The sequence below is a fragment of the Clostridium ganghwense genome, assembly GCF_026735165.1.
In the GTDB taxonomy this organism is placed as follows: domain Bacteria; phylum Bacillota; class Clostridia; order Clostridiales; family Clostridiaceae; genus Clostridium_H; species Clostridium_H ganghwense.
This window is the reverse complement of record NZ_JAPQES010000008.1, coordinates 1-57671: the sequence shown is the minus strand read 5'-3', so window position 1 is coordinate 57671 and position 57671 is coordinate 1. Positions and strand designations below refer to the sequence as shown.

The window sequence follows — 57671 nt, the reverse complement described above, 5'->3', positions numbered from 1 at the left end:
CTAAATAATCATATTCATAAGAATTATTTTTTGATTTAACAACCTGTTTTTTGAAATCCATATCAGTAATTTCATCAAGCACAACATCTACTTTTCTTTTTGCAAATATCTTCTTTAAATCAATTCTTATAGAATCTTCTGGAGCTCTATTAGCTGCTACTTCATGAAGTTCCGTTAACAAAGTATGGTACGGTTTTTTATCAATAAGAGTAATTTCTACATCACTATCTTTTTTAAATTTCTTAGCGAGTTTTTTAGCCGCCAATACTCCCCCGTATCCTCCTCCAATAATCACTATTTTTTTCTTGCTACTCATCATTTACCTCCTAATTATTTTTTTGGATAAAATAAATAATTTCTTGCATATTTGAGTTTTTCTCTTTATGCATTTAGCTCCACCTTATACCGCCACTTAATTTCAAATTAAAATTTAATTCAATTTAATATGCCTAATAATTTAAACTTTTCTAGTTAAAATTTTATCATATTAACGCTAAAAATCTATGTTTACAGCAGTTTTGGTCATAAAAAAACTTTTTTAATAACTTTTGTTCATGATTTTAACAATATTTTTTTTATTATAATTAGTTTTCTTTACTTTGGAATTATTTGATGTTATAATTTCAAAAGTCATATAAAAAAATGTAATAAAAACTCACCTAACCACTTAAACCATTTAATTCAAATATATAAACTTTCATTTTAAAAATAAAAACTAAGATAAATGCTATATTGTTATAAACCATATTAATTATCAAAGTAATTCTTAATTAATATAGTTTGTCATTAAAATATCATTCATCTTAGCTTAACATCCATTCTATTCTTTAAAAATTCAAATATATACTAATAATAAATCTTTTCTGTATAATATTTTTCCAATATAATATTTCCAATTTTTAAAAATAAATATTTAAGTTTATTATCATAAATTTAAAATAAAATTACTGTGGTTAGTTAAAAATAATATTGATTATAAATCCAAAATATACATTAGGAGTTAGTAATGCGTTTAAAGAATAAGAAATATTCAATTATGGTACTATCAATTTTAGTTTCTTTAATTTTTGCATATAAATTTTTATTTGCTGATTCATCTAAAAATATAAAAACAAATTTACCAAAATCTAAATCTGGATTTTTTTTAGGAACACATGTTGAAATAAGTTTATATGATAATAGCTCTGATGAAATTTTTGATGAATGCTTTAATATACTAAAAGATGTTGAAGACAAAATGAGTATTAATATTGATACAAGTGAGGTTTCAAATATTAATAAAAACGCTGGAAAATCCCCAGTAAAAGTTTCATCTCAAACTTTCTCTGTAATAAAAAGAGGATTATATTATTCTTCTCTCTCCAAAGGACATTTTGATATAAGTATAGGTTCTTTGGTAAAACTTTGGGAAATAGGTTCAGAAAACGCCAAAGTACCTTCTAAAGAAGAAATAGAAAAAAGTAAGAGCACAATAAATTACAAAAATATTTTATTAGATGAAAAAGCACAAACTGTAAAACTTGCAAATAAAGATATGTTCATTGATTTAGGTGGAATTGCCAAAGGCTATGCTGCTGATGTACTGGCAAACGTCCTAAAATCAAAAAAAATTGAAAGTGCAATTATAAATTTAGGAGGAAATGTATATGCCCTTGGCTCTAAACCCAATGGTAAAACATGGAATATAGGAATTCAAAACCCATTTGAGCCTCGTGGAAAACATCTTGGAATACTTAATATAAATAATAAATCCATTGTTACATCAGGAGTTTATGAACGATTTTTAGAAAAAAACGGTAAGAGATATCACCATATTTTAAGCCCCTTTACTGGATATCCAGTAGAAAATTCATTAGTAAGCATTACAATAATTGCCGACAACTCTATAGATGCTGATGGACTCTCCACAACTGTTTTTTCACTTGGATTAGATGCTGGAAGAGAACTTGTTGAATCTCTAGATGGTATAGATGCCATTTTTGTAACAAATAAAAAAGAAGTTTATACAACTTCTAGTTTGAAAAATAATTTTTCACTTTTAAACAATGATTTTAAAATCATTCATAAATAATTTAGGAGGTTTATACTATGAAAAAAAAGGTTTCACTATTAATACTACTTATGTTTATTTTAAATATAGCTTTAGTAGGTTGTACAAATAAAACGACCCAAGAACAAAAAGCAAAAGAAACACCAAAAGAAAAACAGACTGTAAATATAGGCTTACTACCTTCTGCAGATGCTATACCGTTTATCATAGCAAAACATAATGGATATTTTAAAGAAGAAGGTGTTACTGTCAACCTTGAACACTTTAAAAGTGCAATGGATAGAGATTCTGCTTTTCAGACAGGTAATATAGATGGTGCTATGGCTGATATGCTTTCTGTAATTTTTTCAAACGATAATGGTTTTAATGTTAAAATGACTTCAAAAACTAATGGAAGTTTCAAACTAATAGCTAACAAAGATGCAAATATCAAAAATGTTAGTGATGCAAAAGGAAAAACTATTGGAATTTCTAAAAATACAGTAATCGAGTATATAACTGATAAAATAATGGAAAAAGCAAACATCTCTGAAAATGAATATGAAAAAGTAGCTGTACCTAAAATGCCAACTAGACTAGAAATGCTTCACAATAACAAATTAGCTACTGCTACTCTTCCAGAACCTTTAGCAAGCGATGCCATTAATAAAGGTGGTATTCTTTTAAGCAGTTCCGAGGACTTAGGAATTTATCCTGGAATAATGGTATTTTCTCAAAAAGCAATAGATGCAAAGAAAGATGAAATTAAAGCAGTATATAGAGCTTATAATAGAGCAATTGAATATTTACAAAAAGAAAGTAAAGATAAATATATTGATATGGTAATTAAAGAAGGTGGATTACCAGCATCTCTTAAAACAGCTTCACAGCTACCAGAATACACTAAAGCTGTTATGCCATCAGAAAAAGATTTTACAGCTGTTTTAGATTGGTTAAAATCTAAAAAACTTACTTCTAAAGATTTTAAATTTGAAGATTTATCTGATAGCAGTTTAATTGAATAAATAAAATAAAATAAACTAAACTAAACAAATCAGATATTTTAATAAATAAAATATCTGATTTGTATTATTAATATAATTATTTTAATCATATTTAAATATAATGCTCTATTTTAAATTGTTGAATTATTATAACTAAAAATTATAATTTTTAATTTTATATTTCTTCTTTAACCTTTGCTCTCTATCACGAAGAGCATAATAATAAAAATTTTATAGAAAAAGGTGTATTTATATGAGTAGATTTTTCAATAACAAAAAAATAGAATTACTTGTACCAACAGGTACTTTTGAAATATTTAAAAAAGTAATACATAGTAAAGCTGATGCCGTTTATTTAGGTGGTAAAATATTAAATATGCGTATGCACAGAAAAAATTATAACTTTAAAAATGAAGAAATTAAAGAAGCTATTTCAATAGCTCATTCTATGAATAAAAAAGTATATATTACCCTAAATAATATGTTAAATCCCGATGAAGTAACACAGGCAAAAGATTTTCTTTTGTTTCTTAACCAAGTAAAACCTGATGCAATAATTGTTCAAGACTTTAGTATAGTTGAATTAATTAGAGAAATGAACTTGAATATTCCTATACACTCTAGTGTTATGATGAATGTACATAATAAAGCTACTGTACAAAGACTAAGAGAATTGGGAATATCAAGAGTTGTTGTCTCTAGAGAACTAAGCTTAGAAACTGTAAAAGCATTGTCTGAATCAACAGATATGGAATTTGAATATTTTACTCACGGAGATATGTGTATTGCTCATGGTGCACAGTGTTTATATAGTGGTATGACTTTTGGCAAAAGTAGTAATAGAGGACTTTGTATGAAACCCTGCCGCTGGAACTTTGGAGTAAAAAAAGATGGTTTAGTTTATCCAACAGAATACCCTATGGCAGTTAAAGATATGTATATGTATGAACATATTCCTGAAATGATTGATGCAGGTATAGTTTCTTTTAAAATTGAGGGTAGAATGAGAGATGCTGATTATTTAATTAATCTAATTAATTACTACGGTGATGCTATTGACAGATATATTGATGATCCTATCTGCTATGATAGAAAAAAAGAGGCTCAAAATATTTATAATCATCGTAAAAGAGACTTATCTACAGGATATGCCTTTGGAAAACCTGGACTTTCTAATATAAACAGGCGTTACGAAGGTACAGGTAAATTTTATAGCCACGGTAAGGTTTTTAGTAATCCCATTGAAGAAATCGAACTTGATAACGAAAGAATAGGCAAAATCAAAGAAACATTACATCAAAGTCATTCTTCATGTGAAAAAGCTATTCTCAGTGTAAAGGTTAATTCCTATGAACAAGCAAAAACAGCTCTAGAAGAAGAAGTTGACACTCTTTATCTTTCTGGAGAAGTTTTTGAACCTAATAAGCCTTTTAGTAAGAAGGAAATTCTTAATTTAACTAAAAATAAGAAAAATACAAAAATATATCTTGGACTTCCGAGAATGATGTATGAAGAAGATTTTTCTAAATACAATCATTTACTTAATGAAAACAACTTAGGTTTAGATGGTTTATTGGTAACTAATTTAGGAGCCATCCATAAATTTAAAGACTTAGGACTTGATCTGATTAGTGATTATTGTTTAAATATTTATAATCAAAAGGCAGCTAGTTTCTACAAAAAGGAAGGCTTATCTATTGGTACTCTTTCAATAGAATCTCCATTAATAGATGCAGTAGAAACCATTAAAAAATCTCCTCTTTCTATAGAATTAATTGTTCATGGTTCTCCTGTAGTAATGTATTTAGAACATGATTTATATGAAAACACTAAAGTTTTAAAACCTATTAAAAATGAAAATAACCGTTACGTTGATAATAATATATTAGTGTTAGTAGATGATAAAGACTTTGAACATCCAATTTATCGTGATAATGCTGGAAGAAATCATATGATGCTTTATAAAGATTTATGTTACCTTCCATTTTTAAAGGAACTCAATAATATTGGAGTAAGTCGCTTTAGAATTGAAGGCTGTCATTATGACTTGGAAACTTTAACAAAAATTATACGTATTTACAAAAAAGCTATAAATGATTTAACTAAATGTGATGAATTATTTAAATCTTTAAAGCCTACACATGCTGGCTTCACTCTAGGAGCTTTTCACTTTAACTAAGGAGGTATTAAAATGAATAATTATATAGGACCTCAAGAAATAATTAAAAAGAAAAACGATTTTTTATATCCCTGCACACATCATTTTTATAAAAATCCTCCTCAAATAGTAAGAGGAGAAATGCAATACCTTTTCGATTCTGAAGGTAAAAAATACTTAGATTGTTTTGCAGGAGTTTCAGTAATGAACTGCGGACACTGCAATCCTGAAATACTAAATGCAGCAATTAAGCAAATGAAAACTCTCCAACACACTACAACTATTTATTTAACTGAACCTATAGTTAACTTAGCAGAAAAATTAGCTAATATATTACCAGGCGACTTAAAACATTCATTCTTCTGCTGTACAGGTTCAGAAGCAAATGAAGGTGCTCTTTTACTTGCAAGACTATATACAGGTAAAAAGAATTTTATAGCACTAGAAAATGGACTTCATGGTCGTACTTATCTAACAATGAGTACAACTGCAATTCCAATGTGGAGGGCCGATCCAAATTTAGATACTTCAGTTACTTTTGTTCCTAATACACATGCTAAAAATAAAGCACTTCATGAAGCAGCTGAAGAATCTCTAAATGCAGTAGAACAACTTATTAAAACAAAAGGTGCTGAAAATTTTGCAGCATTTATAGCTGAACCTATCCAAGGAAACGGAGGTATCATAACTCCACCAAAATGGTATTTTAAAAAACTAAAAGAATTATTACAAAAACATAATATACTTTTAATTATCGATGAAATTCAGACTGGTTTTGCAAGAACAGGTAAAATGTTTGCAATAGAAAATTATGATGTTGTCCCTGACATTATAACAGTTGCAAAAGCCTTAGGAAATGGAATGCCTATTGCAGCATTTTGTACAAATGACAAAATAGCAGCATCATTTACAAAACCATCTGCATCTACTTTAGGAGGAAATCCAGTTTCATCTGCTACAGCAATAGCTGTGCTTGATTATATAGAAAAAAATAATTTAAAGGAAAGAGCTGAAAAATTAGGTGCAAAATTAAAAGAAGGATTATTAAACCTAAAAAACAAATACCCTATCGTAAAAAATGTTAGAGGTATAGGCCTTATGTTAGGAGCTGAGCTATTAAAAGAAAATGGTGACCCTGCTAGTGAAGAAGTAGACTTCATATTAGAACAATTAAAAGATAAAGGTGTACTTTTAGGTAAAAATGGCTTAGAAAGAAATGTATTAGCTTTTCAACCTCCTCTTGTTATCACTGAATACGATGTAGACTTTTTATTAGAAAAATTAGATAAAGTATTAAGTCTTCTTTAATTAATGTAGTATGTAATATTACATGTTTTATACCTTATTTTTCATTCCAATATATGTTATAGTAATATTATTGTCATTAGTTTTAAATTTAATGTAATATCTAAAAAGTTGGAGATTTAATTGTATAAATTAAAAATAAGAAATGTTTCACTAGAGGATTTAGATTGTGCTACTCGAATAGAGGCTACTTGTTTTCCAGCTGCTGAAGCAGCTTCAAGGAACGTATTTAAGGAGAGATTTTCAGTTTTCCCTGAAGGCTTTTTTGTAGCTGAATTAAATAATGAAATTATAGGATTTATTAATGGAGGAGTAACAAATGAAGACCATATAGAAGATGAATTTTTTGAAACTATGAATCTTCATATACCTAATGGAGATAATATAGTAATCTTTGGCCTTGATGTACATCCTAAATATCAAAGAAGAGGGTACGCTAAAGAATTAATGAATCATTTCATTGAAGCAGCAAAAAAGGCTGGTAGAAAAAATGTATTGCTTACATGCAAAGAGCATTTAATAGACTATTATAAACAATTCGGTTATGTCAATGAAGGTGTATCTGAATCTCAACACGGCGGAGCTAAATGGTATGATATGTATCTTAAATTAAAATAGCATAACTCTTCATTCTTTTATTTATTCAAAAGGTAACCCCCACAACATTAATGTCGTGGGGGTTACTGATTATCTAACCTGTACCTATAAATTTATAATATTCCCTAAAACAATACATTACATTATATTGTCATCTCTAAATTATGCTTATTTAGTTCAATATTTTGTTTATATAATACAAAATTTCTTCATACTTAACTGAAATTTTTCTCTTTGAATATAACTTAATTTCTTTTAACCAATTCCCTTATTAGTAATTCCTCTATATGCTCAATTTCAGAGTTATCTCTTGTGTTTTGCGCTGACAAATCTTTAGACAAAGGAAAACCACATCTAAATTTATGAACTAAATCATCGTCTTTACTAATAAATAATGTAAGAGAACTATCCCAAGCAACAATTTCAATACTAGCAAGTGGATGCTGAATACTTACATTATCTACCCAAAATCCCTCGTATCCATCCACAAATGGCAAATCATATTTTAGAACTTCTTCAAGAGTATTCTTTTTAGAAAACCCTGAAAATACCCCCCAAATGAATTGAATATCCTCTTTATGAATAACCTCTGTAAGCTGTTTACCCGAAATCCAAACATATTCTTGTGAAAATAATTTATCCAACTTGCTGTTTTGAGGATAACAAACACAATCTGTAATTAGCCAATTATATTTTATCTGTTCATCTCCTATTGCTTTGAAAACCTTAGGAAGATAAGTATAGTATTTTTCACCTTTATCTAATATTGCACTTTTCAAACTCTCACCTCACCTTCATGTGGCATGTATTCATAATTTTCTCCAACAAAGTCCATATTTGACTCTCCTATTATATATATCATAAATGTGAAATATAATATACCATATTGTACCTTACTTTACTTATAATAATCAACTTGAATAATTTATGGTATTGATATATATAATTTTAATGAGGTGAGATTATGAAAGGAATAGTGCCATGTAATGAAGAGGAAAAAAATATAATGATTTTAGCTTTATATAGTTACTTAAACTATTATAGGAATAGATTAAATAAAGTAGATGATCAATTATATATTGAAACTATACAAAATAAGATTAAAATCACCAAAAATATGATAAAAAAATTAGGAGCCTAGTGGCTCCTTAATTTAGTGTGATTTATTGTTTAAACTAAAATCAGTATAAGAGATAACTAAGACATAAATGTATAAAAATATTACAAATGTATAAAATTGAAACACTTATAATGTTAAGATCATATGAGAATAAATAGTTTTCACTTGTTAATTGTAAGTATTTTATATATTCACAATGTATTATCCTCTCAGTATGTATCATATAGCGTAGGTAGTATTTAAATAAATAATGGAATATAAATTGCTACCATGTAATATATAGCATTAAGCTAAATATTTAAATAATACTATAATATTAAGGAGAGGATTTTTTTGAAGATTAAGAAACTAGTTATGTTGTTTGTTCCTATTATGATTGTGATGTTATTTCCAAACATCGTTAAAGCTATACCTACTATTACTGTAGAACAAACATTTACTGACATTAATACAACAAAGTTCTGGGCTAAAGTTGAAAGAATAAGACTTAATGAACCTAATATAGTTCAAGAAAAATTTATTTCAGATAATGAACATAAAAAGTCTAATATAATAACTGAATTTGGAAATACGGAATGTCCTAATTCTCAATTGTTCTTACTTCATTATGCAGAAGGTTGGGATACAGGTAGTAATCCAATTCCAATTTTATTTGTCCATGGAGCAGGTAAGAATGGAGATTATGCAGCAGATCCAATTGGTGATGGGTCTATAGAAGGTATAATGCAATATTTAAAAAGTAATGGATTTAAAGTCTTTTCTATAACTTTTGCACATCCACATGGAGATAATTTTTTCCAGAGAGAAATTCTTGCAGCTGCTATTTCTAGAATAAAAGAAGTTACAGGATCAGAAAAAGTAGATTTAATTGCTCATAGTAAAGGAAATATCAGTTCTCGTATGTATGTATCAAATGTAAAACGAGATTGGGGAATAGATTTTAGAGATGATGTAAGAAGGTACATTCAACTTGGAGCACCAAATGGTGGTATAGATTACAGCTTCCGAAACACATGGGCCGCATGGGGAATTATGGCTACTGGAGAACATGGACCTGTGCCTTACACAAGTATGTTAATTTACGGTCTGTGGTGTAATACAAAATACCATAGTCTTTATAATGAAGATGAAGGCGGCGGTGCATATACAGGTCAAGTTCAAATGCTTGCAAAATGGGTTGATAAATATCCTTTAGATGCTTTGGAACAAGATTGGTATACAACATACTATGGTGGGCAAGGATTCTGTAGCTATTCATATGGAATTGATCATGCAATACAAGAAGGAGAAAACTTAATCGACACTCTAAAAAATTCTCCAGTTGCATCATCAGTTGAAATTGCTACACTCGCTGGTAATGTAAATGTAATTAATGGAGTTACAATGGAAAATGATGGTCCTAGTGATGGAATCGTTTTTGTTGAAAGTGCTACAATGACAGAACCTATGACTGCTACAGGGGCTACTTTACTTGAAAAGAAAGTAATAAGTTTAAATCATGTTCAGCTTGCATATGATACTGCTGCAAAATCATGGATAAAAACTCAACTTACTAGATAAATAATAGGATAAAAAAGAGCCTGAGGGCTCTTTTTTAGGTTGCTAAATAGCTATTATTATAAGTTTTTAATTTGTTCAAGCAACATTTTTGCAGCTTTTTCTGGACCTTTCTTTTCCATACCAGGTACTCCCAATCTAGTTTTTAATTGTCCAACTCTTACTTTTGAGTTAAAAAACTTATTAAAATATTCTTTTAAAAGTACATCTGTGTCTTCTTTCTTTTGCATAGGACCAAAGGGATTTGCAAAATATGTTTTTACTAAACCTTTTTCAGTAGTTGTTCCTTTCGCCATTCTAGCTCCACTTTTAAATACATTAAGTGAATCTTCTACATTCTCAAAGAATTCTAATTCTGGGCCTTCTTCTTCATAATTATTTGCATATAAAAATAAGTCTATTGGATAACCTGCAATTATTTCTTTATAACTTGCTACTGGAATTACAAGTCTTGCATTAACTTTATCTGGATTCATAAATATACTTCTATCTATCTGCTTAAATGCATATCCTGTGTCTAAATCATCTAGTCTAACAAAAGCACCTATTTCTGTACCGTATCCTTTAGGCTTATTGTCACCATCTAATTTTACTACACCCATATCATCAAAAATTATAGTCATATCACTTATATAATCATCAGCAAGTTTTCTAAAAGCTTCTAAACTTTCTGATTTTCCTGCTCCACTGTCTCCCATTATTATTACATTTGCAGTTTTATCATTTTTGGTTATTACATGAACCATAGCACCATGTATTGGAAGATAACCTTTTTTAATCATTATTAAATTGTGTAAAGTTAAAGTCATTTTTTTCATATATCCAAAATAATCTATAGCTTCATTATAATTTATATATCCAAGCATAATATCATTTTCTTTATCATCATAAAATACTGTTTTCATTTCACTACTATTATCTCTAGCTCCAAATACATAAATCATATCTGGTTTTTTACCTTTATATTCTTCTTCACTTGCTAGTTCAAATAAGTTACATAGTGTAACTCCATGTGCCATAAAATCTCTATGGAAATATATATATGCTAAAAGTGAACCAACTTTTGCTGGATAACAAAACCAGTGATCTACATCTATAGAACACCCTCCATTTAAAGGATTTTCAAAACATTCAGTAAACATACCATCTCTTGTATTCTTTTTAGGATAAGTAATAAAAGGTGGATCTAATAATATGGATTCTATAAATGGAACTTTCTTTAATAATTCGTATTCTTTAGGCATTTTCCATGTTGAGTCAGTTAAAATAAGTCCGGCATTTCCTCCTACTGGAAGTTGTCTATAAACTTTTGGTGCTACTCCTAATACATTTTCTTCTATTTTTCTATAAGTTTTTAATATAAGATTAGAAAATCTGTTATTTGCATCTATAAAACTTACATTTTGATATCCTTCTCTTATTTTTTTATTTTGAACTATAGTATATCTTTCTAACTTTCTCCAAAAATTATATAAATCTTCTATAAATAATATAAATTTATCTTTGTCTTCTAAAAGCTTTTTATATTTAGATTCTAATTTTATTATTTCTTCTGATTTTAAAACTAGAAGTAACTTCAAAACATTAACTGTATCACCAAAAATACTTTCTTTATTTCCCTCTAAAGAATTTTTTATATATTTATATATATTGCCTTCTCTTTTTTCTATCGTTCTTAAATAACTTTCCAAAATTCTTTTAAACCCGTAACTATTAAACACCGCCTCTGAACTATCACAATATTTAGCTGTAAAATTTATCATAGCTTTTCCGGTACTAAGCGAAAATTCTTTTTTCATAAATAATCCCTCCAAACTTATAGTAGTAATTAATCTTCCGGCACTAAGTATTTTGTTTATATAATCACTATATCATATTTTGCATCAAAATAAACGAATATTTTTTAAAGCTTCTTGTTTTTAGCTTCGTTTTTACTAGAATACACGAATTTTTTCGATAATTTATTATTTATAGTACGTTTTGAAGATTTTTCTCAAAAATAGACTAATAAAACTATACATTCAAAAGTTTACATTCATTTGTTGCAGAATATTTTTCTATTATGTCTTAATAGCTTGAATAATTTTCAGTTTTTTATATCATCATTTAAGAATATTGTGCCTTGAATATATTATTACTTATATACCACTTCAAATTCCTCACATACTACTAACATTTCTTGCGAAAATTCCATTTCTTGCTCTTTTAATTCTGTTGTAAAAAAATCTATATGTGCTTTTTGCCAATATTTTAAAGACTTATCCCCCTCACCTTCTATTTCTGCAAATTCTTCATTTACATCTTTAAAAGGAAGTACATCCACTTTTTTAATTCTTATGATACATTGGGCTATTCCATTCCAATCAGTAATAATACTATAATTATCTTCCGTAGGTAGTTCTTCATTTTCTAATTCATACCAATAATAAAGAGATGTTGTTCCTCTTTTGATTCCTTCTCTAACTAATTTTGCTAAATCATTGGCACTTTTTTCATTATCGCAAAAATACCATGAAGTATAATTTTTATTAGTATTACCATCATTCTCACCTATAGACGTTAAATAATTTTTCCACATTTTTTGTACTGATTTATGTTCTTGTTCCATCTTTTAAACTCTCCTTTGTATAGGTAAATTGTAATTATTTTTTCATATATTGACCTATATTGGCTTTATCATCAATTACCCCTTCAATAATAGGATCTTTACTAACAATAATTGTTGTAATTCCTGGTCCATGTCCAGCCTTTACACAATCACTATGAACAACAACGCCTATACTTACAGCTCCTTTTAAGTATCCTCTTCCATAAGTATTATCACAATCCTCTAATAATACTAAATCTCCAAAATTTAATTTATCTAGACCTAGTCTTTTTATTTCTTTAGTATCAGCAGTCATTATATCATAGTCGCCTGTATATGCACTTGATGAGCCAATCCCTGACCCCATAAGATATGGTGGAACCTTAGCAACAACTGGAACCTGTAGCCTACCATCCTTTTCTGTAATACCTAGCTTTTCAAATAAATCTGGATCTATATTCATAAGATGTACATCGTCATAGCCTTCTAATTTTAGACCTTGTCCATATGCTTTAATCATTATCTTATCATCTATAGCTAAATTTTCTAAATCTTTTTCTTCAAAACAAATCAAAACATGTTCTATTCCGCCATGCATACCAGTTACATATCCCTTTGCACCTTTTGCATCTCCGGAAACAACCTTTGCCTCATTACCTATACATGCAAATGTCATTAATGCTGCATTTTCTGTTGTAATTTCTAATAGATACACCTGGTTCAACATGATCTCCTGCCCATCCAAAAGCTGAATCTCCAATTTTTACATTATAAGAAATACCTCCTGTAGCTGGAAGAATCATTGGTGTACCTTCATGAGTTATTCTATATCCTCCACCTAATGGATGATGTACCTTACCTTGAACAGACCATTTAACAACCTTTTCTTTATTTGTTTTTAACATATATATTACCTCCTTTTCTTATGTATTACTATAAATCTAACATATGTTCATTTCCTATACTTTTACCAGTTTATTTCTAATCCTACTCCAACTTCTTTCAATGGCAAAACTTTATGTATTTCTGCTCTAACAGCAAATGAAGTACAATGGCAAGGATATAATTCCTTTAAGTTATTCTGTTTTAGATAATCGATAGTTTTGTTAACTTGTTCAGTTACTTCAAATAAATGAAATCCTCCTATAATTCCTAATACTCTATTATCCTTACATACTTTTTTTGCATATTCTATTATATTGCATATCCCACTATGAGAACATCCTGTAATAATATAAATTCCATTTTCATTTTTATATACAAGTGCTGTATCATCCATTACATAATCATCAACTAAAGTTTCACCAACAATTTGTTTACCAATAGGTCTTCTATTTTCGAAGTCATTTATTTGAGGTATTTCCCCTAAAAAAGTTATATTTTTGCTAACTTTAATAGGCTCTTTCGAAAGAATTAGATTGCACTTTTCTTTTAGTTCTTCTTGCAAAATAGGAGAACAAATTTTTAAATTGTCTATTACTTTTTCTTTAAATGCATCTGGATGAGCAATAATAGAAATATTATTTTTATGATTTTGTTCAAAATAGTATTTTAATCCTCTTGTGTGGTCATCATGACCATGTGAAATAACAATAGTACTTATATTTTCTAAATCTATACCTAATGCTGTTGAGTTTCTCAAAAATAAATCGGAATACCCTACGTCCAATAATAAGCTAATATCCTCATCTTCAATATAATATGAAACAGCAGGTTCACCACAATAATATTGGTCAATGTATGTATTATTATCTACTAAAACTCTTAGTTTCACCTTTTTACCTCCTTTCCTTAATATAAATAATTTTAACTTTATCTTACAATTTTGTTACAACTCATTTTATCATATTTCCTATGCACTTTCTTATGTTGTAACTTAATTACAATACATCAGAAACATCACATAGAAATAAAAAATTAAGAGATGCTTAGGCATCTCTTTTTATTGTTTATTGACAATAACATTATTTTTCTTATTTCCTATTTGATTTATCATTCTTTCAGCAGATGAAGCGTAGTTGGATTTTGGATAATTATCTTTTATTTTCTGGAAATATACAAGAGCATTAGTATTATCATTAGTTTCTTTATAGCATACTCCTATCTGATAAGTAATCCATGGCATAATATCTAAGTTTGAATCAATTTCAGAAGCTATTTTTAGTTTTGGCAGTGCTTCCTTATACTTTGCTTGCTTATATAGTCTATTTCCCTGATTATATATAGTCCATAAGGCATTTGTTTTTATATTTGCCCATAGTTTATCAAATTTTATTTTTGTTTCATCATCAAAATTCATGTTCTTCATATTTATTAGAGTACCAGCAGCTTTTTCGTAATTACCATCCTTAAAAGATTTTTCAACCTCATTTAGCATTGTTAAAATATCATATTTATTCTTATAATTGTCTAGTTCTAATTTTGTATCTTCTAATTTTTTTTGCATATTTTCATAATCCTCATGGGATATAGTATTTTTTTCAGATAAAATCTTATTTTCCTCAGAATTTTTATCTGTTTTTTTCTCAGAATCAACTACTTTATTGGTAGCCTGAGTTTTTTTCCAAACAGTTTGAAGATTTGATGGCCCCCCATAGCTTACAATAAAACCTACCATAACAATGATTAAAATTGATAATCCTATAATAATCTTACCTCTTAAATATTGAGTTAGAATAAACTGATTCTTTTTATTATTTGAACCAGCTTTAACTCTTTTAATAGCATCCATAGTTTTATACATAGTTCTTTCAATTATTAAATTTTTTAAATATTCCTTTGCTAAGTCACTGTATATTTCATATTTCGCCAGTTTTTTAAAAGTTTTTTCTGCTCTTCTATATGCTTTCTTATTAACATAACATAATCCCAAAAGCCTTACTGCTTCAGAAAAGCTTCGGTTATATGATAAAGCCTTTTTTAAATCCTTTATAGCTAAATCTAAATTGTTTGCTTTTACCTCTGCAATAGATTTATTATATAGAATAATAGATTTTATAATATTATCATTAATTCTATATTGATTTAATTCCATATCCTTTAAATTGATTGGTCGTATCTTTTTTATTTCCAAATCAAAATCAAACAAGTAATTTCCTCCTTAAAATTCTGCATATACCACGTAGTTAGTAATACTATAAGTTAATACTCGTAAAATTAAAACATTATATCTATACTTAAATTTTAATTAAAGTGTATATATGATTTATAGTAACAAATTGTGACATATAATTCAATAAAAAGTGATAATGGTAAAACTAAAAGCAAATAACTCTAAATACATCATAAAGGATTTCGCTATAATATCTTTTGGGTACATCTATTGGTTTGATTCTTCTTTTTTCATCTATTTCATCATAAACATAAGATCCTCTTTCTATGGTTCCAGCTTTATAGAATTCAACCTTTGCAACAGCTACTTCTTCATATCCTAAACCATACACACCTAGGTATTCATCTAGACTTATTTCTGCTCCTATTTTTAAGTCTGTGTTTTCTTTATAAAACTCATAATAGCCTCCACCATCTGTTACAGAGCCTTTATACCATCCTCTTTTACTGATTCTATTTACAAAGGTAATATCATTAATCTTTTTATTTTTAAAGTCTTCTATGAATTTTATTGTTTCATCTTCACAAACAAATACCTTTCTATCTATTTGAGGGAAAAGTTGTTCTATTTTGTTATCTTCAAAGATTTCTTTCCATGCAGTTTTTTCTTCTTTACTTAGTTCTAATGGATGAACGATGGATATTTTTTTATCTTTGTCTAGTTCTACGGGTTCATCATTCACATCATATATTTCATCATCATATATAAAGGTTTTTACTAATACATTTCCTTCGTATTGTCCCCAAAGAAGTTTTTTCCCAAGTCTATACATTATAGGATTCTTCATGAAAAGTTCTTTCCACTCATCCATACTCCACATTCTAAAGTCACTTAAAGCTTCTTCCATTCTATCTATCTGAGTTTTTACTGCGGTTTTTAACTCTTTCTTTAAAATCTTAAAGTCATCTTTCGCCTTTTGTACCATAACCTCATCATCATTTTTATTGGCTTTTGGTAAACTCTTCATTATTTTTCCATCTTCTTTTTCTATTTCAAACTGCAGCTGATTATTTATATATACTTTGAATATTCTACTTCCATAAGCATATTCTTTATAATGATTATCTGTAAATCCTAAAGTTGGTACAATCTTATCTTGAAGCTGTCCTATAGAACATCCTAATTCTTTTGCTACTAGATCAAATGCTTCCTGTGCACTTGTCTTTACACTCTTATATTTAAATTTTCTTCCTATAACATCAACTGATATTAAAGCTTCACTACTTCCATTGAGGGCTAATGCTTTAACTACATAAGACGCCATTTTTTGCTTAGAATTAGATGATAATTCTGCTATTAATTTATTCAATCTATGAATCATATTATAATCCCCATGAATTGAAGATAATAGACACATCCATTTTTCTTTTGGTTTACATCCATCTTCAATCCAATCATTAAGAATTTCATTTGCAAAATCGTTTAAATCCTTTTCATTCATATACTCTCCAATTAAAAGAGCATCTTTATTTATTTTTAATTCATCACTTTCCATATAACTTTTCACAAAATATTTAATCACATGCTCGTCTATATATTCTTCTTTATCTTTCCATCTTATTTTAGTGAACTGTTCTATAGATATTTTGATTCTTTTTGATTTATCCTGTTTTAAAAGTTCATCTACATATAATAAAATATCAAAATGTCCATTTTCGTCTATATAAAGTTTTTTAATATCTATTTCTAAGCCTTCTATTAAAAGATCTTTTATTTTAGGCTCTGTCTCTTTATCAAATACTTCATTTAATATTTGTTTTACTTCCTCTTCTTCTTTGAAGTTTAGGAGAATCTCAACAATGGCCATTCTAGTTGTTTTCTTCTTAAGCTTTGTATATTTTTTTATTTCATCCATAACTTCTTGTAATCTTTCATAAGAAAGCTCAGAAAGTTCTTCTATGACCGTTTCTCTCACTATCTTGGAATTATCCTTTAAATACTCAAGGGTATTTTTTATAGACTCTTTATTTAAATTATCATTATATATACTTTTTATTGCAAATGCTCTTGCCTCTGCAAAAGCATTTTTTATATTTCCTAAAACATCTATTTCTTTTTTCATTAAATATATAAGTGCTTTTTTAAACCATTCACTAGCCCTTGAATATACTCCTTTTTCTGCCATATAACAAACTATATGTTCATGTTTTACATTTGCCTCTAATAAAATATCAATAAAATCTTCTATAGTTCCTCTTCCTATTTCTTCTACATAGTCATATATGCTATTCCATATACAAACACTTTCATCTATTTCAAATAGTAATTTTAATGTTCTTCCACTATAACTTTGTGGTAAATTCCAAATATAATCATTTATATAGAAATCCACTTCTATTTCTTCATTTTCTATTTCTTCATTTTCTATATATTCCTCTACATCTTCAAAAGGAATTTCCCCCATTATATATTTTTTAAAATCTCTTTTGATCTCTCTTCCTCTACTACTGCATTTAAGTTTACTATTCAATTTACCAAAGAAACTACTGCATGATCTTTCTACAAAATACTTGTCCCCTGTAACCTTATATAATAAATAACATGCATCATTTTTTTCTTCTTTTTCTAAATAGGTTAACCAATTCTTTAACAAGTCTATATTTTCTTTGTTTTCTTCTAATGTTTCCTTCAATATGTCTTTTTGTAATACTCCATATCTTTTATGTTGATACGAATAGTATAGCTTCCATATACAAATATCTTCTTGACTTATTTTATATTTTTCTTCTAAGTCACGAATAAATTTTATATATTCATCCTTATCTTTAAAATTATATTTTTTTCGATTATATATTTTTGAAATTTCCTCTATAGTAAAAACAGGTGATATATTTGTCAATAAATCAATTACCATTCTGCTCACTTTGCTTAATTCAACAATCATTGCTGCTCCTTGAATTAATACAGTTAGTTTACTACTTTTACATATATTATACTTTCGAATATTCTTTTTTATATTATCGTCTTTTAAGTTTTCCTTAATATTTTCAATAATCTCTTCTAATCTTATATCTTCTTTACATAAAAATTTTTTTACTAAATTTATCGTCTCATTAGGAGTTTTATATGTTTCAAAAACTTCTATCACTCGCCTTGGTAAATGCTCTTCAATCTCCTTTATTTCTTCAGAAAACAAATCACCTTTATGATTATTTTCATATTCTTTTCTAATTTTCTTACAACTTGAAAGTATTCCATACTCCATCATCTTATGTACTCCTCCTTGCTTATATAATTGTTGTTTGAATTTTGATTTTTTAGTAAGAAAATCTATGATACTTTATATCACTAAAATCTCCTTTTTCAAGATCCACTTTTCTGATGAAGAAGTAGATACTTCCATCCTCTTGAATATTTCCAACTCCTTCAAGTTCCGAATTGTAAAGGGAAAGCAAACATACCCATTCATTTTCAAAGCTTACCTCTCCGTACTCATTTAGTATGGTTTCGCCCCTTTCCAAGCGTTCTGTATCATCTGGACATAAAAGATCCTCGTCAATTTTTCTAGGATCTCCCCAATCAGGGAAATAAGGATATCCGCCGATTTTATTACTTAACCTTTCTTGTTCATATTGAAAAGTCATTTCATACCTTCCGTCGCAGTCTTTAAACATTTCATTCAAAATATCCTCAATTTCCTCCTCTAACAAATAATCCTCATCTGAAGGGGTGTCATCAATTTTTTTGTAAGTTACTTTATATTCAGACTTCAGAACAGCATGGCAATCGTCATTTGATATTTCTGGTAAATCCTCTTGAAGCATACTTTCATCTCTTATTATTTCACTGAAATATCGAGTAGTATGTTGACAAGTTTCTTCTTTAATATAAAACTGTAATAATCCCTTCTCTGGATATCCTTGTAACTTAGGAATTTCTTCAAAATTAATTTGCGCCAATAGCATCATGCCTTCTTCAGGATATTCTTCTCCTAATGGTAAATAGGGTTTCCCTCCCAGTTTTGTAGACCATCTAGGTACAGCTTCTTCAGATAATTGAAGCTGTAATGCTTCCTTTGAATATTTTTTTAATCTTCTTTTAAGTATTTCCACAGGTGTATTCCTTATCATTTCCTCAAACTTCTTTTCAGCTCTATGGATTTTTTCTTTAAATGGACTAATCTCTTCATCATCTCTCCATTTGATTGTATCTAGTGCTGTTTTAACTACATGAACAGATGAATCCTCCAACATTTTTACCAAAGAGTTAAGCTGACTTTCTAAAAGCCCTGTTTGATATATTGCAAAAATCTTCTCCCTATCACCTGCTGAAAGTAAATTTCCCAGCACATCTTTTCCTTCTTTAGCATAGCGATATAATCTTTGGGCCAATTCATCTTTAGGCTGTTTGGATGGTTTGTCCAATTCTTCTTTTGTATAAGAACACAAAAATTCATAGATAACTGATTGTGATACACCAACACTTTCCAACCTTTCAGTAAAATCATAAATATCTCTATCAGGTTTTCTACGTTGAAATAAACCTGGTTTTATATCGTATTTGAATTCACTATAAAAATCTTTCATTCTATTTATATCACAAAGTGCAGTAAATACTTTTAACCCTCTTAAAGCATACTCTTTAGAGCCAACACCACAAATGTAACCAATTTCACAGTTTTCCAATGATGGTTTGAATTTTTTATTTACATCTTCTTCTATTTCTTCAAAATCAAATTCACCTTTCATATATGCAACCATTTTTTCTACGGTCTTTTTATCTTTAGAGTTAATCATATTCACTCTTATAAATCGCACATATTCATCCATAAATATTTCATCCATGACTTTTACAGACTGTTCTTTATGATATCTTTCTACCAAAATTCTATGTATGGCCATCTGCTTTCTTATATCAATATATTCTAGTGCTTCATAATTATCAGCATCATCTTCTATATTCCCTTCACCAACCTTTTCGAGAATATTTTCATATATAGCTTTCCCTTCATCATGGCATGTGTAATGACTTTGTCCATAAAGCAGCATCCAACCTGTTATATAAGTCTTTTGCACTTTTATACTATTTAAATCATCTATAAATTCATCAAATCTTCTCTTTAGAAATTTACAACTATCTTTCACTCTGTACAATTTAGAGATTATGCTTAATGTTTTCAAAGGTGCCAGTTTGGTAAAAAACTGCATAAATCTCATACCCATTTTAGCAATTGCAGCATTCTCACACTTAGCACATAAAAATCCCGTTTGAACTATATTGTGAACATGACTAGAGTCATCAAAATACAGATAAGCCTTCTGTTTTCTGCTTATACGTCCTCCATATGCTAGCTTAAATTTTCTTTGCAACTTATCAAATGGATCTTCGTCAGAAACAGCATTCATATAGTATTTAAATACTTTTATATCTTCTTTTTGTAAACCAGATTCATATTTTAAGTCTATTGCAACCTCATTAACAAATCTATCCAACAAATACTCACTAAAATAATCAAATCCTTCTTTGCATTCTTTTTCAAATTCCTTGTCTTCAGACAATATATAGGCTGCACACAAAGTGAATCCACTATTTTTCTTTTTGTAATTTTTGAATTTCTCCGTACAACCTACTCTATCTTTCACAAATGTTCTCAATATATTTTTAAGGGGTTCCCTATAGCTTTCATTCCCATAATCACTATTTTTCAATACAGTCTTCATAAATCGTTCAGGAATATTAACATTGTTCATGCTATAAAATTTCTCCTTTTTCTCTTATTTATTCTATTTCTTTATTCAAAAGTTCAAAGCCACCATGGATTAGTTCATTTTTCACTCATCAGCATCTTAGTCGTCAAATTCTTCAGTATATTTATCCAGAGATGGTTTAACCTTCTCATATAAATCTGCTGCTTCATTATCAAGTCTATCATATATAAAGAATTCATCAGATAAAGGTTCATCATAGTCTAATCCAAAAATATTTTTATAATAAGAATCAACAACTTCATCTATTGTACACTCATCTGGATCAAATATAGGGGGCTCCGTCTTGAATCGGTCAACCAATTCTGTTTTAAAATAATCATAATCATCTACATTTTCTTTAAAATAATCTTTTAAAAATCCTTCCCCAAATATATTCTCTCTAGCAAGGCTATTATCACAATATACAAAAGCTTTAATAATATCTCTAGTAACGCCTCTTTCCTTTACTAGTCTCGGTAAATATTCATATATTACATAACTTGCATGCTCATCATCCCAATATGGAATTATATAACTTCCAATTAAGTACGTATATTCTGGATAAGTTTTTGCAATACAGTAAAACATATCAATACCAAACACAGTGCAATCATCCACCCATAATGACCAAGTGTCATTTTCCTTTTTAGAATAATCTACAACCAACTTAGCCACTTCCAGAACTTTTTCTTTTAAGTTTTTATATGTACAAGCGTTACTGAAAAATATAGCTTCTGAATAATATATTTCATCTCCAAATTCAAGTATTCTGTCTTTAGACACCTCACCTAATTCTGACATTTGCATTATTTCATTTAGTATTTCATAAGAACTACTATCCTTTATATCAAGGGGTTTAACCTTTCCATTTTCTTCTTTGACAAATTCTACATCAAATACTTCCTCATCATTTAAAACTTCGCCACTTTCTAATACTTTCTTGTACTGTTCTAATGCACTAGAAATTGATTCTTCCGAATTCATATCAACTATAATCTGTTTATATTTTTTAAATTGTTCCATTTTATTGTCACGCTCCTAGCTATTATTTTTAATTTCTCTTCTCATTAATTTCCTTTAAAACACCTTCGTACTCATTATTCCAGTATTCTGGCAGCTTTTCATCATAATCACTACCTAAAATATCTGTATATAATTCTTTTATGCGATTTCCCCCATATTCTGTCGTAAGAGATTCTTCATTTACATATTTCTTTATTGTTAATTCTTTAAAGTAAATATAATCATCAGGATTCTTTTCAAAATGCTCTTTTATATATCCCCATTCTGGAAACATGTTGCCTCTAGCATAGGAATTATCTGAAACTACAAAAGCTTTTATAAACTCTTTTCTCATTCCATAGTATTTAAAAAGCTTTTTAAAGTAATCTTCAATAACTACTGGTGCATGTTCATCATCCCAATCAGGTATAATATACTCAGCAATAAGATATAGATAATTTGGATCTTTTTTTGCTAAAAAATAAAGTGCATCTATTCCAGCAAGATATTCATCATCAACCCATAATGACCATGTATCATTTTCTTTTTTTGAATATTTTGCAATCATTTCACAAGCCTTTACAACTTTCTCCTTTAAATTTGGATAGCTACATGTACTGCTAAAAAATAAAGATTCACTAAAATATATTGGATGATCATAATAATCCTTCATCGGAAATCTCTTTTATGTCTGCTTTATTTACTTTTTTAAGTATAATAGGCATTTTTCCATTTTCAATATAATCCCATACTCTTATTCCTTTATCAATTCCTTTTTCAATAAAATCTTTAAAAATAAAATAATGCTTCATTGTAATATAGCCTCCTTTTCTACTATATTTTCTACCAATTTTAATCCTATTAGGTATTTTATAAATTAATAATCTAATTTTACCAAACATTTGTTCGTATCACAACATAATCAAGGAAAATTTTTCCTTCTTATAACCATCTCTTTTTTTAGTAGTACGCAGTGTACTACTACATATAATTACTGTACATTAAATAATTCATATTGTCAAAAATATTATCTATTCCCCTATAATTCCTTCATTTTTCATACACAGATTTTGAGATATTATAGCTTCCTATTAACACTAATATTTTCATTTATAATCCGTTCTTTACTTTCTTAAATATATTTTTAATTTAACATTATGGAACATTAGATAATGTTAAATACAAAAAATCTTCTTACCCTAAGATAAGAAGATTTCAAGCGAATTGTTTTAATACCACCAATATTACTATATTTTCTTTTTATTTTAATTTATATCTTATTTTTTTTATTATCGTATCATCAGAAATACTAAACATATTATCTATAAGCTCAGCTCTGAAATTTCCAGTACCCTTAACATTTTGAGAAAGTTCACCACATATCCCCATAAGAACTATTGCAAGAACAGTGCCCTCTAATATATTCCCAGAAGAAATATAGCTTGCTATAAGCGCAGTAAGCATGCAGCCTGTCCCAGTTATCATTGAAAGCATTTCACAACCATTTGTTATTAAATATGTATGAGTGCCATTTGTTATTATATCTACCACTCCTGTTGCTGCAATAACAGAACCCGTTTGCAGTGACAACGTCTTTAACATTTCTATACTTTCATCAGAATTTTTCTCTGTTACAATATCACATTCTCCAACATCAATTCCTTTTGAATTGTTTTTTATACCACAGATTGCTTTTATTTCAGACATATTGCCCTTAATGACACTTGGATGACACTCTGAAATAAATTTTTTTGCATAATTTAGGCGAAGTTTACTGCATCCCACACCTACAAGATCAATTACTTGTGGAATTTTATTTTCAAAGGCTACTTTACCTGAAATCAACATAGATTTCATTCTGTTGTCAGTTATATTTCCAAGGTTAACCCCCAGTGATTTAGAAACAGCAGTAATTTCAGAAACCTCTAATGGATGTTCAGCCATAATGGGTTTTGCACCAATAGCAAGAACCATATTCGCACAATCATTTATTGAAATAGGATTTGTAATACAGTGGATAAGGGGTTTTTTTAATTTAACATTCTGTTTTATTTGCAATAGGTTGTTTATTGTAAGCTCTTGGTTTGTCATAAATTTTTGCCCCCAAACTTCTCTGAATTTTTGCAAGCATACCTGTCTTGCTTAATGCTGTTAAAAAAACAAATGCAATTGTTCCTCCAATAAGTGTTCCCATAATAAATGAAGGAACATAGAACATCCATGTAAGCCCTGTTCTACCCCAAATAACTGTCATAATAGGATATGAAAGTATAGCTCCTATAATACCAGTTCCTATGACCTCACCTATAATCGCACAAATCAAATTCCCCTTAGATACTCTGTATAAAACACCAGACAAAGTGGCTCCAAAAACTGCTCCAGTTAAAGCTAAAGGTGGAATTCCCATAAAGAACATCCTTATCACACCAATTAGTGTAGCACAAAGCAATGAATACCATGGTCCAAGAATAACAGAACATACGATGTTAATAAAGTGCGCCATAGGACACATTCCTTCAATACGAAGAATTGGTGAAATTACAACCCCCATTGCCACCAGCATTGCTAGCATAAGTTTTTTTAATAGTTTTGAGTTTTTTTCCATAATAAAATACCTCCCTAATAATATTTATTTTCCCAATATGTCATATAGGAAATAAATACCATTATAGAGGTAGAACTTTAGCGCAACCAAATAGCAATTCCCTATATGACATAAGCCATACTGGTCGGTCGAAGCTCAAAAGCTTCCTCTCACCTTGAAACACAAGTTCCCTCGCTATTTAGTTGTATTTTTGCCATAAAAGCGTAGGGCGCTCCCCCTTCGCTTATCGAAGATACACTCCTTGAGGCATAAAAAAATGGAATACACCGAATAAGGCGCATCCCATTTGTACTCATAAAATATATAAGCAAATAGTATAAATTAAATATTTCCCTACGCCGGCATTATCCGAATCAAGTTATGGGTCGAAGCATAAACTTCCTCTCAGCCTGCAGCACAAGCTCCCCTTTTTTAGAATTATATCATATAATGTTCTTAAATTCAACATAACCTGGAAATACATCATAGCAAAAATTTATATGTCAGAACTTTTTCTTATTTATATATAATTCTTAAATTTTTTTACTTCATTTAATACTTTTTCAAATAAAAACGGTTGAATCAATGGATAAGTTAAATTTTTAGGTAGAGTTTTAAAGAACTCTACTTCTCCTATTTCAGAATTTGGCAACTTCTCAAGAGTTTGTACCTCTGCATAAAATAGTTGCCCAAAAGTTTCACCTTCATCTCCCTTTACTGAATAAACACATATAGGTTTTAAAGTAAAATCTTTTGCCCCAGTTTCTTCAAATAATTCTCTTGAGGCAGTATCATTAATATCCTCATTATTTTCTCTATGCCCTCCAGGTATTTCCCAAGTATCTCTTTTTTTATGTTTAACAAATATCCACTGTTCTTTGTATTTTGCCATTATTACAGCAAATAGAAGTTTATTATCTTGTATTTTTCCTAATTCATGAAAATTTACCTTCAACATCTTTTCCCTTCTTTCGATTCTCAATATTTTGCTATTATATCTTAATTATTTCTTTTAATATTAGATTTTCATATCGTTATTTAAGAATATAGTTCATTACTTTTCATCTAATTTTTTTCAAGCTGATTTAGTTTCATTTCCATTTCTTTAAGATGCAAATTTAACATATCAATTTTACCTTCAACTCTCTTAATGTCTTTAGATATACCAAAGGTAACTCTATAAATTAAATATCCTATTCCCAATATTATTAATAATGTTTCTGCCATAAACTCTCCCTTTTCTGTATAATTTTTATGTGTAATAATATACTAACAATATTAATTTAAAGTATGTGTCCATTAAACGCTACTTAATGATTTAATGTAACATCTTCTTATGTACCTTATAAGCATTTATGAAAGATAAGATACTTGTAATCCCAGTTAAAATGTAATACACTCCAAAAGGTTTGGCTTCATATATTGAAAAAATAATACCTAATCCAAAACATATCCCAGCAAAAATCCATGTGTTTCTTTGTAGTTTTAATTTCATTAATACACTCCCTAGTTTTATTTCAATGTAAACTCTTCTATTTTAATAACATTTTCTCCCTAAAAATTAATACAAACAATATAAAGTTAGTTGTCTTTAATATATCTTTTTTCACTTATTACTTGGGATAAATACTTAATAATTCTCTTTTTGCTTTTTCATATTTTTTTAATCTATCATAATCTTTTGTAGTTGGATTAGATATTCTGGTAATATCGCTATTATCTTCTATATCAGCTAGCTTAACTTTTTTACCTATAGCATTTTGTTTGCAACGACTTACAAACTCCATATAGGTTTCATTCTCTCTTCTTGTAACAGAATTTATTGCATTTACTATTTCTTCTGAAAAACCTTCTTTTCTAAGATATTCAAATGTTATATCGGTATCTTCAACAGTGTCATGCAATACTGCCACAATTCTTGAAATATCATCGTTCATTTTAGTCATAACTCTTAACGGATGTAATATATATGGGTGTCCACCTTTGTCTGTTACTCCTTCATGAGCTTTAGTTGCTATAATTATTGCCTTGCTTAATAAATTCATTTTTACACCTCATTCTTATTTCACAATCTGTAAATGTTACGAATTAATGATAGTTTGATCTATTATTTTTATTAATTTTAGTCGGTTTTAACTTGTAAAAAACAAAGAAAATAGCCATTGAAACTACTAAAGTTAATACTGTATTTATCCATTGAGTTTTAAGGTCCTTAGCCCAAAAATTCGTTCCTATATTCAAATAAGCATTTTCAATAGCATGAAACAGAATGCAAATTAATATACTTAGTGTCTTTATATATAAAATTGATAATATAAAGGTTAAGGAAATTACAAAAAATAAAAATAGTATATAATTTGACCCATATTGAGGTGTCCATATTTCATTAATCCATAGTGGCATAATAACGATAAACTAATCCACGATGTCCATGTTATTTTGTATCGTGATTTTAAAATATTATGTTTTAGTTATTAATATCTATTTATCTAATAATCTTCCCATTATAACTGTATTATAATAGGTTCCATCTTTATGAATACGGTCCTTTATTAATAATCCTTCTGCTACAAATCCATATCTTTTATATAATTGAATTGCTTTTGTATTTGTTTGTACCACAGTTAATGAAATCTTTTCAATTTCAACAGTATCTGCCCACCTCAGAATATTTTCTAGTAGTACTTTACCAATTCCATGACCCCAGTATTCCTTTGATATACATATTCCAAATTCTGCTTTATGCCTAAATCTACTTAGTTTACTTCCTTCACAACGAGTAAATCCAACAATTTCACCTTCTACTTCTGCAACTAAGAATATAGTTTTTTCTGCTATTGAATCTTCATAAATAAGTTTTTCAAAATCTTCTGGTGTTAATAAACCTTCACCAGATTCCCTATCAAGATTTTCTGTTTCCCCATCAATTTTAACTCTTAATTTAGATAATTCAATTGCATCATATTTTGTTGGACAACGAAGTATCCATGTTAGACTTTTACCTTCTATTCTTTTATTTTCAATAATCATACATTACCTCCAGCAGTATTATTAAAATAAGGACGTACTTTAAGAAGAATGTGTATTAATAATAGCAAAGATTATGCTCATTTTTCGAGTGTATATATTTCTTTTTCGACTGGTATATACTCAATAAAACATTTGCCTCATTTTCCTCTTATATAAATAATCTTTGTTACACATAATTCTACTTTTGTGTCTTAACTACTTCTAGGATTATTAATCTTCTAAATCATCATTTAAAAATATTATATAAAATGTAATACATTCTACTGTGCTATAGATAAATCTAGCTTTTTATTTTCAACACATACAATTGACATAGTTTTAACTCCTAATGAACTTGAAACTGGTTCACATTTTGCCATAAACAAATGAAATATATTTTTTTTATCTATTTCACTTAAGCTTTCATAATTACCTTGACCTTTTGCAATCACAACATCAGCACCATAAAACTTCTCTCTGAACTCGTCACTTACTCGTTCAATAACAGTTCCCAGAGAACCATCTCCATTTTCAATGGTATCAGCAACTTCTTGCATTCCCACCATTTGTGCATCATCAAAAGTGACATCATTAACAATTATTTTTCCTCTGACACCAAAATATACCTTAACATTTGGAAACTCATTTTTTATATATTTAATAAACAGTTTGTCCAAACAAATCTCACCACAATTATCTCCTAAATACATGACACTTTTTGCAATTTTTAAACTTTCATATAGATTCTTACTATGATCTATAGTAAGATTAAGTTCTTGAATATTCATTATTTTTTTCTTAAGCATGTCTAAATCGAATTTATGCTTAGCTGCAAAATCAATTAAATTACCCGCTATGGCAATTTTTAGTGCCGTGTTAAATTTATTATCTGAGTTTCGAATAAGATTCTCAATTTCTTCAATCATCTTTAGGACTTCTATATTATAATATTTTTTTATATCACTATATGGATTATCATTTTCAATATATTTTAGTATGATGTTCCATGTTCCTCCTATGACTTCAGGATTGCATTTGGAGTAGTCGGCGTTACTTAAGTATTCAAGCACTTCCCTCATCATTTCTTCTTTTTTGTTTCTCTCCATCTCTAATAAATCCATTATCTTTATCGCTTGATTAATATTACACGTAATACAATTCAAATCTAATTTCATAGATATACCTCTCCATTCTTATTCATCAATCTGTATCCGTTTTTTTAAATATTTTCATATTTTTTACACACAATATAAACTTAAGTTTCCTATTCTATAATTTTCATTGATACCAATACGATATAAAATCTTACAATTTTGTCTTAACACATTATATATTCTTACGACGCATTTTCTTTAAATGATGTCATAATTATAAATCACAATATACCATATTATACATTGGTTTCCTTATAACAATCAACTTGAATAATTAATAGCATTAGTGTCTATAAATTGAATTATATGCACCCAATAAAAGTTTCGCTCATATTGTTGTAATAAGGTGATTAGTTATTCTAAAGAAACCTTCTTTATGTTTACAGTTTTTCAATTTCTTTAATTAGTTCTTCTACTAAATTTTCTTCTTTAACCTTTTTTATTACTTCGCCTTTTTTAAATATTAAACCTTCACCATTGCCTCCTGCAATGCCAATATCCGCTTCTCTAGCTTCTCCGGGACCATTAACTACACATCCCATTGTAGCTACCTTAATATTCTTTTGACACTTTGATAATCTTTTTTCTACTTCTTCAGCTATTTTTATAAGATTTATTTGTGTTCTACCACATGTAGGGCAGGATACAAATTTAACGCCTTCTTCTATATAACCTAAAGATTTAAGAATTTCACGCCCCACCTTAACTTCATCCAATACATCCCCAGTAAGTGAAACTCTTATAGTATCCCCAATACCCTCTGATAAAAGAGTTCCTATACCGATGCTAGATTTTATAGTTCCACTCCATAAAGTTCCTGCTTCTGTAACACCTAGATGAAGTGGATAATTTACTTTTTCAGAAATTAATCTGCAACTTTTTATCATATGCATCACATCAGAAGATTTTATAGAAATACATATATCATAAAAGTTTAAACTTTCTAATATTCTTACATGTTTTAAAGCACTTTCAACCAATGCTTCTGGGCAAACTTTTGTATACTTTTCTAAAATATCCTTTTCTAAAGAACCCGAATTTACTCCAATTCTAATAGATATACCTCTATTTTTTGCAGCTTCTACGACCATTTTTATTCTATCTAAGTTTCCAATATTACCTGGGTTTATCCTTAATGCATCAACTCCACTTTCTATAGATTTAAGTGCTAATTTATAATCAAAATGTACATCTGCTACTAGAGGAATATGAATTTGTTTTATTATATTCTTCAAAGCCTCTGCCGATGCTATATCAGGTACAGCACACCTTATAATATTACAACCTGCTTTTTCTAAGTCAAGAATTTGATTTACAGTAGCATCTACATCTCTAGTATCTGTATTAGTCATAGACTGCACAGAAATTTTTGAATCTCCACCTACATACATGTTTCCTACCTTTATTTTTTTTGTAATTTTCCTACTCATTATCTAATCTCCTTTTATTTTTTATATTTCTTTGAACTTATGTATAGTATAGTAAAGGATATTCAATTTTAAAAACGAATTATATTAATAATAACAATCGAAATAATAGATGGAGGTATTTATGAATATTGAAGCAATTGAAACCTTTGTACTTCTTGCAGAAAACGGAAATTTTACTAAAACTGCTGAAATGCAATATTTAGTTCAATCAACAATTTCAAACAGAATAAATGAACTTGAAAAATACGTGGGAAAAAATTTATTTATAAGAAATAATAAAAATGTAAGACTTACACCATCAGGAGAGGCTTTTCTACCATATGCTAAAAGAATGCTTATGTTAAAAAAAGATGGAATAATAAAAGCTAGATCTATAGGAATATATGAGGATAGATTAGCATTGGGATTAGTAGATTCTATATATAAGGGTATTATATCGCCAATAATAAAAGAATATTTTTTAACTTTTCCTAATATTGCGATAAAACTTAAAGTTAATCATTCAGAAGAAATTATTAAACTATTAGGTGATGGTATATTAGATATTGGATTTGTTTATACAAAATCGAAATTAAGTAAATTTGAAGTTATTGATTTTTTAGAAGATGAGATAATCCTAGTGACAAGTCCTAAAAATAAAATAATACTTGAAGCAGAAATTTCTTACGTAGATTTAATGCAATTACCTTTACTTTATGCAGATTTAGGAGAAGATTTTTTCAAATGGTTAAGTAAACTTTTTGGAGATAGCCCATTACTAAGACTCTCAGTTGATGAAACTTCTTATGTAATTGATTTTGTTAAAGAAGGATTTGGCTATGCATTTGTTACAAAATCCTCTGTTAATAATGAACTGGAATCTGGAGAATTAATACACATAAAAATAAAAGATTCAATAATACCCACAAGACAAATATATATGTTAATTAATAAAAGTAAAAAAGATTCTATTGCAATAAAAAATTGGTTAGAAATGATATTGTAATGGAGTTAAATGGACGATTGGATTTTAAGTATGTATTAAAATAGGAGCACTTGCTCCTATTTTATTGGTTTTAAAAAAAATATCTTTTTTTTCTTCACTAATTTGTAACTTTCTCTACTCCCTCGTCATTCTTTTCCACATACATTTTATTATTTTATTTATAGTAAATCCAAATAATCTTTTTACTGTACTAATCTTTACATCATAATAATAAGTTGAATCTAACCATCCTTTGCTCTCCCAATATTTATAGTCTAGTTTTGAAGTGTATGTTTTACTTCTTAAACAATTAAACATATATATTTCATAAAATCCTGGGGAAAGTAGCTTATCACTTTTTATTGCTTCGTAAAAATCTTTAGCAAAGTTTCTAATACTTTTACTGTTCTTATCAAAATGCTTTTGCTTAAATAGTTTATTATCCTTTCCTTTAAAAAACATAGGAGAAACAATTTCAATTGAACCTATTAAATTACATCCCCATCCGCAGGCTGTCATTTTAAGATATTTTGTTACTTCCTTTTGTCCTCCGCCTTGTGTTGTAACAATAGTAAGGGCTGGTTTTGAAACAAGTTGTGGTCTATGAAATAGATAAGAAAGTCTCTCTATCACTCGTTTAAAAGAGCCTGTTATTTGACATGCATATACTGGTGATGCAAATATGATACCATCTGCTTTTATGATCTTTTCTTTTAATTTTTTTAAATCATCTTTTATGGGGCAATAATCTTCTCCTTTGTGAAAGCACAAGCTGCACCCTCTACAATCTTCAATATTAAGATTTTTTAAATATACATATTCAAACTCTATGTTACTTTCTTCTTTCATTTCATCTTCTATCAATTTACATACATTATATGAATCTTTTTTTCGTGGGCTTCCCATCAACACTAATATTTTCATTTATAATTCTCCCCTTACTTTCTTAAATATATTTTTAATCCACACCTATCCAACATTGGATATCAAAGTTTTGAAATTAACCTACCTAGATTATAAAAACTAGATAGGCTTACCCATAACTTCTCCTATATTCTCTACTTTAGAAAAATCTACTGCTTTAATAAAATCTGATATTTGTTTACTTAAATCCATGCAAAAATCCATTTCTTCAAGTAAAGCTTCATGCCATTTAATTTGATAGTCTAAACTTGATATCATCATTTCAAAACAAACAACTTCTACTTTTAAAGTATCTTTATTTACTTTTATATTTTGCCACTTTTCAGTTTCTTTTTTCTTTTCTTTAAGTAACTTAATATGTTTTTCTACATGTGCTATAATTTCTTTTTTTTCAATACCATTCAATATAGGATGTATAATAAACTTATCTGATCCTATATCATAAATCTTCTTATCTAATTCTTCTTTTAAGCATTCCTCTAATTCTTGTTTACCTTTGTCAGTTATTTTATAAACCTTTCTTCCTTTAGCTTTAACTTCTTCTTTTTTCAAAAGCTCTATTAATCCTTGTTTTTCAAGCTTACCTAGTGCATAATATATAGACCCTGACTGAATTTTAGTCCAACTATCCATATGGTTTCCTTGAATAAACTTTTGAATCTCATAACCATGAGTAGGCTTTATACTTAAATAATATAAAATGAATGCTTTAATCATTTATTTAAACCTCCATATTATCTAATATTGTACATTAACATAATATATCCAACATTGGATAATGTCAATATTATTTCATAACTTAATGTTAAATACAAAAATCTCCTTACCGTTATATAGTTTTATTTGAAAAAATTTCTTACTTTTTCTTTAAAAGATTTATTCATGCAATCTTTTTCACACATTTCCAACACTTGCTTTGCAATATTGCTATTTCCACCACCACAATCACCATTTACATTTTCTGTACCTGTTATTGCAACCATCACTTTCGTTTCATAATCATCAATCTCTGTCAATTTAATATAATATGGAACATATCCCCCACCATGATTTATAAATGATACGAAGTTTACTCCCCCATAAGGTGAGGTAACGCCAAAATAAATTTTAACTCTGTTCCCTTCTACAGTTCTCAAATCTTCTATATGCTCAATTTCCCACCCAAGACCTATAAAATTGGATTTTAGTTGTTTTTCAATATATGCTAAGGGTTGAGCCATAGTAGTTTCCATGATTTTAGCTATCTTCATTTGTATTCACCACTCTTAAATTTTTATCTTGGTTATATTCTAGCATGATTATCCTAATTATTCATTAATAACCACTATATTTACAGCCCTTTATCATTTATATTCTGTTTGATAGACTTCTTTTTATCTCTAATAAATAGTTGCCCTTTATAATCAAAAAATATATTATTTGTATAATCAAGAAACTACCCATTACAAGAAATGCTGCCGTACTTACCTCCATTCCAAAAGCATTTTTTAATGCTTTTAGTGCAAAAAAGGAATGTATTACTGCCACAATATAAGGTAATAAAAATAACACTCCTATCTCAATAGTAGACACCTTTTTTATTTCTTTAAAAGTCAATCCTATTTTATTCAACTGTCCATACTTCACCTTATCTTCTGCAACATCCATATAGTATTTGTTATATAAGAAACTTCCTGTAGTTACAAAGAAAATTATTCCTATAAATATAGTTAAGAACATAACCACTCCATATCCAATTTTATGTGATTCTAATATATCAGCTTTCATTAAAATAACATAATCTTCACTATACTTATCTTGCTTAAATTTTTCATTATAACTTTTACAAATGTCCAAAGTATCCTTATAATTGATTACATTAAATGCACAAAATGAAACAGTTGAACCTTTGATTTTCTTATATTCGTCATCCTTCAAAATATATAACTCATCATATAATGCAGGAATTATTCTTTCATCTAACCTTGAAACAACTTTTATATTAATATTATTTAATAAAATATTATCTTTCTTGTCACTAATTAAGGGTTTTCCCGCTATTGCCTCATTACTATTGAAGTCTATTGCTTTCTCTCCAAATGATCTAGCTAACCTATGATAGGTACTTTCATCAATTATATTTAATGCTATAGTATTTCTCCTATGTGATATGGTCTTGATCTCCCCTTCAACTTTAGTGTAATTATATTTTTCTTTCTTTAAAGAATCTTCTATAAAACCTAATCTTTCATAATCCTTTTTATTTGATGCATGAAAAAATGCTTGAGGAAAGTTTTTAGTAACCTCTACCTCCTTGTTTATCCAAAAAGCAGATACTCCTCCAATGGATGTAAATGCTACTGCTGAAGTTATTGTAATTAAAAAGAACATTCTTGTATTATCCTTTATCCTATATAAAAGGTTTGAAACCCATAATACAGTTATTTTATTCATATAAAATTCTCTATTCTTTTTTAAAAGCTTTATTATAAAAACACTTAATTGCGAGAATAGTAAATATGTTGCAATTATAACTACTGCTGTTACAGGTATAATTCTATAGGCTATATTATTCATAGTTGATGTGATAGAAAAATAATATCCTCCAATCAATAATCCTGCACATAATAGTGAAAGAATAGTTGAAGTTTTTGGCTCACTCTTTGGCTTTTGTGTTCCTTTAAGCAAAGTTAAAACCTCATCTTCTTTTATAATAGATGTAACAAAAATTGAAATTAAAATTCCCATTAGAACAAAAGATACTAAAGTTATTATCATGGCTTTAAGTGGAAAATAGAATAGCAAAGCATTATAGCCTAATAGCTTTCCACTAGCAACTAAAAATATTTTAGAAAAAACTAATCCTAATATAACTCCTGATACCCCCGAAACAGAACTAATTAATATATTTTCAATTCCAATCATCCTTTTAATTTGTTTGTCTGAAGCTCCCAAAATATACAATATACCAAATTCTTTAAATCTACTCTTTAAAAATACACTTACAGAATAAAATACAAAGAAACATAAAAATAAATATGCAATCACTATTGTTAACCTTATTCCCTCTTGTAAATACTCTGGAAATACAGCAATATTTAAGTTGGGATGTAATATCAGCATGGTAAAAGAAAATAATAATGCTGCGGATATAGTACTACTCAAGAAATATGCAAAATAAGCCCTAATATTTCTTATTACATTTCTAGTAGCAAATTCTCTGAAATCCATTAGTTTCCGCCTCCTAATAATGCAAGTACATCTATTATTTCTTGGTAGAACTGTTGTCTACTATCCCCTTTATAGATTTCATTGTATATAGAACCATCCTTTATAAAAAGTATTCTATTAGAATAGCTAGCAGCTAAAGGGTCATGTGTAACCATCATAGTAGTTACCTTCTCCTCTTTATTTATCTTCTCAAATAACTCCATCACTGTTTTTGATGCTTTTGAATCTAGATTACCAGTAGGTTCATCAGCTAAAAGCATGGAAGGATTATGTATTAATGCTCTTGCTATAGCTGCCCTTTGTGCTTGACCTCCTGATACCTCAAAAGTTCGATTCTCTAATAAGCTCTCTATTCCAAGAATTTTTGCTACTCTTTCTAATTTTTTCTCCTGTTCTTTAATTGATACACCATCCAAAGTTAATGGTAATACTATATTTTCTCCAATGGTTAATGTATCTAATAGGTTAAAATCTTGAAATACAAAGCCTAATTCTCTTCTTCTAAATAAAGCTAGTTCTTCTCCCTTAAGAATTAGCGGATTCTTATCCTTTATGATTATTTCTCCTGAAGTTGGTTTATCTACTGTAGAAATCATATTTAAAAGTGTAGTCTTCCCACTTCCTGAAGGTCCCATAATTCCTACGAACTCACCATCTTCTATGTTAAAGCTTATATTATCTAAAGCACTAAATATAATCTTCTTACCATATACCTTTTTCAAATTTCTAACCTTTAAAATCTCCATTTTAATCTTCCCCTCTATACAGTTAACTCTATAACCTTAGTAAATACTAACGCACCAAGTAAAGCACCTGCTAAAATTCTATATACTGCAAATATCTTCATAGGCTTCTTTTTTAAATAGCTAACAAACTTATCCATAACTATTATTGACACTATGAATGCAACAATAAAACCTAATATTAATGCAATCCATAAGGTTGGTGTCATTATAGAATAATCAAATTCAAACAAATCCTTTCCTGTTGATCCTATCATTGCTGGAATAGCTAAAAAGAATGAAAATTCTGCTGCTATTGGTGTTGATATACCTGCAATCCACCCCCCCATTATAGTAGATGCACTTCTTGACATCCCAGGCCATACAGCTAGAATCTGTAATAATCCTACCTTTAAAGCTTGAAGAAACGTTATACTATCTATATCCTTTACAGCATGTTCTTTCTTTCTAAACACATTTTCTATTATCCATAATAAAATACCACCTACTATAAATCCTACAATTACTGCCTCTGGTCTAAATAATGCTTTTATTCTATGATAAAATAGTACGCCTATAACTCCAATAGGAATGGATGCTGTTATAACGTTAACTCCAAATTTAAATCCATTCTTACCTTCTTTACCTCTAGTAAATATAAATTTAAAGAATTCGATTATACTCTCTTTAATCTTTTTCTAATAAAGAACTACTACTGCTAATATTGCTCCAAGTTGAATTACAACCTCAAACATCTTAGCAAATTCACCATTAAATTTAATTGCACTTCCAACTAATATCATATGCCCTGTAGAAGATACAGGAATAAATTCTGTAAGTCCCTCTACAACTGCTATTATAATAGCTTTTAATATAAATATTATATTCATGACCATACTCATCTCTCCTTCAAAACTAATACTTATGTATTTAGTTTAATGGATTCTATATCAATATACTATCTTCAAACCTTACAGAAGTATTACATATATGTCACACTTCTTCATAAAAAAAATAGGATATGCTATCCTACTTTTTTAACACTATTGAAATAGTTGTTCCATCTCCAACTTTCGAATCGATAAATACCTTATGATCTAAATTATCGCAAATTTTTTTAACCATATATAATCCCATTCCAGTGGATTCACCAAACTTACGTCCATTCTCTCCTGTAAAAAATGGGTCAAAAACTCTTTTAATATCTTTTTTTGGTATTCCTAACCCTTTATCAATTATACTTAGCTTAACAGTATTTTCTTCCTCATAAGCTCTTATAATCAATTCTTTTCCCTTATCTTTAGAGTATTTTACTCCATTAACAATAAGCTGTTCTAATATAAATTTCATCCATTTAGCATCACTATATACTTCTATTGAAGCATCTATTTCAACTTTTGGCATTATTCTATTTTTAATAAACATCTGCTTTTCTTCATTAACTTTACTCATAACTAACTTATATAATGGAACTTTTTCTACTATAAAGTCTTTTTGAAATGAATCAAGCCTAGCAAAATACATTGCCATATTTAATCCCTTATTTAATTTACTTATTTCTCCTTTCATGCTCTCAAAAGACTCTTCTCCTTCATATTCCTGAATCTGCAACTGTATTACTGATAAAGGTGTTTTCATTTGATGAACCCACTGATTTATAAAAGTTATGTGTTCATTATAAGTATTGTTACTTTTTAAAATTTCAGCTTCATACAAGTTATGCTCTTTCTTTAAAACATTAGAGATATTTTCTCCTAAAACTGAATTCCCTAATTCTATAAAGGATTCTTCTAAATTGTTTAACCCATTTTCTAAAAGCCTATATACCTCTTTATTTTTATAATATCTAAAAAATAAAAAACAACCTAAAATAAAGATATTAAATAATACTATATATATACATTCACTAATTTTCATAGTTCCTAAAAGAGCTAAATATCCTAACGTAAGAAGAACACTTATAAAGTATATAATCATATATCCTCTATTATCTTTTATAAATAACTTCATTTTTTCTTCTCCCTACCAAGTTTTATTTAACCTATATCCTACCCCTCGTACGGTTTCTATTCCATTATCTATTCCTAACTGCTGAAGTCTTTTCCTTATTCTACTTACATTAACATTCAATGTATTTTCTTCTACAAACTCAATATCATCCCATATCTTTTCTAAAAGAAAATCTCGATTTACAACCTTAGGGTATTTCTCCATAAGATATTCTAATAATATTCCTTCCTTCTTAGTTATAATTAACCTTTCATCTCTAAATTCTATTTCAGCTCTCTCTGGATAAAACTTTAATCCTTGAAGTTCAACTATTTTTTCATCAGCCTTTGGTGCATAATCTCCAAATGCTCTTCTTATATGACTTTTTATTTTTGCCATAATAACATCATAATAAAAAGGTTTAATTATATAATCATCTGCTCCATTTTCAAGTGCCATTACCTGATCCATTCCACTATCTCTAGCTGATATAAAAATTATAGGAATTTTTGATTGCTGTCTTATCTTTCTACACCAATAAAATCCGTCATATTTTGGTAAGTTAACATCTAGTAACACTACTTGAGGATTAAATTCATTAAACTCCCTCATTATATCCTCAAAATTTTCTGTTACTTTTACATCAAATCCATATTTATTAATATAATCTTTTAATAACATACTTATTGATAAATCATCTTCTACAATATATATTTTATACTCCATATTATTTTCTCCTTATTAATTATAAAATCATATTAATTATACCAATATTTTTATGTTTTTTTCATTACATTCATGTAAGTTGTTTGTATTATTAAGAATAATTTGCTATTATTCTCTTTTCTACTTATCAATATCCCCTAGTAATGATTTTTTTCTTTCTAAAAGTTAATTAAACTTGATAGTTTTACATTTACTGTTTTAGCGCAGTTCCCTTTTATATTTTTAAGGTAAGTCTTAAACTCTAATACATTCTTTCTATGCAGCTGCTTGAATTTCATATCAAAACTCTCATTGAACCATTTTAAAAATTCACTAACATGCAAAGCATAATTCTTAATACTATTAATGATATAATATTTCTAATAACTTACAAATAAAACCACGAAATTTTATGGAGGAGTATTATGAATAATAAAATTAAACAATTGGATGAAAAATATCAATTGCGCTTATTAACAAAACAACATATTCAAACATTATATAATTGGAATGTTAAAGAAAAACACTTTGAACACTATACTTGTCGTCCTTTAAAATTAAGTCAATCATTTGAAGAGTATGCTTTTAAAACATTAAAGTCACTCTCTGAAAGAAAAGAAAAAATCTACGTATTAGTAAAAAAAGGGAATTGTAATATTCCTTTAGGCAAAATAACATTATTTGATTTAAATCCAAGAAATCATAGTGCTGAATTTGGATATTATTTACCAAACAATAATAGATTACAAGGTTTAGGCAGTATTATGTTAGCCAGATTTATTCAAACCGCCTTCAATGATAATGAACTAAATTTAAATAAAGTATACGCAACCACATCTTCAAATAATCTTCCTTCAATAAAACTTTTAGAGAAATTTGGTTTCAAACTGGACGGAAGACTACGAGAACATTATTGGATTAATGAAAATAAGTATGACCAACTTATTTATTCAATGCTAAAATATGAATGGACCAAATAATAGTTATTAGGCGTAACTTCAAGAGTAGTCATACATTTATATCTATCCCCTCATCATATGTTATAAAATCAATATATACGTAAAAATCTCTTCTTAGAAGTTCTTGTAATTTATGTTACAGGAGTTTCTAAAATTTTCTAGGAGAAGAGAAGGTAAAATAAAAAAATTTAAGAGATGAACTTATAAGAAGGTATAGTAACAAACTTTTTCAGTAGCTTGAGCTCTGCAAATTCTCTCACTATACTCTTTTATAAAAATATAAATTAAAACTATACATTCAAAAGCAGTAATATAAAAAGAGCTTAACACTAAATCAGTGTCATCCCTTTAATATCAACGGTTATATATGTTTTTACGAATGTAATGTTTTATTCAAAAGTTTACATTCATTTATTGCACTATTCTCTGCTATGAATCATTTACGCAGCGGTTTCTATGCATGGTTTTATTTGATGTTTACTTCTTGCTACTATAAATTAAGGCTTTCTATGATTTATTGAACTACCATAGAAAGCCTTAATATTAACCACTATTTAATTTATAGACGCTTCATATTATTTTAACCAAATTCATGCCCTGGTATTCCATTATTAACGTAAGTTTTACCTTCCAATGGCTCAAATCCATATATCTCCATGTCTGTTGCAACAGGATATGCACCATGATAATCTGGAAATGTAAAATGAAGGGTATAATTATTTCCATAAAAAGAAGCTTCTGTTCCATATACTGTAAAAACTGCTGTATTCGTAAGGAAAATACCTTCTTTGTCTCCTGTTTCCGCATCTGATTGATAGACAGTAAAATCAAAAGAAGTATCCGTCACATTGGAAATGACAACTTCATAAAAGGTTTTCAAGATATTATCTCCAAAACAGCTGTCATCAAAATAGGTGCCTTCATATAATTTGACTTTACCGCTTACTTTAGCTGTTTCTGGAGAGAGATTATTTTTATAATTTTCATCTTCCCCTAATTTTTCAGTTGGATTTACTTCTTTAGAAGAATCTTTTGATATTTTTTTTTCTTCATCCTGTAATATTGAAGAGTTTTTTTTATTATCAGAATCAGTTGGAGGTGTATTAATAGAGCAACCAACTAATATATTTGAAAATAATAAGGATAAAATAACAAAAATAATTTCTTTCTTTAAAAATTTTACTTTCATTATATCCAAAATCCTTTCTTTAAAAGTTGTTGTTTTGTCATTAAAAATAGTAGAGACATAATATATCTACTTCTGTTTTGAACTATTTCAAAATGTACACTTTGTGAAATTACCTAAAATAAGCAATTTTATATGTCAAAACTATAATTAAAATCATTTTGATATGTTTCTAATTATCTGTAGATTATTTCAAATACTTTTTGCTAATCGCTTAATAAGTAAATTTTTAATAATTTAATGTAAATTTTATACATCAGTTATCTCGGTATTCCACCAACTACACTAAATTATATTTTAGTATAATAAAATTTCCGTAGCTGTAAGAGCTTTTGTATCTTAAACACTACTTCGTATTTTTTTCTGTTAAGACTTAACTGCTTGAATGAAATGTTATGTAAAGTTTATTAATCTTTTGTTTTATCAGTTATTTGTTTTAAAAGCAATTCTAGTTTCCATCTTTGCTTATCAATAGCCCAGTTACTTATCTTAAATGATTGTTCATCAGTTTTAATCAATACTGAATTTTTTTCTAATGATACTGATTGTACCAAATCATATGGGATAAGCTTCTTTCCAATAATAATATTTTTATTACCTATAATAACTGACTGGCTTTTAAATATTAAAGTCCATATTGGGTAAATCATGGTAAATACAAATACTGGAATAATATTGCCTGTGATAAAGTAATAACTCTCCGTTGCACTAAAAATAATGAATATTGAAAACTCAATTATAGTGTTAATTCTTTCAATAAATGATTTAAATAATATTTCTTCATATAATTTCATAGCTTGTCTTGGGAAAATATAAGAATACTCAATTCCGATGATTAGTGGAGTAAATATTATAATAATAGGAGTAACTTTATTTATTTCAGTAACTAAAATAAAAAATGGAATTAGCGAAACTATCGTGATAACATACGCAATTCTATAATAATGATCTGAATTATACTTCATACATATCCCCTTTTATTTATTTTAATTTCACTTAATTTTGCTTTTACATCTCAACTATTTCCTTGATTATTAGCTTTTTACACTGTCATTTAAGAAAATAGTGTATTAATTTAAAATCAATATGATATAAGTTTATACTTTTCTAATGAATTTATAGTTATTAATAAAGTTACTTAGGTAAGGTAACTCTTGATATTCAAAAAATTCTTTGTTTTTAACCATATATTTCAATTCATCCAGTGACACCCATTTTATTTCACTCACCTCTTCTAACTGTAATACAGCTGATAAAATACTAAATTCCTGTACAACTATATAGTTATCCATAATTAAATTTTCACTTATATTTCTATTTAATGGTTTTATATCTTTAGCTTGAATTACAATTCCAATCTCTTCATACGCCTCTCTTATACAAGCATTTAGACTAGTTTCCCCTACCCTTACACATCCACCGTGTGTTGCCCAAATATTTGGAGAAGAATTTTTTGACTCAGATCTTTTCTGAATTAATATCTGTAAATTACTATTAATAATCCAAATACTTGTAGCCAACTGGTATTGGTTCTCTTTCAAATGCTCTCCCCTTACAAAAACTTCTCCAGTTTTATTACAGTTAATATCATAAATATCACATAGTTCAGCCATTCTATCACTCTACCTTCTACATAATGTTCCTGTGTTAGTTACACAATAATTTACAAATTTATAATAACTCATTGTATCATATTTGTGATGCATTTTCTTTATATTGTTCATCAACAACGCATGTCTAATTATACCACTTTTAACCTTTATTATATAAAAATAGTATAATATCAATTAAATTATATATGTTAAACATATGTTTATTGAGAGCTACTTTTTTAATATTAGTGCCAGTAAACATTTCTTCTTTTAAGTACAATGATCTATTACCTGAATACTAGGAGAAGATGGATTTTATAAACTTTAACTTTATTTTGCTTTTAAAAGAATAAACTGTACATTTTTAATTTTAAATACAATAAAACAGCTGTACTTTACAGTTAAAGTAGCAGCTGTTTCCTATACAATAGCATATCATACTTCCAAATATTATGTAGGAGTCAAATATTATTCAAAACTTCATATTCAGTTACAACACATTATTTTGCTATTGTGTCTTAACTACTTCTAAGATTATTAATCTTTTAAATCATCATTTAAGAACATTATGAAAAAATTTATATATTAAAAGATCTAAAAATATTGTTCTTGTATTTTTAAATCTTTTAATGAAACCTCATAGCCATTATCAATAGGACTACAACAATATATACCACACTTAACCTTTTTTTCTGTACTATGAAGATGGCAAATTCTTAGCTGCCTCCACCCTCTATCTGCAACGTTAACTTCTATTTTATAGTCTTTATCTTCTCTAGTGATTCTAAATTTAGCTTCGTTAACTTGGAAATCAAGTTCTTCAGTAGACCAATCTGAATACCCTAAGTTAGTTACCACTCCTCCAAGTTTTGGTGGGTTTCCTAATTCATATTCTATAGAAGTCTTTAGCCAGTTATCTTCATCAATTCTTACTATTAAACCACATTGGTCAAACTGATGAATTGCATTAAATTTAACCTTAGTTGTCATAACAAAATCTTTTTCAGTTTCTATATATAGCATATGAGCATTATCATTTCTGAACCCATAATGAGTTCTTTGCCAGAAATCTGTTATTGCATCGGTTTCTACATAAACTTCATTTTTTCTAACTTCCCATATAGTAGGTTCATTTAACCACTGCATTTTTTTAACTGATGAAGGTTTATTTTTTAAATCTACAAATATTTCAGGTTCGTTTTCTAAAATTTCATCATTTTTAATAACTATGTCAACTTCTTTTTTAGGATTATCTATTGAAAAATGTTGTCTGTGAAGCCACATATAGAAATCTTCACATAAATTTTTTTTATCCATAGGAGCTCTGTTTATTGAAGTTGTAAATGTACAATCTATCCATACCTTAACATTAAAATTAATTTTAACAGTATTCTTAAATAATAGTAATCCTTCAACTATAACTATATCATTGCTTTTAAAACATTCATCAATTTGTTCTTTTACTTTATTAAAATTAAAAGCATTTTCATAATAATATTTAGATGGATTTTTATAATTAAAAGAAGCTTTAATTATGTTTTCATTTTCTACTAAAGAAATAACTTGCACTTTATAATTATCATTTTCTAATTTATTCTGAATTTCTTTAGCAAATGTAGTTTTACCACTTAAACTTATACCACTAATGCCAATAAGAATTTTATCTTTATTTTTAAGTTTTTCTCTTATTAAATTATACATTTTATTATCCCCTCTAACATCTATTGTTCTGCTTTTTATTATCGTCTAAATTTTGATATTTCTTCTTTACTCTATATGTAATTTAAGTTTTTCCTTGGTTTCTTTTCTTAGCCTAAGCGTTTTTTCTAGTTTCTTTCCAGCTCTTTTTACTTCCCCTAAAGCATCTTGATTTTGAAGTACATCTCCCTTTTTAAACAATTTCAAAATTTTAACTGTCTCTATTACTCTATATCCTAAGCCTTCAAGAGGTTTACTCATAGCTTCAGCAGTAAATCCCATATCTTTTTCATCATTTTGTTCACAGATAGATATAACTACAGCATATTTTCCCCCTAATACTTCATTGATACTTGACCAAACCGAACGGTCATCTTCTGCAAAAACTTGAAAACAATAACATCTTTCAATAAAAGCTTTCATATCTGCGGTTATATTATAAAAGTATGTAGGCGAACCTATAATAATAGCATCTGCCTCTAGTATACGTGGATATAATTTCTGCATATCATCCATTATTACGCATTTGTATGTGTCTTTGCATCCTTCACACCCAGTGCACCCTCTAATATTATAATCCCCAAGAAAAATCAACTCAGTTTCAATTTCTTTGCATTCAATTGCATCTAATGCTTGCTGCACCAAATATGCTGTATTACCATTTTTTCTTCTACTCCCTACTATCCCCAATACTTTCATTATACTACCTCCATAAAATATCATATTTAATACATGAATTCCTGTGAAAAAACAGGTATTATAATTTTATTAGTAAGTCATAACATAATAAGATTATGTTTTAATACATTTATACTTATTAATATAAAATTTATTTAGATTATTCAACAATAACCCACGTCCAATTATACCATATTAATACTTAAGTACATAAAAATAGTATACCTCTATTAATATATCTGGAACTATTACTAATTTTTGAATACTTTTTATTTGTTTAAAAATATTTCTAACAGCTATAGAAACTATTCTTAATAATACTTACACTTACTTTACCCATAATAAAAAGCAACTACCCGTTATCGATAGTTGCCCTCTATAATATCTAAATATTTATTTCAATATTTGCTTAACTTTCCTACAATTATGGTGATAACTTGGTGACTTTGTAAGAATTTTTTGAACCACAACCCTATACCATGTTATAGCAATGATTCAATGGTCCGCTTCCTTTACCAAGGTCTAACTTTGCTCTTAATGCACCAGTGATATATTCTTTACTGTTACGTATGCTTTCTTCAATATCATACCCTAATGCAAGGTTACTGGCAATAGCTGAAGATAAAGTACATCCAGTACCATGTGTGTTAGAGTTTTTAATTTTCTCCCCTTCGAACCAATGGATTACACCATTTGTAAACAATAAATCATTGGCATCGTCTTCAAGATGTCCACCTTTAATTAAGATATGTCCATCATAATTCTCAGCTATCTTTCTAGCTGCCTTTATCATATCTTCTGTACTCTTAATTTCAAATCCACAAAGAATTTCTGCTTCAAAAATGTTAGGAGTAATAACTGTTGCTAATTGTATTAATTCATTTAATAATTTATGTATAGCATCATCATTAAGCAACCTGCTTCCTGAAGTTGCAACCATAACAGGGTCAACAACAATATTTTGTGCCTTATGCTCCTTTAACTTTTGTGCAATTGCTTCGATAATTTCAATTGAAGAAACCATTCCTATCTTTACAGCATCAGGAAAAATATCTGTAAATACACAATCCATTTGATTTTTTACAAAATCTACTGAACAAGCTTCTATGCCATAAACACCTGTTGTGTTTTGAGCTGTTAGTGCAGTTATAACACTCATTCCATAACACTTGTGAGCTATTATTGTTTTTAAATCTGCTTGAATGCCTGCTCCACCGCTACAGTCAGAACCTGCTATAGTTAATACTTTTTTCATATCAACACCTCTAATTTCAATAAATTATTTATGTACTAATTATTTATGGTTATTATTTTTCTTAATCTACTTAATCATGTTTAAATATTCTTTCACAAATATCTTTTAGTTCGTAAGTTGCCTTAGCAATATTTTTCTGAGCAAGAATAGCTGAAATTACTGATACTCCATCAATTCCACTACCTTCTAGTGATAAAATATTCTCTTTATTAATTCCACCAATAGCAACTACTGGAATATCTACTGATTCACAAATATTTTTTAAAGTTTCAAAGGAAATGTTTTGAGCATCTTTTTTTGTATTAGTGGAAAAGATTGCACCAACGCCTAAATAATCTGCCCCAAGTTGTTCTGCAAGTATTGCCTCCTCAACTGTTCCTGCTGAAACTCCTAATATTTTATCTTTACCAATAATTTTTCTAGCTTCTTCTATAGGCATATCATCCTGTCCTATATGAACTCCATCAGCATCACTTTTTATGGCAATATCTATATTATCATTGATTACAAAAGGTACATCATAGCGACAAGCTAAATCCTTCATTTCTATAGCCAAATTTAAAAAGCTTTCATTATCTAAATTCTTTTCCCTCAACTGTAAAAAAGTTACCCCTTCAATTAAACTCTTCTCAACTTGAGAGATTAGACTCTGATCACCCAACCAACTACGGTCTGTTACAAGATAAAGTAGTAATGATTTATTATCTAATTTCAATCTTAGCACCTTCTTTCAATATCTGAAAATCCATTAAACTTACAGCATCAATCAAGTAAGTTCTAAAACTGCTAGTTCCTTCTGATCTTGCTACTATTTTTTCATATGCTTTTTCACCTGATAATCCCATCATGGTAATTGCTATTACTGCAGCACCAAAAATATCGTCTTTGTTTGAACCACAGTATGTAGCCATTACACTACCTGTCATACAGCCTGTACCTGTAATTTTTGACATTATTGCATGTCCATTACGTATTAAACATACTTTTTGACTATCTGTTACAATATCAATAGCCCCTGTGACAGCAATAACACAATTGAATTTTTTAGCAACTTTTTTTACAAATTCAATAGCTTCTTCAATATTCTGATCGTCAATAAGATCATCTTCTTGTACGTCTACTCCACCTGTATTTTTTGCATTTGTATATAAAGCTTTTATTTCAGACATATTTCCTTTAATAACAGAAAAATCTATTTCGTCAATCAAGGTTTCTACTGATTCATTCCTTAGCTTTGAAGCTCCTACACCCACTGGGTCTAGTACGACTGGTAAGCCTAATTCATTGGCTTTCTTTCCTGCTTTCACCATAGCTTCTACTGTTCTTATATTAAGTGTACCTACATTAATATATAAAGCATTACTGATAGATACGATGTCTTCTACTTCATTAATATCATCTGCCATAAGAGGTGATCCACCAGATGCTAAAACAATATTGGCACAGTCATTTACAGTTACATAATTTGTTATATTATGTACAAGTGGTGGATTTAATTTTAGATTTTCTAATAATTTTTCAAACATATTTATATCTCCTTTTCAATAGTCTTACAATCATCCGCAAATTTACATAATAAAAAAAGCGTGTCCCCTAAATTGGTAACGCGCTTAAAATATTTATAAATATTTTCCTACGCTGGCATTATCCAGATCAGGTTTAAGGGTTTTCATCGCATTAGATATCTTCTCAGCCTGATTGCACAAGCTCCCCTGTATATTAAATTACAACTAAATTATATATTTTTTTACAAAACTAGTCAAGCTTATATTCATTACAGAAATGTTCCATAAAGGATAAAAGATCTATTTATCTTTTGTAAATTTGAAAAATTCATCAACAAGATTTTGTGGAGAATAAGAGACAAAAACAAAATCTAGTTCTGTATTATTTATAAAATTTAACATATCGCCTTTATAATATCTCGGATCAAGTAAATATACATCTGAACATACTGATGAAAAGAATGCAGCTAGTGGAACTGCTAATGAATCTTTAATAAACAATACTTTTAGTCCATTTGGATTTTCTTTATTGTGAATATGTGCAAATGGCTGATTACCATATAGATAGGAAAAATACTTATCTGATATAATACCATATACATCATATTTTCTAATCGGATTTATTGCTACAAGTGATTCTTCAAATCTTCCAGTCAAAGTCCCGTTTGTAAAACTGTTTTCAAAATAAAAATCATAATTTGTTTTAAACTTCGGATAAATTAGTGAAAAATCATCAATCCCTGTATAATTCTTTCCTATTTTCCGTCCCATAGAACCAATAAAAGAATCCTTATATTCAACTATATTATAGTTATTAATGTTGGTATAAAAATTAGATTCATCTAGCTGTAAATTATATTTTTTATTCATATTCTTAACTACTTGTCCAAATCCCCAAAAAGCAGTTTTAATTTTCCAATGATGGTCGGTATTAAAAAACATATCAGCACCTTTTATTCCACTTTCTAAAATACCATCTCTTAGATCTATGCTGTCAATTTTCTCAGAATTTAACTCACTTAAAAATTGATCTGCAGTTTCATTATTATAATGATAAGGAATTCCTTTAGGGAATTTTGTATATCCTTTAATGTATTTATCTGGTGTCATCAAATATATAAGTTTAGTTTTAGAATTTTTTATCTCCTTATTAAGCTCCTTCAATTTTGTCGTAATATGGGCAGTTGGATTTGGCTTATTTGCAAAATAAGTAAAATGTAGCTTTCCTTCTGTATCTTTTACCACTTCAAAGTTAGACACTTCATTTTTACCCATAAGTTTTTGTATATATCCGTAAGATTCAACCAATTTAAATTTTCCATATATATTTTTATTAATTTCATATTCAATACCAGAAATATATTCTTTTAAAGATGAAACTTCTGTTTTTCTAACTGCTGATTTAAGAGACTTATAGCTTGTACATATATTTAAAAATGAAAATACAAATAAAAAAACCAGAAAAAATCCAGTTGTTATAAGTTTTTTAATAAACAGCCTATTCATAATTACAACTTTCCTCCTTAAAAGTTAAAGTAAATAAATGGATTGTAAGTGCCTTTTGTCAAATATGAAACACATATTAAGAATAATCCCATAATCACAAATGGATAACCAAATTCAAGAATTTCCCTTCCTCTTGCACCATCTACAATAAGTTTATTCATTCTCTTTGCCATTGGAGTTGAAAAAATAATTGCTGCTATTAAAAATACCATATATTCTTTTAAAAACATAAATGTGTAATCACTCCAAAAGCCATTTCCATAAAGTCCAAACATACTTGAAATAAATTTTCCTGCTTCAATAAGATTTGTAGAACGGAATAAAACCCACCCTAAATTGACAACAAATAAAGTATATACTCTACGAATCACCCTATGATTTATCATTTTATCAATAGCAAAAAACTTTTCTATTACAATAAAAACAAAGTTTAAAAGTCCCCATAGTATAAATGTCCATTCTGCTCCGTGCCATATACCTGTAAGTAGCCAAACTACAAATAAATTACGTATAACTTTATCTTTATTTTTTACCCGAGAACCTCCTAATGGAAAATAAACGTAATCTTTAAACCATGCTCCAAGAGACATGTGCCATCTGCGCCAAAACTCAGTAATGGATTTTGATATATATGGATAATTAAAGTTTTCTTCAAATTTAAATCCAAACATTAAACCAAGGCCAATCGCCATATCAGAATATCCGGAAAAATCAAAAAATATTTGTAGTGTATACGTAATAGATCCCAGCCATGCAAGACTAATGGGTATACTAGAACTTGTGTTCATTTGAAAAATACGGTCTGCTATAATTGCCATATTATTAGCAATTAGCACTTTCTTTCCAAGCCCTGTAATAAATCTACAGGTTCCTACCGAAAATTTTTGCCACGTTTCTCTTCTATTATCTATTTGTTCTGCAATTGTACTGTAACGTACAATTGGTCCTGCAATTAGCTGTGGAAAGAATGAAATGTATAAAGCAACATAAAAAGGATTCTTTTGTATCTTCCCATTTTTTCTATAAACATCTATTACATAAGACATTGCTTGAAATGTAAAAAATGAAATTCCTATTGGCAATGCTATATTAGGTATAGGTATTTGTAAATAAGTAATTTCATTAATTGTTCTAAGAGCAAAACCAAGATATTTAAAAACAAAAAGTAATCCTAAATTAACCGAACACATCAAAACAAGGATAAACTTTGCAATAGATTTTTTATCTCGATATTTGTCAACCAAAAGTGCAAATATATAATTACATAGAATAGATATAATCATAATTAGAACAAACCACGGCTCACCCCAAGCGTAAAAAAACAAACTTGCAAACAATAAAAAAATGTTTTTAAGTGTACTCGAGAATCTTAGAGTATAGTACAACAATAGAACTACTGGAAGAAAATAAAATAAAAAAACTACACTTGAAAAAAGCATAAAATACCTCCTTTCTTAGTTAACTATTCCTCATCCACCAGAGCATTTAAAAGCAGTTTATTCCACGAAAATGTTTTCGAATTATAAACACCAAATTCAGAACAAAACTCCCAATATCCCCAAGCAAAATCCATTTCTTCTGCGGCTTTTCTTATTTGTTTACTCCACAATACCCGGTCTTCTTCGGGAGCATTCTTATTCACACCAAATTCCCCTAAAAAAACTCTTATATTATTTTCATCAGACCATTTTTTCACAATAGAAAAACGTTCTTTAATATACTGAACCTCTGAATTTGTTCCTCTCCATGGGATATTTTTCAAATGTTCAAACCCGGGATGATATATATTCCCTTGAAATGTAAATTCATTTGGTTCATAAAAATGAAATGTTACCATAATATTTTTATCTTTGGGTAAGGTTAAATATTTCAAACTGTATAAAGAAGAAAATTCAGCCGAACCAATAATAATCAGTCTATCTTTATTAGTTTGACGAATTATCTTTATTGCTTCATTTAGATATTCATTCCATATATCAGGTTTTAGATTTTTAGTAGGTTCATTAAGTAGTTCAAAAATAAGTTTATCTGGATATTTTTGATATCTTTGTGAAAGCTGTTCCCATATCCTAAAAAAACAATCTCTATATCGAGTCGGTTCCTCCATTATTTCTACAAAATGATGTAGATCTAAAATAACCACCAGATCCTTGCTTAAAGCATAGTCAATATATCCATCTATTTCTTTCATGAACTCCTCTTCAAGTACATAATTAGGTTGATTTTTAGCATAATCAGAAAATCTTACTGGTATTCGAACACTATCAAATCCTGCCTCCTTAATTAAATCAAAGTATTCCTTTTTAATCTCTACATCCCATGAAATATTTTTAGGTGCATCTAAAGCATTACCTATATTCATGCACTTATAAAAAGGTAATGAATTTTTATTTTTAAAACAATAATTATTAAACATAAAATACGATGTAGAACCTATTAACAATAATATTATAACTTTCATTAACTGTTGTTTTCTTTTTTCCATTTCCTTCTCCATATAAAATAAAGTGTTAATATTGTAGTACTTATTAAAATAATTATGATCCTAAATAAAATGATCACATCCGTCCGGTTAAAAATATCTTGTGAACTAATTATCTTTTGGACTTCATAGGGTTTCGGTACTGCAAGACTGAAACCTTCCTTGTCTTTCAAATTCAATACGAGTGAATCTAATAAAACAACTTCAAATATTATACTAAAGTCATTATTAACTACAGCTTTTATATTAATTTTTTCAGCAGGAGCGTTTGTTAATACTATTAGTCTGCCATCTTCTGTAATTGATACCCCTTCAGTTTTTTCTTTCAAATAAAAAGAAACTTTGTTTTTATTTTGACTTTCTTGTCCACTATTAACTATTAAGTCATATTTGGCAATGGATTCTCCTATTATAGGTTTTGTTATATTCTTATCACCAATTATTTTCAAACTTGAAAACTCTTTTGGAACAGACAGATTATTATGAGAAATTAATTTGAAATCACCAATTTCTATTTTCTGAATAACATTTTCTTCAGTAGTAGTAGTAATTCCAAAAGAAATAACATTTTTTAAATCTTGTATAGTGGTTTTTAAATTTTCAAATGGAATACGAACTGATCCTGTAAAGTCATTATTCAATTCAATCAATCCATCTTGAGTATTGGCCAGTTTCATATCCATCTGATTCTCTTTTTGTAACAGCACAAATTCATCTGAACCTACTGTAAGATAGGTACCATCTTTTAGAATAACAAATAAATTGATTCTAACAGGTTTATTAGAAAAATTTTTTACATAAAAAGATACTTCTCCATAGGATGACCAATCCATTTTAGCTTTAACAGAAAGTTGAGATGTGTAATAACCTTTTTCTAAACCTGTCGTATTTGTATTTAACACTATATGCCCATTTTGCTTGACGGTTTCCCATTTAGTATCTCCACCATTAGCTTGCAATATTACGCTGTTAAATTGAAGTCCTAAATTGGAGTCTAAAGCATATACAGGCAAGGCAAAACATATCATCAACAGAATAGCTGCACAGAAGCTTAACATTGTTATATGTTTTTTTCTATCTAACATACTAACCTCCATTTTATAGATAAGACATTTCATCCAATTCATCTGAAACAGTATTATTCGTAACATTAACTTTTTTATTTTCTTCTATTAGTTTGTTAAAATTATCAATCCATTTTTGCAAAATACTTTCAAAATTTTTATCTTGTGCAAAGGATTTATAGTTTGTAATTTTATAAAGTTTATCTTGCCTCTTCCCCCCAAATGTAACCAACGTACACTTTAATATAATTCCATATTCTAATGGTATAATCAAATTTTCAGGTTCATCATGACCAGTATCAATTCTTATATATTCATAATTAAAATCCTTAAATCTAACTACTCCGTAATTTATAGCTTCAACTGATTCATCTAAGGCAAATCGTGACAATTTTCTATTTGATATTTTACCTTTTTCTGCTCTTTTAAATGTATTTATTCTAAGATCTTCAAATGTACTGACATCTTTATCTAATATTCTAGGTAAAGATGGAACCCTATCGTAAATAATCTGTAAAAGCTGTCTTTTTTCTGATTCCTTAATTTCAACAATTTTAAAAGAATATTTCCACAGCTCTTTTATATTAGAAACATGAACTATTTTAGCTTTAAACTGACTTGCGTATCTATCAGTCTTTAAACTTATTTCATTCTCTATTTTATAATCAATATATTTTGGGAAGTCCAGTATAACTGAAAATCCCTCTTCAGAAATATCATAAGTTAAACAATTAATATTAAAATTACTATTTGCTATTGTACAGCCTACCTTTGCCATACTGCGCTCATATTTTCTATAAACCTTTCTTCCTGTCATAAACAAAATAGACATTAAAATATTATAAAAATTTATTAGTAACCAAAATAAAACTACTATCATGCCAATTGAACCAGTAGTAAAAGTCCATCTTATACAATTAACGATGCCAATAGCAGATAAAATAGCAAAAAACACATGTGGTAATGCACGCATAAGTTGATATTTCCTATCATCTTCAACTTTATCTTTTCGTGTAACTGCAAATTTTCTTTGTGAAATACAAAATGTTTCTAAAATAACAGGGAAAAGTAATGATGGAAATAAGATGTTTTCATAAACGTTTGTCCATTTAGTATTACGGATATTACCTGATAATTTACTAATACATGTATTAGTAAGTAAATACATTGGCAACCAAAATATAAGAACTTCAAGCAATGTGCACTTTACAACAATAATATTGAAAACGGTAAATAAAATAGGAGCCATTATATAAATTAATCTTTTCACTGGGAAAAACCAGTATAAAACAGAAGCAATATAATTAAGCTTTTGTGATATAGTAAAACCTTTTTTGAAAATTATATTATTCTTTCGTCCAGTTTGAATACATCCTCTTGCCCATCTCTCTCTTTGCTTAATTAAGCTTTTTAAATCTGATGGTGATAGACCTGATGCATGAACATCATTTAAAGCATAACACTTATATCCTTTACTTTGAATTAACATACCTGTTGCAAAGTCTTCTGTTATAACTCCTGTACAAAATCCTCCAATTTCATCTAATGCTTGTCTTGAAATAATAGTGTTAGAGCCTCCATATATAACCGAATTACTTTTATTCCTCCCTACCTGGATATCGTGATAAAAATAGTCCTGCTCATTTGGAATTCTACTTTCTGAATACAAATTAAATTGAAATAAGTCTGGATTATAAAAACTCTGAGGAGTTTGTACAAATCCAACTTTCTCTTCTGTAAAAAAATAAGGAATACATGCAGTTAAAAAATCATGCATTGGAATCATATCTGCATCCATTGTGACAATAAGAGGAGATGAAGTATATGCCATTGCATTATTTAAATTTCCGGCTTTTGCATGTTTTCTTTCTGTTCTTGTTATATATCCTATATTCATTTTGTTACACAAATCTTTCATTGCTTGACGATTACCATCGTCGCACAAGTATATATGCACTTTGGATTTATGAGGATAATCCATATTTAAACAACCATTAATTGTTTTATATAATAATTCAACAGGCTCATTATATGTGGCTATAAATACATCCACATCAGGATACTGTTCATTTTCTATTTTAGGGCACTTAGGACATTGCACATTTGTCATATTGTAGAAGTGAATACCAGCTTCAAACATACCTATAATTTCTATAATTAAAAGATACATCCCAGACACAACTGCAATGATTCCATATTCAAAAGGAATTGTAAAAAAAATACGCCATCCTAAATATATCAAGGACACAATCACAGTACTAATAACTAAAATTTTGTTTTTTATGATATTGAGATTCAAAAGAATCACCGTCCTTATTAAAGTAATAACTAGTAATATTTTATCGATATTTTTTGCAAAAAGTTAAATAGAACTCTTCTAAAACATAATATAAACAATTCTCAGTTTGATTTAATTTGAAATCCCAGTATTTTTCTCAGTATTTTCGTCAATATTCGACATTATTGATTATACCACATACATATTAAAATTAATAATTAAAAAGGCTGTTGACAAAATATATTTATCAACAGCCTGACTATTTTTTTAGATTAAACAGTTATCCTATAATTATATTCATTTCAATATTTCCTTAACTCTGCCTACAATTCCACTCTCAAGCATCACTTTGATCCCATGATGATGACTAGGTGACTTTGTAAGAATTTTTTGAACCACACCTTCTGTTAATTTACCAGAACGCTGATCTTGTTTTTGAACAACTTTTACTTTTATACCTTGTTTTATATTTGCTCTTATAGTTCCATCCATAATATTCTCCTCTTTCTTTACTTGCAATATAATTTTATCACCGTCTTCAAATAAAATAATCTTTTTTTGTTAGTATACAGTTTCCTTTGAACTATATCTTATTAAATTGGGTCAATAGCTATATATACTATTTCCATTCATTAACTAACATACCATAAACAACATGATTAACATGATGATCATAAAGCCATTCAGCGTCTCTTATTAAACCTTCTTTAGTAAAACCAAATCTTTCTGGAATAGCTCTACTTTTATAGTTGTTTTCAGCACATCTAATTTCTACTCTATTCAATTTTAAATCGTTAAATGCATAGTCTATAAATACTCTACATGCTTTTGTCATGATCCCTTTACCTATATATCTTTTATCCAGCCAATACCCTATGCTTATTGATTTATTACACCAACTAATTCCATGGTATCCTATTACTCCAGCAAATTCTCCTCTATACCATATTCCTGCTTGAAATCCATCGTTTGCTGCGAACTGTTTCTTTGTCATCTCAATAAAATTTTTTGTGTCCTCAAATGTCTTAGTAGCATCTACCCAAGGTAACCATTCTCGTAAATGATTTCTACATGAATCAATTGATTTAAATATTTCTTCTGCATAATTATTTTCAAGTAACCTTAATTCAACATCTTTATCAATTAAATGCCTAAACATAATTTATCACCTTTTTTCATCTTATTTATTCCTCTAAATTTTTCATTACCCAAGCTAAATCATGATATAAATGTTACAATAACACTTAATATATTTCTATAGTAATTTGCAAACGAGTATTAATTACCATTTTAATACTCATTGTTTGAATAAGCAACAACTTTATTATCTACATATATGATAGAAAAAAATAAAAAAACAGTCTTATACAAGACTGTTTTCAATGGTGGAGATAAGGAGATTCGAACTCCTGACCCCCTGCGTGCAAGGCAGGTGCTCTCCCAGCTGAGCTATACCCCCATATTTTGTTTTAATTAATTTAAGTGGGGTGGACGAAGGGACTCGAACCCTCGACAACCAGAACCACAATCTGGCGCTCTACCAACTGAACTACGTCCACCATATGGTGCGTCTTAAGAGATTCGAACTCCTGGCCCACGCCTTAGAAGGGCGTTGCTCTATCCAGCTGAGCTAAAGACGCATATTTATTGGAGCGGGTAAGGGGAATCGAACCCCTGTGTTCAGCTTGGAAGGCTGACGTTCTACCATTGAACCATACCCGCATATATACAATTTGAAATTTTATGGTGCAGGTGAAGGGAGTCGAACCCCCATGCCAAAGGCGCTAGATCCTAAGTCTAGTGCGTCTGCCAATTCCGCCACACCTGCATATATAAAATTATAAATGGTGACTCCTAGGGGAATCGAACCCCTGTTACCACCGTGAAAGGGTGGTGTCTTGACCGCTTGACCAAGGAGCCAAATTTTTAAATGGTGCTGGCACCAGGACTTGAACCCGGAACCTACTGATTACAAGTCAGTTGCTCTACCAGTTGAGCCATGCCAGCTTATATGGCGACCTAGAAGGGACTCGAACCCTCGACCCCCGGCGTGACAGGCCGGTACTCTAACCAACTGAGCCACTAGGCCACATTTGTTTTATGGTGGGCACAACAGGGCTCGAACCTGTGACCCCCTGCTTGTAAGGCAGATGCTCTCCCAGCTGAGCTATGCGCCCATAAAACTTGGTGGCTTCAACTGGAATCGAACCAGTGACACGAGGATTTTCAGTCCTCTGCTCTACCAACTGAGCTATGAAGCCATATTACCCGGCGGCGACCTACTCTTCCACACCGTCTCCAGTGCAGTACCATCGGCGCTTTGAAGCTTAACCTTCGTGTTCGGTATGGGAACGGGTGTTACCTTCAAGCCATAACCACCAGATTTAATTTTTAAAATGGCTCCGCGAAAAGGATTCGAACCTTCAACCTATCGGTTAACAGCCGAGTGCTCCACCGTTGAGCTATCGCGGAACGTTTGAGAATTTGTTCTCTCAAAATTGCACAGTGAATTTAATTATTTGATCAAGCCCTCGACCTATTAGTATTGGTCAGCTGAATGCATTACTGCACTTACACCTCCAACCTATCAACCTGGTAGTCTTCCAGGGGTCTTACTAG

The 57671-nt window shown here is 28.7% G+C and carries 53 protein-coding genes, 11 tRNA genes, 2 rRNA genes, 2 pseudogenes and 2 riboswitches (1 of these 70 running past the window's edge); of the genes and pseudogenes, 9 read left to right on the top strand and 59 right to left on the bottom strand.

Annotated features, from left to right (window positions below):
* Positions 1-316: the beginning of an FAD-dependent oxidoreductase gene (locus OXH55_RS18880; protein ID WP_268051704.1), read on the bottom strand. 1532 nt of this gene lie to the left of the window's left edge; the window shows 316 of its 1848 coding nt (coding positions 1-316); its start codon is at positions 314-316; its stop codon lies off the left edge, out of view.
* A gap of 690 nt (positions 317-1006) precedes the next feature.
* Here OXH55_RS18880 and OXH55_RS18875 point away from each other — a divergent pair.
* From OXH55_RS18875 to OXH55_RS18855, 5 genes are all read left to right on the top strand, one after another.
* The gene (locus tag OXH55_RS18875; RefSeq protein ID WP_268051702.1) at positions 1007-2071 is read left to right on the top strand and encodes an FAD:protein FMN transferase; all 1065 of its coding nucleotides are present in this window, start codon (positions 1007-1009) and stop codon (positions 2069-2071) included.
* Between the two features lie 17 nt (positions 2072-2088).
* Complete coding sequence (locus OXH55_RS18870) at positions 2089-3054, top strand: ABC transporter substrate-binding protein (RefSeq protein ID WP_268051700.1); 966 nt, start codon at positions 2089-2091, stop codon at positions 3052-3054.
* Positions 3055-3286: 232 nt separating this feature from the next.
* On the top strand, positions 3287-5212 hold the full coding sequence (locus OXH55_RS18865) for a peptidase U32 family protein (protein WP_268051698.1): 1926 nt from the start codon (positions 3287-3289) through the stop codon (positions 5210-5212).
* A gap of 12 nt (positions 5213-5224) precedes the next feature.
* On the top strand, positions 5225-6499 hold the full coding sequence (locus OXH55_RS18860) for an aspartate aminotransferase family protein (protein WP_268051697.1): 1275 nt from the start codon (positions 5225-5227) through the stop codon (positions 6497-6499).
* A gap of 120 nt (positions 6500-6619) precedes the next feature.
* Positions 6620-7114: a GNAT family N-acetyltransferase gene (locus OXH55_RS18855; protein WP_268051696.1), complete on the top strand. Its 495-nt coding sequence runs from the start codon at positions 6620-6622 to the stop codon at positions 7112-7114.
* A gap of 224 nt (positions 7115-7338) precedes the next feature.
* On the opposite strand, the gene OXH55_RS18850 is transcribed toward OXH55_RS18855, so the two are convergent.
* Positions 7339-7872, bottom strand: coding sequence for a DUF2691 family protein (locus OXH55_RS18850; RefSeq protein WP_268051695.1), 534 nt, complete (start codon positions 7870-7872; stop codon positions 7339-7341).
* A gap of 185 nt (positions 7873-8057) precedes the next feature.
* Between OXH55_RS18850 and OXH55_RS18845 the strand changes: the two genes are divergently transcribed.
* Positions 8058-8234: a hypothetical protein gene (locus tag OXH55_RS18845; RefSeq protein ID WP_268051693.1), complete on the top strand. Its 177-nt coding sequence runs from the start codon at positions 8058-8060 to the stop codon at positions 8232-8234.
* A gap of 312 nt (positions 8235-8546) precedes the next feature.
* The gene (locus tag OXH55_RS18840) at positions 8547-9773 is read left to right on the top strand and encodes an esterase/lipase family protein (RefSeq protein WP_268051692.1); all 1227 of its coding nucleotides are present in this window, start codon (positions 8547-8549) and stop codon (positions 9771-9773) included.
* A gap of 56 nt (positions 9774-9829) precedes the next feature.
* Here OXH55_RS18840 and OXH55_RS18835 read toward each other — a convergent pair whose 3' ends face one another.
* From OXH55_RS18835 to ispG, 20 genes and pseudogenes are all read right to left on the bottom strand, one after another.
* Positions 9830-11569 carry a phosphoenolpyruvate carboxykinase (ATP) gene (locus OXH55_RS18835; RefSeq protein ID WP_268051690.1) on the bottom strand — a complete coding sequence of 580 codons (1740 nt, stop codon included), beginning with the start codon at positions 11567-11569 and terminating at the stop codon, positions 9830-9832.
* A gap of 335 nt (positions 11570-11904) precedes the next feature.
* A complete protein-coding gene (locus OXH55_RS18830; RefSeq protein ID WP_268051688.1) occupies positions 11905-12378 on the bottom strand; it encodes an ASCH domain-containing protein in 474 nt (157 codons plus the stop codon).
* Positions 12379-12412: 34 nt separating this feature from the next.
* Positions 12413-12820: a DUF4438 family protein gene (locus OXH55_RS20165; protein ID WP_336296797.1), complete on the bottom strand. Its 408-nt coding sequence runs from the start codon at positions 12818-12820 to the stop codon at positions 12413-12415.
* A gap of 33 nt (positions 12821-12853) precedes the next feature.
* Positions 12854-13160: pseudogene (locus OXH55_RS20160) on the bottom strand (DUF4438 family protein); the annotation flags it as partial.
* Positions 13161-13324: 164 nt separating this feature from the next.
* Positions 13325-14131, bottom strand: coding sequence for an MBL fold metallo-hydrolase (locus tag OXH55_RS18820; protein WP_268051686.1), 807 nt, complete (start codon positions 14129-14131; stop codon positions 13325-13327).
* A gap of 168 nt (positions 14132-14299) precedes the next feature.
* Positions 14300-15445, bottom strand: a complete 1146-nt coding sequence (locus OXH55_RS18815; RefSeq protein ID WP_268051684.1) for a tetratricopeptide repeat protein — start codon at positions 15443-15445, stop codon at positions 14300-14302.
* A 169-nt stretch (positions 15446-15614) separates the two neighbouring features.
* Positions 15615-18677, bottom strand: a complete 3063-nt coding sequence (locus tag OXH55_RS18810; protein WP_268051682.1) for a DUF4132 domain-containing protein — start codon at positions 18675-18677, stop codon at positions 15615-15617.
* A gap of 49 nt (positions 18678-18726) precedes the next feature.
* Complete coding sequence (locus tag OXH55_RS18805) at positions 18727-21159, bottom strand: YwqG family protein (protein ID WP_268051680.1); 2433 nt, start codon at positions 21157-21159, stop codon at positions 18727-18729.
* A 96-nt stretch (positions 21160-21255) separates the two neighbouring features.
* Entirely contained in the window at positions 21256-22179 is a 924-nt protein-coding gene (locus tag OXH55_RS18800; RefSeq protein WP_268051679.1) for a hypothetical protein, read from the bottom strand.
* Positions 22180-22207: 28 nt separating this feature from the next.
* The gene (locus tag OXH55_RS18795) at positions 22208-22831 is read right to left on the bottom strand and encodes a hypothetical protein (RefSeq protein ID WP_268051677.1); all 624 of its coding nucleotides are present in this window, start codon (positions 22829-22831) and stop codon (positions 22208-22210) included.
* Entirely contained in the window at positions 22815-22970 is a 156-nt protein-coding gene (locus tag OXH55_RS18790) for a hypothetical protein (RefSeq protein ID WP_268051675.1), read from the bottom strand. The genes OXH55_RS18795 and OXH55_RS18790 overlap by 17 nt, the downstream gene beginning before the upstream one ends.
* A gap of 448 nt (positions 22971-23418) precedes the next feature.
* Positions 23419-24216 (bottom strand): hydroxyethylthiazole kinase, encoded by a 798-nt coding sequence (gene thiM, locus OXH55_RS18785; RefSeq protein WP_268051733.1) that lies wholly within the window; start codon positions 24214-24216, stop codon positions 23419-23421.
* Positions 24194-24763 (bottom strand): energy coupling factor transporter S component ThiW, encoded by a 570-nt coding sequence (thiW, locus tag OXH55_RS18780; RefSeq protein WP_268051673.1) that lies wholly within the window; start codon positions 24761-24763, stop codon positions 24194-24196. Before thiW ends, thiM (OXH55_RS18785) begins: the two co-directional genes overlap by 23 nt.
* A 312-nt stretch (positions 24764-25075) precedes the next feature.
* Positions 25076-25181: riboswitch (TPP riboswitch) on the bottom strand.
* 81 nt (positions 25182-25262) lie between these two features.
* Positions 25263-25700 carry an NUDIX hydrolase gene (locus OXH55_RS18775; protein WP_268051671.1) on the bottom strand — a complete coding sequence of 146 codons (438 nt, stop codon included), beginning with the start codon at positions 25698-25700 and terminating at the stop codon, positions 25263-25265.
* Positions 25701-25807: 107 nt separating this feature from the next.
* A complete protein-coding gene (locus tag OXH55_RS18770) occupies positions 25808-25969 on the bottom strand; it encodes a hypothetical protein (protein ID WP_268051670.1) in 162 nt (53 codons plus the stop codon).
* Between the two features lie 91 nt (positions 25970-26060).
* A complete protein-coding gene (locus OXH55_RS18765; protein ID WP_268051669.1) occupies positions 26061-26237 on the bottom strand; it encodes a hypothetical protein in 177 nt (58 codons plus the stop codon).
* 118 nt (positions 26238-26355) lie between these two features.
* Positions 26356-26787: a GTP pyrophosphokinase gene (locus OXH55_RS18760; protein ID WP_268051668.1), complete on the bottom strand. Its 432-nt coding sequence runs from the start codon at positions 26785-26787 to the stop codon at positions 26356-26358.
* Positions 26788-27223: 436 nt separating this feature from the next.
* The gene (locus OXH55_RS18755; protein ID WP_268051667.1) at positions 27224-27772 is read right to left on the bottom strand and encodes a GNAT family N-acetyltransferase; all 549 of its coding nucleotides are present in this window, start codon (positions 27770-27772) and stop codon (positions 27224-27226) included.
* 260 nt (positions 27773-28032) lie between these two features.
* Complete coding sequence (locus OXH55_RS18750; RefSeq protein ID WP_268051666.1) at positions 28033-28926, bottom strand: damage-control phosphatase ARMT1 family protein; 894 nt, start codon at positions 28924-28926, stop codon at positions 28033-28035.
* A 359-nt stretch (positions 28927-29285) separates the two neighbouring features.
* Entirely contained in the window at positions 29286-30335 is a 1050-nt protein-coding gene (gene ispG / locus OXH55_RS18745) for a flavodoxin-dependent (E)-4-hydroxy-3-methylbut-2-enyl-diphosphate synthase (RefSeq protein WP_268051664.1), read from the bottom strand.
* Positions 30336-30456: 121 nt separating this feature from the next.
* Between ispG and OXH55_RS18740 the strand changes: the two genes are divergently transcribed.
* Positions 30457-31320 carry a LysR family transcriptional regulator gene (locus tag OXH55_RS18740; RefSeq protein ID WP_268051663.1) on the top strand — a complete coding sequence of 288 codons (864 nt, stop codon included), beginning with the start codon at positions 30457-30459 and terminating at the stop codon, positions 31318-31320.
* 114 nt (positions 31321-31434) lie between these two features.
* Here the strand turns inward: OXH55_RS18740 and OXH55_RS18735 are convergent, their stop codons facing one another.
* The 9 genes and pseudogenes from OXH55_RS18735 to OXH55_RS20235 all read right to left on the bottom strand — a co-directional run bounded on the left by OXH55_RS18735 (position 31435) and on the right by OXH55_RS20235 (position 39217).
* The gene (locus OXH55_RS18735; protein WP_268051662.1) at positions 31435-32223 is read right to left on the bottom strand and encodes a flavodoxin family protein; all 789 of its coding nucleotides are present in this window, start codon (positions 32221-32223) and stop codon (positions 31435-31437) included.
* A 99-nt stretch (positions 32224-32322) separates the two neighbouring features.
* The gene (locus tag OXH55_RS18730) at positions 32323-32940 is read right to left on the bottom strand and encodes a PadR family transcriptional regulator (protein ID WP_268051661.1); all 618 of its coding nucleotides are present in this window, start codon (positions 32938-32940) and stop codon (positions 32323-32325) included.
* A gap of 122 nt (positions 32941-33062) precedes the next feature.
* Positions 33063-33473 carry a hypothetical protein gene (locus OXH55_RS18725; protein WP_268051660.1) on the bottom strand — a complete coding sequence of 137 codons (411 nt, stop codon included), beginning with the start codon at positions 33471-33473 and terminating at the stop codon, positions 33063-33065.
* 97 nt (positions 33474-33570) lie between these two features.
* On the bottom strand, positions 33571-35433 hold the full coding sequence (locus tag OXH55_RS18720) for an FtsX-like permease family protein (RefSeq protein WP_268051659.1): 1863 nt from the start codon (positions 35431-35433) through the stop codon (positions 33571-33573).
* A complete protein-coding gene (locus OXH55_RS18715) occupies positions 35433-36179 on the bottom strand; it encodes an ABC transporter ATP-binding protein (protein WP_268051658.1) in 747 nt (248 codons plus the stop codon). The genes OXH55_RS18720 and OXH55_RS18715 overlap by 1 nt, the downstream gene beginning before the upstream one ends.
* Positions 36180-36193: 14 nt before the next feature.
* Positions 36194-37051 (bottom strand): annotated as a pseudogene (locus OXH55_RS18710) (undecaprenyl-diphosphate phosphatase).
* Positions 37052-37184: 133 nt separating this feature from the next.
* Positions 37185-38165: a sensor histidine kinase gene (locus tag OXH55_RS18705; RefSeq protein ID WP_268051657.1), complete on the bottom strand. Its 981-nt coding sequence runs from the start codon at positions 38163-38165 to the stop codon at positions 37185-37187.
* A gap of 12 nt (positions 38166-38177) precedes the next feature.
* Entirely contained in the window at positions 38178-38870 is a 693-nt protein-coding gene (locus OXH55_RS18700; protein WP_268051656.1) for a response regulator transcription factor, read from the bottom strand.
* A 158-nt stretch (positions 38871-39028) separates the two neighbouring features.
* Positions 39029-39217, bottom strand: coding sequence for a hypothetical protein (locus OXH55_RS20235; RefSeq protein WP_418921852.1), 189 nt, complete (start codon positions 39215-39217; stop codon positions 39029-39031).
* Between the two features lie 57 nt (positions 39218-39274).
* Between OXH55_RS20235 and OXH55_RS18690 the strand changes: the two genes are divergently transcribed.
* Entirely contained in the window at positions 39275-39829 is a 555-nt protein-coding gene (locus OXH55_RS18690) for a GNAT family N-acetyltransferase (RefSeq protein WP_268051655.1), read from the top strand.
* 559 nt (positions 39830-40388) lie between these two features.
* On the opposite strand, the gene OXH55_RS18685 is transcribed toward OXH55_RS18690, so the two are convergent.
* The 28 genes from OXH55_RS18685 to OXH55_RS18550 all read right to left on the bottom strand — a co-directional run.
* Positions 40389-40997 carry a hypothetical protein gene (locus OXH55_RS18685; RefSeq protein WP_268051653.1) on the bottom strand — a complete coding sequence of 203 codons (609 nt, stop codon included), beginning with the start codon at positions 40995-40997 and terminating at the stop codon, positions 40389-40391.
* A 404-nt stretch (positions 40998-41401) separates the two neighbouring features.
* Positions 41402-41959 carry a hypothetical protein gene (locus OXH55_RS18680; RefSeq protein WP_268051652.1) on the bottom strand — a complete coding sequence of 186 codons (558 nt, stop codon included), beginning with the start codon at positions 41957-41959 and terminating at the stop codon, positions 41402-41404.
* 132 nt (positions 41960-42091) lie between these two features.
* The gene (locus tag OXH55_RS18675; RefSeq protein WP_268051651.1) at positions 42092-42607 is read right to left on the bottom strand and encodes an NUDIX hydrolase; all 516 of its coding nucleotides are present in this window, start codon (positions 42605-42607) and stop codon (positions 42092-42094) included.
* 573 nt (positions 42608-43180) lie between these two features.
* Positions 43181-44287, bottom strand: coding sequence for a DUF1349 domain-containing protein (locus tag OXH55_RS18670; protein ID WP_268051650.1), 1107 nt, complete (start codon positions 44285-44287; stop codon positions 43181-43183).
* Between the two features lie 66 nt (positions 44288-44353).
* Positions 44354-44983 (bottom strand): flavodoxin family protein, encoded by a 630-nt coding sequence (locus tag OXH55_RS18665; protein WP_268051649.1) that lies wholly within the window; start codon positions 44981-44983, stop codon positions 44354-44356.
* A 451-nt stretch (positions 44984-45434) separates the two neighbouring features.
* Positions 45435-46217 (bottom strand): bifunctional hydroxymethylpyrimidine kinase/phosphomethylpyrimidine kinase, encoded by a 783-nt coding sequence (gene thiD / locus OXH55_RS18660; RefSeq protein ID WP_268051648.1) that lies wholly within the window; start codon positions 46215-46217, stop codon positions 45435-45437.
* 70 nt (positions 46218-46287) lie between these two features.
* A complete protein-coding gene (thiE, locus tag OXH55_RS18655) occupies positions 46288-46941 on the bottom strand; it encodes a thiamine phosphate synthase (protein ID WP_336296796.1) in 654 nt (217 codons plus the stop codon).
* Positions 46919-47743, bottom strand: a complete 825-nt coding sequence (gene thiM / locus OXH55_RS18650) for a hydroxyethylthiazole kinase (protein ID WP_268051646.1) — start codon at positions 47741-47743, stop codon at positions 46919-46921. Before thiM (OXH55_RS18650) ends, thiE begins: the two co-directional genes overlap by 23 nt.
* 86 nt (positions 47744-47829) lie before the next feature.
* Positions 47830-47941, bottom strand: a riboswitch (TPP riboswitch).
* An 81-nt stretch (positions 47942-48022) separates the two neighbouring features.
* The gene (locus OXH55_RS18645; protein ID WP_268051645.1) at positions 48023-49228 is read right to left on the bottom strand and encodes an alginate O-acetyltransferase AlgX-related protein; all 1206 of its coding nucleotides are present in this window, start codon (positions 49226-49228) and stop codon (positions 48023-48025) included.
* A gap of 17 nt (positions 49229-49245) precedes the next feature.
* Complete coding sequence (locus OXH55_RS18640) at positions 49246-50667, bottom strand: MBOAT family O-acyltransferase (protein WP_268051644.1); 1422 nt, start codon at positions 50665-50667, stop codon at positions 49246-49248.
* 23 nt (positions 50668-50690) lie between these two features.
* Positions 50691-51713: a glycoside hydrolase family 5 protein gene (locus OXH55_RS18635; protein ID WP_268051643.1), complete on the bottom strand. Its 1023-nt coding sequence runs from the start codon at positions 51711-51713 to the stop codon at positions 50691-50693.
* Positions 51689-52795 (bottom strand): hypothetical protein, encoded by a 1107-nt coding sequence (locus OXH55_RS18630; protein WP_268051642.1) that lies wholly within the window; start codon positions 52793-52795, stop codon positions 51689-51691. Before OXH55_RS18630 ends, OXH55_RS18635 begins: the two co-directional genes overlap by 25 nt.
* A 13-nt stretch (positions 52796-52808) precedes the next feature.
* Positions 52809-55082, bottom strand: a complete 2274-nt coding sequence (locus OXH55_RS18625) for a glycosyltransferase (RefSeq protein WP_418921851.1) — start codon at positions 55080-55082, stop codon at positions 52809-52811.
* 267 nt (positions 55083-55349) lie between these two features.
* A complete protein-coding gene (locus OXH55_RS18620; protein WP_268051640.1) occupies positions 55350-55544 on the bottom strand; it encodes a YwbE family protein in 195 nt (64 codons plus the stop codon).
* 127 nt (positions 55545-55671) lie between these two features.
* On the bottom strand, positions 55672-56211 hold the full coding sequence (locus OXH55_RS18615) for a GNAT family N-acetyltransferase (protein WP_268051639.1): 540 nt from the start codon (positions 56209-56211) through the stop codon (positions 55672-55674).
* A gap of 224 nt (positions 56212-56435) precedes the next feature.
* Positions 56436-56511: transfer RNA gene (locus OXH55_RS18610), tRNA-Ala, on the bottom strand.
* A 24-nt stretch (positions 56512-56535) separates the two neighbouring features.
* A tRNA-His gene (locus OXH55_RS18605) sits at positions 56536-56611 on the bottom strand.
* Between the two features lie 4 nt (positions 56612-56615).
* A tRNA-Arg gene (locus OXH55_RS18600) sits at positions 56616-56692 on the bottom strand.
* Positions 56693-56700: 8 nt separating this feature from the next.
* Positions 56701-56774 (bottom strand) — tRNA-Gly (locus tag OXH55_RS18595).
* A gap of 22 nt (positions 56775-56796) precedes the next feature.
* A tRNA-Leu gene (locus OXH55_RS18590) sits at positions 56797-56880 on the bottom strand.
* A gap of 17 nt (positions 56881-56897) precedes the next feature.
* A tRNA-Glu gene (locus OXH55_RS18585) sits at positions 56898-56972 on the bottom strand.
* A gap of 11 nt (positions 56973-56983) precedes the next feature.
* Positions 56984-57059 (bottom strand) — tRNA-Thr (locus OXH55_RS18580).
* Between the two features lie 5 nt (positions 57060-57064).
* Positions 57065-57141 (bottom strand) — tRNA-Asp (locus OXH55_RS18575).
* Between the two features lie 12 nt (positions 57142-57153).
* A tRNA-Val gene (locus tag OXH55_RS18570) sits at positions 57154-57229 on the bottom strand.
* 8 nt (positions 57230-57237) lie between these two features.
* Positions 57238-57313: transfer RNA gene (locus OXH55_RS18565), tRNA-Phe, on the bottom strand.
* 5 nt (positions 57314-57318) lie between these two features.
* A 5S ribosomal RNA gene (gene rrf / locus OXH55_RS18560) occupies positions 57319-57435 on the bottom strand.
* A gap of 14 nt (positions 57436-57449) precedes the next feature.
* A tRNA-Asn gene (locus tag OXH55_RS18555) sits at positions 57450-57524 on the bottom strand.
* Between the two features lie 47 nt (positions 57525-57571).
* Positions 57572-57671, bottom strand: a 23S ribosomal RNA gene (locus OXH55_RS18550); the annotation flags it as partial.

Bases quoted from the DNA above. Each gene is read 5' to 3' on its own strand.
- OXH55_RS18735 (WP_268051662.1), bottom strand. From the start codon at position 32,223: ATGAAAATATTAGTGTTGATGGGAAGCCCACGAAAAAAAGATTCATAT.
- OXH55_RS18790 (WP_268051675.1), bottom strand. From the start codon at position 22,970: ATGAAGCATTATTTTATTTTTAAAGATTTTATTGAAAAAGGAATTGAT.
- ispG (WP_268051664.1), bottom strand. From the start codon at position 30,335: ATGAGTAGGAAAATTACAAAAAAAATAAAGGTAGGAAACATGTATGTA.
- OXH55_RS18725 (WP_268051660.1), bottom strand. From the start codon at position 33,473: ATGAAGATAGCTAAAATCATGGAAACTACTATGGCTCAACCCTTAGCA.
- OXH55_RS18810 (WP_268051682.1), bottom strand. From the start codon at position 18,677: ATGATGGAGTATGGAATACTTTCAAGTTGTAAGAAAATTAGAAAAGAA.
- OXH55_RS18705 (WP_268051657.1), bottom strand. From the start codon at position 38,165: ATGAAGTTATTTATAAAAGATAATAGAGGATATATGATTATATACTTT.
- OXH55_RS18875 (WP_268051702.1), top strand. From the start codon at position 1,007: ATGCGTTTAAAGAATAAGAAATATTCAATTATGGTACTATCAATTTTA.
- OXH55_RS18730 (WP_268051661.1), bottom strand. From the start codon at position 32,940: ATGATTAAAGCATTCATTTTATATTATTTAAGTATAAAGCCTACTCAT.
- OXH55_RS18670 (WP_268051650.1), bottom strand. From the start codon at position 44,287: ATGTATAATTTAATAAGAGAAAAACTTAAAAATAAAGATAAAATTCTT.
- OXH55_RS18675 (WP_268051651.1), bottom strand. From the start codon at position 42,607: ATGGCTGAACTATGTGATATTTATGATATTAACTGTAATAAAACTGGA.
- OXH55_RS18860 (WP_268051697.1), top strand. From the start codon at position 5,225: ATGAATAATTATATAGGACCTCAAGAAATAATTAAAAAGAAAAACGAT.
- OXH55_RS18635 (WP_268051643.1), bottom strand. From the start codon at position 51,713: ATGGAAAAAAGAAAACAACAGTTAATGAAAGTTATAATATTATTGTTA.
- OXH55_RS18800 (WP_268051679.1), bottom strand. From the start codon at position 22,179: ATGGAACAATTTAAAAAATATAAACAGATTATAGTTGATATGAATTCG.
- OXH55_RS18630 (WP_268051642.1), bottom strand. From the start codon at position 52,795: ATGTTAGATAGAAAAAAACATATAACAATGTTAAGCTTCTGTGCAGCT.
- OXH55_RS18845 (WP_268051693.1), top strand. From the start codon at position 8,058: ATGAAAGGAATAGTGCCATGTAATGAAGAGGAAAAAAATATAATGATT.
- OXH55_RS18615 (WP_268051639.1), bottom strand. From the start codon at position 56,211: ATGTTTAGGCATTTAATTGATAAAGATGTTGAATTAAGGTTACTTGAA.
- OXH55_RS18775 (WP_268051671.1), bottom strand. From the start codon at position 25,700: ATGTTGAAGGTAAATTTTCATGAATTAGGAAAAATACAAGATAATAAA.
- OXH55_RS20165 (WP_336296797.1), bottom strand. From the start codon at position 12,820: ATGAATATAGATCCAGATTTATTTGAAAAGCTAGGTATTACAGAAAAG.
- OXH55_RS18690 (WP_268051655.1), top strand. From the start codon at position 39,275: ATGAATAATAAAATTAAACAATTGGATGAAAAATATCAATTGCGCTTA.
- OXH55_RS18760 (WP_268051668.1), bottom strand. From the start codon at position 26,787: ATGAATTTATTAAGCAAGGCAATAATTATAGCAACTAAAGCTCATGAA.
- OXH55_RS18795 (WP_268051677.1), bottom strand. From the start codon at position 22,831: ATGAAGGATTATTATGATCATCCAATATATTTTAGTGAATCTTTATTT.
- OXH55_RS18750 (WP_268051666.1), bottom strand. From the start codon at position 28,926: ATGAAATTAGATTTGAATTGTATTACGTGTAATATTAATCAAGCGATA.
- OXH55_RS18830 (WP_268051688.1), bottom strand. From the start codon at position 12,378: ATGGAACAAGAACATAAATCAGTACAAAAAATGTGGAAAAATTATTTA.
- OXH55_RS18805 (WP_268051680.1), bottom strand. From the start codon at position 21,159: ATGAACAATGTTAATATTCCTGAACGATTTATGAAGACTGTATTGAAA.
- OXH55_RS18680 (WP_268051652.1), bottom strand. From the start codon at position 41,959: ATGAAGTATAATTCAGATCATTATTATAGAATTGCGTATGTTATCACG.
- OXH55_RS18870 (WP_268051700.1), top strand. From the start codon at position 2,089: ATGAAAAAAAAGGTTTCACTATTAATACTACTTATGTTTATTTTAAAT.
- OXH55_RS18665 (WP_268051649.1), bottom strand. From the start codon at position 44,983: ATGAAAGTATTGGGGATAGTAGGGAGTAGAAGAAAAAATGGTAATACA.
- OXH55_RS18835 (WP_268051690.1), bottom strand. From the start codon at position 11,569: ATGAAAAAAGAATTTTCGCTTAGTACCGGAAAAGCTATGATAAATTTT.
- thiM (WP_268051646.1), bottom strand. From the start codon at position 47,743: ATGTTTGAAAAATTATTAGAAAATCTAAAATTAAATCCACCACTTGTA.
- OXH55_RS18755 (WP_268051667.1), bottom strand. From the start codon at position 27,772: ATGATTATTGAAAATAAAAGAATAGAAGGTAAAAGTCTAACATGGATA.
- OXH55_RS18765 (WP_268051669.1), bottom strand. From the start codon at position 26,237: ATGAAATTAAAACTACAAAGAAACACATGGATTTTTGCTGGGATATGT.
- OXH55_RS18740 (WP_268051663.1), top strand. From the start codon at position 30,457: ATGAATATTGAAGCAATTGAAACCTTTGTACTTCTTGCAGAAAACGGA.
- OXH55_RS18640 (WP_268051644.1), bottom strand. From the start codon at position 50,667: ATGCTTTTTTCAAGTGTAGTTTTTTTATTTTATTTTCTTCCAGTAGTT.
- OXH55_RS18700 (WP_268051656.1), bottom strand. From the start codon at position 38,870: ATGGAGTATAAAATATATATTGTAGAAGATGATTTATCAATAAGTATG.
- thiD (WP_268051648.1), bottom strand. From the start codon at position 46,217: ATGAAAAAAGTATTAACTATAGCAGGTTCTGACTGTAGCGGTGGAGCA.
- OXH55_RS18645 (WP_268051645.1), bottom strand. From the start codon at position 49,228: ATGAATAGGCTGTTTATTAAAAAACTTATAACAACTGGATTTTTTCTG.
- OXH55_RS18620 (WP_268051640.1), bottom strand. From the start codon at position 55,544: ATGGATGGAACTATAAGAGCAAATATAAAACAAGGTATAAAAGTAAAA.
- thiW (WP_268051673.1), bottom strand. From the start codon at position 24,763: ATGGAAAAAAACTCAAAACTATTAAAAAAACTTATGCTAGCAATGCTG.
- OXH55_RS18720 (WP_268051659.1), bottom strand. From the start codon at position 35,433: ATGGATTTCAGAGAATTTGCTACTAGAAATGTAATAAGAAATATTAGG.
- OXH55_RS18715 (WP_268051658.1), bottom strand. From the start codon at position 36,179: ATGGAGATTTTAAAGGTTAGAAATTTGAAAAAGGTATATGGTAAGAAG.
- OXH55_RS18685 (WP_268051653.1), bottom strand. From the start codon at position 40,997: ATGAAAGTAAAATTTTTAAAGAAAGAAATTATTTTTGTTATTTTATCC.
- OXH55_RS18770 (WP_268051670.1), bottom strand. From the start codon at position 25,969: ATGGCAGAAACATTATTAATAATATTGGGAATAGGATATTTAATTTAT.
- OXH55_RS18865 (WP_268051698.1), top strand. From the start codon at position 3,287: ATGAGTAGATTTTTCAATAACAAAAAAATAGAATTACTTGTACCAACA.